This window comes from Brevibacillus brevis NBRC 100599, from assembly GCF_000010165.1.
GTDB classification, from domain to species: Bacteria; Bacillota; Bacilli; order Brevibacillales; family Brevibacillaceae; genus Brevibacillus; species Brevibacillus brevis_D.
Map to the genome: position 1 here is coordinate 3,099,793 of NC_012491.1, position 57,671 is coordinate 3,157,463.

Annotated in this window: 42 protein-coding genes and 1 pseudogene (2 of these 43 only partly in view); 35 read left to right on the forward strand and 8 right to left on the reverse strand. The window is 45.3% G+C overall.

Annotation, left to right across the window (positions count from 1 at the left end; translation table 11 throughout):
- From BBR47_RS14880 to BBR47_RS14920, 13 genes are all read left to right on the forward strand, one after another.
- Window positions 1-1,399, forward strand: partial view of a hypothetical protein gene (locus BBR47_RS14880; protein WP_015891231.1) — the 3' portion only. The gene continues 275 nt to the left of window position 1, outside the view; 1,399 of the gene's 1,674 nt are visible here — the last part of the coding sequence; its start codon lies beyond the left edge, outside the window; it ends in the stop codon at window positions 1,397-1,399.
- Complete coding sequence (locus BBR47_RS30885; RefSeq protein ID WP_015891232.1) at window positions 1,396-1,572, forward strand: hypothetical protein; 177 nt, start codon at window positions 1,396-1,398, stop codon at window positions 1,570-1,572. Before BBR47_RS14880 ends, BBR47_RS30885 begins: the two co-directional genes overlap by 4 nt.
- The gene (locus BBR47_RS14885) at window positions 1,559-2,734 is read left to right on the forward strand and encodes a polysaccharide deacetylase family protein (protein WP_015891233.1); all 1,176 of its coding nucleotides are present in this window, start codon (window positions 1,559-1,561) and stop codon (window positions 2,732-2,734) included. Before BBR47_RS30885 ends, BBR47_RS14885 begins: the two co-directional genes overlap by 14 nt.
- A gap of 77 nt (window positions 2,735-2,811) precedes the next feature.
- Window positions 2,812-3,069 carry a hemolysin XhlA family protein gene (locus BBR47_RS14890; protein ID WP_015891234.1) on the forward strand — a complete coding sequence of 86 codons (258 nt, stop codon included), beginning with the start codon at window positions 2,812-2,814 and terminating at the stop codon, window positions 3,067-3,069.
- Complete coding sequence (locus BBR47_RS14895) at window positions 3,070-3,357, forward strand: phage holin family protein (protein ID WP_015891235.1); 288 nt, start codon at window positions 3,070-3,072, stop codon at window positions 3,355-3,357.
- Window positions 3,357-4,040: a glycoside hydrolase family 73 protein gene (locus tag BBR47_RS14900; protein ID WP_015891236.1), complete on the forward strand. Its 684-nt coding sequence runs from the start codon at window positions 3,357-3,359 to the stop codon at window positions 4,038-4,040. Before BBR47_RS14895 ends, BBR47_RS14900 begins: the two co-directional genes overlap by 1 nt.
- A gap of 201 nt (window positions 4,041-4,241) precedes the next feature.
- Window positions 4,242-5,237: a hypothetical protein gene (locus BBR47_RS14905; RefSeq protein WP_015891237.1), complete on the forward strand. Its 996-nt coding sequence runs from the start codon at window positions 4,242-4,244 to the stop codon at window positions 5,235-5,237.
- A 20-nt stretch (window positions 5,238-5,257) separates the two neighbouring features.
- On the forward strand, window positions 5,258-5,665 hold the full coding sequence (locus BBR47_RS30365) for a hypothetical protein (RefSeq protein WP_081437243.1): 408 nt from the start codon (window positions 5,258-5,260) through the stop codon (window positions 5,663-5,665).
- On the forward strand, window positions 5,643-6,059 hold the full coding sequence (locus tag BBR47_RS30370; RefSeq protein ID WP_155801091.1) for a hypothetical protein: 417 nt from the start codon (window positions 5,643-5,645) through the stop codon (window positions 6,057-6,059). The genes BBR47_RS30365 and BBR47_RS30370 overlap by 23 nt, the downstream gene beginning before the upstream one ends.
- A gap of 171 nt (window positions 6,060-6,230) precedes the next feature.
- Entirely contained in the window at window positions 6,231-6,377 is a 147-nt protein-coding gene (locus tag BBR47_RS30890) for a hypothetical protein (protein WP_155801092.1), read from the forward strand.
- Window positions 6,374-6,574 (forward strand): hypothetical protein, encoded by a 201-nt coding sequence (locus BBR47_RS30895; RefSeq protein WP_155801093.1) that lies wholly within the window; start codon window positions 6,374-6,376, stop codon window positions 6,572-6,574. Before BBR47_RS30890 ends, BBR47_RS30895 begins: the two co-directional genes overlap by 4 nt.
- Window positions 6,575-6,709: 135 nt before the next feature.
- Entirely contained in the window at window positions 6,710-7,549 is an 840-nt protein-coding gene (locus BBR47_RS14915; protein ID WP_015891239.1) for a hypothetical protein, read from the forward strand.
- A 230-nt stretch (window positions 7,550-7,779) separates the two neighbouring features.
- Window positions 7,780-8,202, forward strand: coding sequence for a hypothetical protein (locus BBR47_RS14920; RefSeq protein ID WP_197535039.1), 423 nt, complete (start codon window positions 7,780-7,782; stop codon window positions 8,200-8,202).
- A 113-nt stretch (window positions 8,203-8,315) separates the two neighbouring features.
- On the opposite strand, the gene BBR47_RS14925 is transcribed toward BBR47_RS14920, so the two are convergent.
- From BBR47_RS14925 to BBR47_RS14940, 5 genes are all read right to left on the reverse strand, one after another.
- Entirely contained in the window at window positions 8,316-8,783 is a 468-nt protein-coding gene (locus BBR47_RS14925; RefSeq protein WP_015891241.1) for a hypothetical protein, read from the reverse strand.
- Between the two features lie 24 nt (window positions 8,784-8,807).
- On the reverse strand, window positions 8,808-9,221 hold the full coding sequence (locus BBR47_RS14930; RefSeq protein WP_015891242.1) for a hypothetical protein: 414 nt from the start codon (window positions 9,219-9,221) through the stop codon (window positions 8,808-8,810).
- Between the two features lie 127 nt (window positions 9,222-9,348).
- Window positions 9,349-9,660 (reverse strand): aspartyl-phosphate phosphatase Spo0E family protein, encoded by a 312-nt coding sequence (locus BBR47_RS14935; RefSeq protein ID WP_015891243.1) that lies wholly within the window; start codon window positions 9,658-9,660, stop codon window positions 9,349-9,351.
- 127 nt (window positions 9,661-9,787) lie between these two features.
- Window positions 9,788-9,916, reverse strand: a complete 129-nt coding sequence (locus tag BBR47_RS31805) for a hypothetical protein (RefSeq protein WP_269446210.1) — start codon at window positions 9,914-9,916, stop codon at window positions 9,788-9,790.
- Window positions 9,916-11,283 (reverse strand): helix-turn-helix domain-containing protein, encoded by a 1,368-nt coding sequence (locus tag BBR47_RS14940; protein WP_015891244.1) that lies wholly within the window; start codon window positions 11,281-11,283, stop codon window positions 9,916-9,918. The genes BBR47_RS31805 and BBR47_RS14940 overlap by 1 nt, the downstream gene beginning before the upstream one ends.
- A gap of 338 nt (window positions 11,284-11,621) precedes the next feature.
- Here BBR47_RS14940 and BBR47_RS14945 point away from each other — a divergent pair.
- From BBR47_RS14945 to BBR47_RS15030, 17 genes and pseudogenes are all read left to right on the forward strand, one after another.
- A pseudogene (locus tag BBR47_RS14945) lies at window positions 11,622-15,650 on the forward strand (amino acid adenylation domain-containing protein); the annotation flags it as partial.
- A gap of 75 nt (window positions 15,651-15,725) precedes the next feature.
- Entirely contained in the window at window positions 15,726-30,983 is a 15,258-nt protein-coding gene (lgrD, locus tag BBR47_RS14950) for a linear gramicidin non-ribosomal peptide synthetase LgrD (RefSeq protein WP_015891246.1), read from the forward strand.
- Window positions 30,984-31,087: 104 nt separating this feature from the next.
- The gene (locus BBR47_RS14955; RefSeq protein WP_007729128.1) at window positions 31,088-31,282 is read left to right on the forward strand and encodes a PLD nuclease N-terminal domain-containing protein; all 195 of its coding nucleotides are present in this window, start codon (window positions 31,088-31,090) and stop codon (window positions 31,280-31,282) included.
- A 32-nt stretch (window positions 31,283-31,314) separates the two neighbouring features.
- Window positions 31,315-32,232 carry an ABC transporter ATP-binding protein gene (locus BBR47_RS14960; protein WP_015891247.1) on the forward strand — a complete coding sequence of 306 codons (918 nt, stop codon included), beginning with the start codon at window positions 31,315-31,317 and terminating at the stop codon, window positions 32,230-32,232.
- A complete protein-coding gene (locus BBR47_RS14965) occupies window positions 32,232-33,017 on the forward strand; it encodes an ABC transporter permease (RefSeq protein ID WP_015891248.1) in 786 nt (261 codons plus the stop codon). The genes BBR47_RS14960 and BBR47_RS14965 overlap by 1 nt, the downstream gene beginning before the upstream one ends.
- Window positions 33,018-33,032: 15 nt before the next feature.
- Entirely contained in the window at window positions 33,033-33,809 is a 777-nt protein-coding gene (locus BBR47_RS14970; RefSeq protein ID WP_015891249.1) for a CPBP family glutamic-type intramembrane protease, read from the forward strand.
- Window positions 33,806-34,123 carry a heavy metal-binding domain-containing protein gene (locus BBR47_RS14975; protein ID WP_015891250.1) on the forward strand — a complete coding sequence of 106 codons (318 nt, stop codon included), beginning with the start codon at window positions 33,806-33,808 and terminating at the stop codon, window positions 34,121-34,123. The genes BBR47_RS14970 and BBR47_RS14975 overlap by 4 nt, the downstream gene beginning before the upstream one ends.
- Before the next feature lie 4 nt (window positions 34,124-34,127).
- The gene (locus BBR47_RS14980) at window positions 34,128-34,352 is read left to right on the forward strand and encodes a hypothetical protein (RefSeq protein ID WP_015891251.1); all 225 of its coding nucleotides are present in this window, start codon (window positions 34,128-34,130) and stop codon (window positions 34,350-34,352) included.
- Between the two features lie 685 nt (window positions 34,353-35,037).
- Window positions 35,038-37,296 carry a nuclease-related domain-containing protein gene (locus BBR47_RS14985; RefSeq protein WP_015891252.1) on the forward strand — a complete coding sequence of 753 codons (2,259 nt, stop codon included), beginning with the start codon at window positions 35,038-35,040 and terminating at the stop codon, window positions 37,294-37,296.
- 497 nt (window positions 37,297-37,793) lie between these two features.
- Window positions 37,794-39,365 (forward strand): LA2681 family HEPN domain-containing protein, encoded by a 1,572-nt coding sequence (locus BBR47_RS14995; RefSeq protein ID WP_015891253.1) that lies wholly within the window; start codon window positions 37,794-37,796, stop codon window positions 39,363-39,365.
- 367 nt (window positions 39,366-39,732) lie between these two features.
- Window positions 39,733-40,653, forward strand: coding sequence for a hypothetical protein (locus BBR47_RS15000; protein ID WP_015891254.1), 921 nt, complete (start codon window positions 39,733-39,735; stop codon window positions 40,651-40,653).
- Between the two features lie 740 nt (window positions 40,654-41,393).
- Window positions 41,394-42,068 (forward strand): response regulator transcription factor, encoded by a 675-nt coding sequence (locus BBR47_RS15005; RefSeq protein WP_015891255.1) that lies wholly within the window; start codon window positions 41,394-41,396, stop codon window positions 42,066-42,068.
- Window positions 42,065-43,885 carry a sensor histidine kinase gene (locus tag BBR47_RS15010; protein WP_015891256.1) on the forward strand — a complete coding sequence of 607 codons (1,821 nt, stop codon included), beginning with the start codon at window positions 42,065-42,067 and terminating at the stop codon, window positions 43,883-43,885. Before BBR47_RS15005 ends, BBR47_RS15010 begins: the two co-directional genes overlap by 4 nt.
- Window positions 43,886-43,998: 113 nt before the next feature.
- Window positions 43,999-44,691 (forward strand): GDSL-type esterase/lipase family protein, encoded by a 693-nt coding sequence (locus BBR47_RS15015; protein ID WP_015891257.1) that lies wholly within the window; start codon window positions 43,999-44,001, stop codon window positions 44,689-44,691.
- A 21-nt stretch (window positions 44,692-44,712) separates the two neighbouring features.
- Entirely contained in the window at window positions 44,713-46,119 is a 1,407-nt protein-coding gene (locus BBR47_RS15020; protein WP_015891258.1) for an MBOAT family O-acyltransferase, read from the forward strand.
- A 15-nt stretch (window positions 46,120-46,134) separates the two neighbouring features.
- Entirely contained in the window at window positions 46,135-47,271 is a 1,137-nt protein-coding gene (locus tag BBR47_RS15025; protein WP_015891259.1) for a DHHW family protein, read from the forward strand.
- A gap of 5 nt (window positions 47,272-47,276) precedes the next feature.
- Window positions 47,277-47,750 carry a DUF4358 domain-containing protein gene (locus tag BBR47_RS15030; protein ID WP_015891260.1) on the forward strand — a complete coding sequence of 158 codons (474 nt, stop codon included), beginning with the start codon at window positions 47,277-47,279 and terminating at the stop codon, window positions 47,748-47,750.
- 104 nt (window positions 47,751-47,854) lie between these two features.
- Here the strand turns inward: BBR47_RS15030 and BBR47_RS15035 are convergent, their stop codons facing one another.
- Window positions 47,855-49,045: a winged helix-turn-helix domain-containing protein gene (locus tag BBR47_RS15035; RefSeq protein WP_015891261.1), complete on the reverse strand. Its 1,191-nt coding sequence runs from the start codon at window positions 49,043-49,045 to the stop codon at window positions 47,855-47,857.
- 400 nt (window positions 49,046-49,445) lie between these two features.
- Here BBR47_RS15035 and BBR47_RS15040 point away from each other — a divergent pair, with 400 nt between their 5' ends.
- Window positions 49,446-50,969, forward strand: coding sequence for a YcdB/YcdC domain-containing protein (locus BBR47_RS15040; protein WP_015891262.1), 1,524 nt, complete (start codon window positions 49,446-49,448; stop codon window positions 50,967-50,969).
- A 459-nt stretch (window positions 50,970-51,428) separates the two neighbouring features.
- Window positions 51,429-53,384, forward strand: a complete 1,956-nt coding sequence (locus tag BBR47_RS15045) for a GTP-binding protein (RefSeq protein WP_015891263.1) — start codon at window positions 51,429-51,431, stop codon at window positions 53,382-53,384.
- 79 nt (window positions 53,385-53,463) lie between these two features.
- On the opposite strand, the gene BBR47_RS15050 is transcribed toward BBR47_RS15045, so the two are convergent.
- Entirely contained in the window at window positions 53,464-54,096 is a 633-nt protein-coding gene (locus BBR47_RS15050; protein WP_015891264.1) for a Crp/Fnr family transcriptional regulator, read from the reverse strand.
- A 32-nt stretch (window positions 54,097-54,128) separates the two neighbouring features.
- Window positions 54,129-54,776, reverse strand: a complete 648-nt coding sequence (locus BBR47_RS15055) for a Crp/Fnr family transcriptional regulator (protein WP_015891265.1) — start codon at window positions 54,774-54,776, stop codon at window positions 54,129-54,131.
- Between the two features lie 330 nt (window positions 54,777-55,106).
- Between BBR47_RS15055 and BBR47_RS15060 the strand changes: the two genes are divergently transcribed.
- The 3 genes in view from BBR47_RS15060 to BBR47_RS15070 are tightly spaced (at most 28 nt apart) and all read left to right on the forward strand, a layout consistent with a single transcriptional unit that may run on beyond the window.
- Window positions 55,107-56,594 (forward strand): 4-hydroxyphenylacetate 3-hydroxylase family protein, encoded by a 1,488-nt coding sequence (locus BBR47_RS15060; RefSeq protein ID WP_015891266.1) that lies wholly within the window; start codon window positions 55,107-55,109, stop codon window positions 56,592-56,594.
- 28 nt (window positions 56,595-56,622) lie between these two features.
- Window positions 56,623-57,159 (forward strand): 3-hydroxyanthranilate 3,4-dioxygenase, encoded by a 537-nt coding sequence (locus BBR47_RS15065; RefSeq protein ID WP_015891267.1) that lies wholly within the window; start codon window positions 56,623-56,625, stop codon window positions 57,157-57,159.
- A protein-coding gene (locus BBR47_RS15070) for an amidohydrolase family protein (RefSeq protein ID WP_015891268.1) crosses the window boundary here: on the forward strand, window positions 57,150-57,671 show its 5' portion. Its footprint extends 483 nt past the window's final position; the window shows 522 of its 1,005 coding nt (coding positions 1-522); the start codon lies at window positions 57,150-57,152; its stop codon lies beyond the right edge, outside the window. Before BBR47_RS15065 ends, BBR47_RS15070 begins: the two co-directional genes overlap by 10 nt.

Genomic DNA, 57,671 nt, shown 5'->3' on the forward strand with positions numbered 1-57,671 from the left:
AACTTATAGCGGCACCTTGTCTAAATCAGGCGGATCAACTCCCTATGTAGTCAGCGGTAGCCCTCCTGGTCAAAAAACAGTATCAGCTTCTCGCGATTCTTGGTACGACTATGGCGGGTCTTGTAGCGGAGCGCAAAGCGGCGCATTGTCGGCGTTACCATCCTCCATACCTTATTCAGACGGGGAAGGATACACTGGCACTTTGCAACGCACCGGGTCATCAGCGGGAAGATGTCAACTTTTAAATGACGAGGGTGGCGGTGAAAAAACATATGGCGCCTCTGCAACAGGCACCTATTCGGGTACGGTATCTAAGCCTGATACGCGAAAATACAACTACTCCCAAAGCTATTCCGGCACAGTGTATGGACCATCTTCGGTATCATATACCTACTACTACGCTTATACCGTAACCGTTACGTATGAGGACAACTTCGGCCAGACGCTCACACTCACTGCTCCAGCAAGCGGGGTCAAGTTGTCTGTGGGTAATACTTATGCGGTCACGGGCACCACATTGGACACTGATCCTGGTGATATCGTATCCGTCTATGTACGTGTCAACAAAGGCACTCCCTATCGTATCCTGCAAGCATCTGCGGACGGCGTAAATCCACTCGCTTTTAGTAAAACGTTCACCTTTGCGGGCGGGGCCATTAAGGATGGTACGACAGCCGTTTCTGGGCTACTGGATGAGGGAACAACTCACCTGTTAGAAGTATGGTCAGAAGACAACAAGGGCGGTACTTCCATCATTGCAGAACGCACCTTTACCGTAGCTTTGAATCGCCCTCCGACACTTACACATTCATTTGTCTCTAACAATGATAATTTGTCGGATGATTCCCCCATTACAATCAAAGGGACGGTTTCCGATCCAGATGGACAAGCAGTAGCAATGAAGTATCGCATGAACGGCGGTGCAGATGTCCCCATATCGATCAGCGGTGGCGCGTGGTCGATCACCATTACACCAAAGCAGATGGTTGCCGGAGCGAACAGTCTCGTCATAACAGCAGCAGACTCGTTAGGAGCAACAACAGTCCTCACGTTTTCCTTGACCCGTTCGGTGACAAAAACACGCCTCAAAACAGCCCATGCACGCTACAAGCTATCTCCTCAATCCACGACAGCCAAAGAAGTCCTAGCTTGGTTCCAACATGAAACGGGAGATTTGAATGTGGACGGAGCTCTTTCTATCGTGGCGGCTGGCGCTGCCGAATCCTATAAGGCCATGACAAAAACGACTGCCCCTGTTATCACGGGGATCGTGGAAACAGAGTTCATCGGAACGTATGCCACTGGTAACGCTCAACTCCATTTGAAATTGACGTTGTCCAGTAATGACGCAAACTCAACAGCGGCAGCATCGAGTTTATCGGGGGCGATCAAAGCATGAGATACCGGAAGCGTAATCCTGATGGATCGCTAGGTGATTGGGTATACACACCAGCAGGGGAAGCAGAGAAAAAGCAGGATGAGGCTCTACAGAAAGAAATTGAAGCTTTGCGAAAAGAGAATGCAAAATTGAAAAAAGCACAAAAGGGTGGCGGTGAAAATGGCATGGTCTAGTCCTGCAACAGACAAGAAAAACAAAGACTTGATATTAGCTCAAGTCCGGGACTTCAAGAAAGGCAGACTTGTGGAGCCATTTAGTGATACAAATTCCTGGCTAAAAGCATACGGCGGCGGATCAGTGTCATTTAACAATGGCAAGCTGCAAATCACTTCGACAGGCACATCGATTGCCGCACGCCGAAACGTCCTCTTAAACTTGTCAGGTGCAAAGACCTTGAAGATTAGATTCTATGTAGACAATTTGACTGACATCTACGAGTTCCAGCTCTATTTGGCTCATGATACTGGCTATGCCGAATTTTTGGGCTACACCGTGCGAGGATGGCGGATGGCGCAGGGGTGGAATGAGCATATCATCGACGTCAGCAAGCTGGAGCCCGTTGGAGCCGCAAGCCTTACCCGGGATATCGTCTCTATGCAAATCCGGATTAAGTCCAACGATAACACTACGGCTTCGATCATTTTTGATTCGATCATTCGAGATGAATCGCAGCGCGGTAAGGTAATTTTCATGTTTGACGATGGTTGGTCTTCACAGTACACCGAAGCGTTCAAGTACATGGGAAAATATAATCTACCAGGTGTCATTGCCGTCATTCCGTCGCACGTAGGGTGGTCTGGCTATTGCACGCTACAACAGCTAAAAGAAATGTACGCTTATGGCTGGGACATGGCCAACCATACGATGAACCACACGACGCTCAAAGACCTGAAAGATACTGCGGAAATCGAGAAAGAGGTAACGGACGCTGAAAAATGGCTGAATGCAAACGGATTTCCTCGAGCATCGAATATTTTGGCGTATCCATATGGCGCGTATGACGCAAGGGTGCTGCAAGTGATGCAATCTCGCAGAGCGGGTCGCACTGTCCAAGAGGATACAGCGACCACACCGCCACCGGATAAACGGACGATCAAGATTCGGAATGTTGAGCATACGATTACACCCGCCACACTAAAAGGTCACATTGATGATGCGGCAAAGGTTGGGGGCGTATGTTTGTTCATGTTCCACAAGATCGTTAGTGGTGAAGCCTCGTCCAGTATCGAGTACAACGTAAGCAACTTCCAAGAGGTTGTTGATTACGCATATTCCCGGCGAAATGACATCGATACAGTGACAATGAGCGAATGGCTGGACAGTTGTGGGTTGTAAAACGAATAGAGTTTTTAGGGGAGCTGCTAACGCGGCTCCTTTTACTTTTGCCCCAAGGGGGTGAGGAGGAAAATCTCATGTCAAACAATGAGATGCAGGTACTATCTGATATCAGAGAGCGGATTGTCCGAGTAGAGACAAAACTGGACTCTATGACTGATGTTCGTGTTACAGCGGAAGAGGCGAAAGAGAAAGCGAATGAAGCACTACAATACGGGAAATCAGCACATCATCGATTGAATGAAGTTGCTGATAATCAAAAATGGCTCTGGCGTACGGTAATTGGTGCGCTGATTGCTGGAGCAATAGCGTTGCTGTGGAAGGGGATGAACTAAATGAAAGAAACGGACCTGTTGGCATTGGTCAGCCAATACCTACTGGATGAAATTTTGATTGTTGTAGTCGCACTGTTGTTGATTGGAACGATGCTCAAGAAAACGCCACGGGTAGCTGACTGGTTAATTCCTTGGCTTTTGACTGTAAGCGGTGTTGGACTAGCTTGGGGAGTGATGGGAGCAATAAGTGTGCAAGCGACGATTCAGGGCATTCTCGCTGCTGGGATCGCAACACTGGGGCACCAGTTGTGGAAGCAGACATTTGTAAAAAGGGAAGGTGATCAATAATGACCCAGCAAGAGTTTATCGCAAAAATCGCGCCTGCAGCTGTTGCCGATATGAAAAAGACACGGGTACCAGCCTCGCTGACCATTGCCCAGGCGATCTTGGAAAGCAATTGGGGAAAAAGTGGATTAACCATCAATGCCAACAACCTGTTTGGTATCAAAGGAACCGGCACCGCGGGCAGCGTTAACATGCCGACTACGGAGTATGTAGGATCGACCCCAATTAAAACAAGCGCGGAATTCCGGAAATACAATAACTTGGCCGAATCGATTGCCGATCACTCAGCCCTTATCCTGAACGGTACAAGGGACAAACCTACTCGATACCATGGCGTCCTTGGGGCTGATTACAAGATAGCCTGCCAGAAGATCAAAGAAGGCGGGTATGCGACTGATCCGACCTATCCACAGAAACTGATCAACTTGATCGAAACGTATAACCTTCACCAGTATGATGTCGATAAGTCTGGCAACTCTGTGGATAAGAAACAACCAGAATTAAAGCTGGAGCTGGAGCAATGGGAACGAGAAGCTGGCTTGAAGGCGATTGACAGCCTTGCTGCCAAGGGACTGTTAAATGATCCTGCTGTTTGGAAGCAGCGTTTAGCTGACGATCCAGCAGGTATGTTGACTGAATTGCCCTGGCTTATGTTTACACTTTTAGATCGTATGATGAATAGATAATCAATGGATAATTGATAGTAATAGGGTGGGGAATGAACTTAAGTAGACTAGGTAAAATTGTTTAATGGACAATTTTGGAAGAAAAGGATAGACTGGGACTAGAGACTCATACACAAGTTCCCAGTCTATTATTCCAGATTAAGTAATATAATCTGAATACACTTGGGTCCTTATCAGAAAAATGATGAAGGCGGGTTATTGATGTCATCCTTTGAAAATATACCTGATACTCTCATACGTTCTTATGCCCAATTACATAGTGTTAAGACAAGAGGAAGAGAAATTGAAGACATTTTAAAGGATTGTGTCGAAAAAGGACAAGGTGACCAACTGCTTCATTTAGAAAAGCAGTTTCAATTTGCTGGCTCACCTACTGGTCTTACTCTATGCAAACCTGATTCTAATTTTCCGGATAAATCAAAATCAGCAGAGGATTTTATTAAAGTATTAATTAATGAAAAGCATGTTTCTAAAGAAAATATAGGCCACGAATGGCAACCTGAACTGCGACAAGGAATACAAATATGTAGCGTTGTCCAAGAAGGCTCTGATGTGTTTATTAAGTTTGTCGAGGGTAAAAGAACTACACATAAATATAACTACGGGAAACGCCCAGCACTCTATGCTCACTTTACTTCGATAGTAATCCATTTCGGGGAACAGGTAATTGAAGTAAGGTGTGCACACACCTATAGAAAAACCTACGTTGAAATTGCTATGAAATTATTAGGCTTTGCCGAGCCATACAAGTGGCATTCGTGGACAACTGTAACGAAAGAAGAAGCAAAACTAATTTCTGCAATATTATCTGCTGATCTAGTTTCAACTGAAATAAACCTCCCCAGTACAGTTGGTTCTATCCGATTCACGGCGGATCGTAGCCAAAAAGGGGTTAACCTTAGAAATGATGAAACGTATAGAAAAATAGTAGCGGCAATCAAAGAACTAGATATACCTACTGACGACACAAATGACGAATCTTGCGAATTTGTTTATACTGATCCAACTACCAGCATAAAAATGCCAGTTTCTTTCGAAATAAACATTAGGCAGGGTGGCTTTAAATTTTTAAAGTCAGTAACTGAAGGAATTATTACCACCGTTATAGAAGCATTTATTCATGTTTGTTTCACGATGAAGCAAACCACAATAAACGAAGCTGCAACAGGTGAAGCAACAGTAGTTAATAACGAGTAAATTTAGGAGGTGGATATCATATGGCTGCGATACCATACAGAGAAATTACCGCATTGCTTGAAAGATGGGCCTCCAATGATATTCCGATCGTTAATTTTACAGTTAATAACGTACTTGCTGAACTTGGTCTTAGTGGAGTGCTTCATTACGATGTATTAAAGTATCTTAGCAGAATGAATGGATTTGAGTTAATTTCTAAAAAAATGCTTTTATGCCCCAATGGTCATAAAGGTCGAACGTTTCCTTTAGACACACCGATAGATGAAGAACAACTGTTTGAATGCTGGTGTAGCGAGCAATATTACTTTGATCCCGATTTTGCGATTATTGTTTTCAGTTTCACCGAAGACTTCATATCGCAATCTCGCGAAAAAAAAAAGTCCATGTGTGAATTTGCCTACTGTTGTGAATCATATCATCGAAGATAAAGAACCTTCTCTTAGGATCTTGAAACAATTAGGGTTTATTAATATCGAAAAGGCGGTTGTTTATGTGAACGATAACAGTGTAAAAATTGGCGACCGAAATAGTATTAATCAATCACAAGTAAATACTGGTTCTCAAGCTTCCCTTTCTGGAGTATGGGGCCATGAAGATCAAGATAAAATCCAGCAGTTTATTGAAGCCATTCGAAGTAACTCTTCACTAAAGCCAGAAGACGCTGCTGATGCAATCGATACTATTACTGATTTGAAGGAAAAGAAAGAAGGGGATACCTTGCGTCCTTCTTATTTAAAGAGAATGTGGGATTCTCTTCCGGAAGGCGTTAAACTTTTGAATGGTGCAATGGATATATTCAAGCGCTTTGGTGGAGAAGCTTAGTCCTCCTATATAAGGGGGACTTTTTGTATCGTTGCCCGCTACCCTCACGTCACAGGCTACGACTGACCAACGATCCATCAACAAAAAGAGTCCTCCTTCGGAATTACATCCACGGGAGGGATTTTCTATTTTATGGAACAATTGTATGATTGAGAAAAGCGAGGTGATAGAATGTTCAACCACATTCTAAAGGATATTGGTGAACGCGGCACCGCACTGAGTTTTGATCTTGGAGAAAGACCCCAATTTCTATTTACTGGTCCTGAGTGGAAGATGGAAGACGGAATGAAGCTTGATGCGGTCCAGGTTGGGTTATGAAAACTTCAGGTCCTGATTGGGAAGGTGTAAAATTTGATGGTGGTCCCGGTTGGCAGCTAAAAGTATCCGACCCTGATTGGAACCTGAGCCTGGACGGCGGTGTTGGTTGGCAAATGTACGGACCACCAGAATGGGGATGTAGTTCACTCGTAGTTGGACCACCTGACGGCTGGAGAATAACTGTGCTGCCCCACTAAAAAGTCGGGCTTTATTTGTAATCTCTAACTTTTTCTCTTCTGTAAAAAAAGACTTTTTCATATGAGAATATTCAAAGTTAAAGTATATAACTAAAAAAGTAAATGAAATATCCTTTTGTTAATGGAGTGGTAAGTATGAACGAAATACCTTTCTTATCAATTTTTGCTAGAGATTATCCCTTAATTATGATCATTGTCTTTGGGGTATTCCTGATTTCGACAGTTGTAAAGCTAATCAAAGCATTCATTAGATATGTAAAAAAGTCTGACTTCGATAAAATATTCGATACAAAGGATCAACAAAGTTGGGAAACCGGCTATAAACAGCTAATGTTTACACTGATACTGATTATTTTCTCGCATTTACTAGGTGGAGGAATAGCCATTTCAATAGCAGAAAATGACAACGATTCATATTTTTTAATTTTGCTTGGCGTGCTCATTATTATAACCTTATTAATTAGTTTCAGTATCATCATGGTCCATTTGGCTATAAGAAAGTTCGTGGCATTGTACTCAAAACTAATTCGTAAAGAAGAATATGAACTTGATTACAGCAAAAACAAACGATATTATAAATTTCTGCTTCTGACACACTTCGTTAGTGCTTACTTTTCCATATATTGCAGTTCAGCATTTACAACGTATCGTCTAATGATCAAAGAAACAGATTGGCTGTCTCTACTTGGCTCAATTTTGGCAAGCACACTTTTTGCTTTAGTCTATTTTCATTTTTCAATTCATTTGTATCGTGATGAATTTAAAATAGAGAATCCCGCCGGAAAGAATTCATATAAAATGATTATCCCACATATAGAAACAGTGCAAAATCAGCCACTTTTTGTTTTGTATTCCTTAGATTCAAATCGGATTGTTTTGGGCAATAAGCCAACTGAGATTGAAAGTAATCATCTTTACATTTACGACAGGGATAAACATAGATATCTTCTTTTCATGCGGCAAGAGAGCAAATGAAAAAAGCGCTATTAAGCGCTTTTTTTAAGGTTTTAGGAATCTAATAATCCCAAAAACTAAAGTACCTAAAGCAAGTGCCGTACCTATATACCAGAAGATTAATAGTAATTTTGCTTTTCCCACTGTATTCTCAACAAAATCTTCAGTTGTAACTTTATCTGATTTCACAGTATCACGTATACTCTGTAGTTGTGTCTGTCCGTGGCCGGGCAATAACGGATACCCCAACTATGAGCAAAATCGCGTACATTGACGGACGAGGCGAGGATTTATGGGACGCAATTGTCGCAAGAAACATGGAGGGCATAGTCGCAAAGCGTAAGGATGGGCGATACCATGCGGATAAACGTACAGACGATTTCACCAAGATCATCAACTATACGTATGTAGACGTCCAGATCGCAGGATACAGGAAAGGTGACTTTGGCTGGTTAGCATACTATAACGGTCGACCTGCAGGTGTCATTGAGCACGGCGTGCCACGTACGCATAAGAAGGCGTTTTATGGAGTGGCGAAACAGTTAATAACTGGTGAAGATCGTGAGTATGTTTATCTGCAGCCTCAAATTAAAGCACGCGTCAAAATGAGAAACTGGACAAAAAGCGGGATGCTGCGCTCACCAGTATTCGTCGATTTTATTCTAGCTGGCTAGAAAATAACCCGTCCCTGTTTTGAGGAGACGTTTTTTTTATTAGTACCTATTGTCAATACAGTTCAATAAAATAGGGGATAGCGAGTGCTATCCCCTGTGTAAATTAACGATATTTACTTTTCCTGCTCGTAATCCCATTTTCCTTTGTCGTCATTGTACTTTAGTTTGAAGATCAGCACCTCTCCATCTTCTCTGTTAAACGAGAAGGAGCCTTCTTTTAACTCTTCATCCAGAAGGATAACCGGAATGGAATCCCCCTTCTTCGTGTGCTGTTGCATGATCTCGTCCTGTACTTCAATGAAAGCATCTTTCACTTTTACCGAACGTTCCTCTTCTATTTTATCCATCAAAGGCGCTCTTCTGGTGAATTCGTTATAAATCCACTCTTGTCCCTTTTCGTCAGTCAAAGTTTTCATAGCTACTAAATCGTCGGACTTTGCTTCGATCCCCAATGCGCTAAGTGTTTTCATTTGATTTCCTTGTTCGAACTGCTCCACGTCTTCACTTGCGTATAGGCTGCTACCTGCGAAAATAGCGCCAGCTAAAACAACACCCGAAATTACTAGGTTGCGTTTTTTCATAACCTCAAATACCTCCTAAATGCTTTAGTTTTGGTATACCTTCTCGGACGTTCTCGTAACCTTGTCACCTGCCTTGTTGTAGGCGTAATGGGACGATGTGATTTTGGCATCCATCAAATATTTAGCAGATGCATCGTAATCGATAGATGCGTACCTTGTACCATTTTCGTAGTCCGCTTTCTCCATCTTTCCATTCACGTAGAAATAGGAATAGACGCGTACCTTCGCGAGTTCGCTTCCTTCTCCTTCCGTGTAAGCCCACATATAAGCAGATTTTCCGGTTATATCATGGATATTGGATGCATACATGTCTATTCCGAAGTCGTCACCGCTACCTAATGGAGCGGCATTGCTCTCCGCAGCTATTGCTATTGACGTAGATAGAGCGAGGACACCTAATACAGTTGAAAGAACAGCAGTTCTAAGAATCCGTTTCATACTAACCTCCAGATTATATCGCCAGATTATTGTAATTCTACCAAAATAAGTTAAAATGCAAAATAGGCAAAATATACCTATTTTATATGTTGATCGTATAGAGATTTGTAGTTTCTTCTGTAACACCTTAGTTTCTATTTTTTAGCATCATTTTTGATTGAATTAGCAGAATGTACTGATCTAATTTCTGGCTTAATTCTACGACTTCATCGTCCAACAAATCATTCTTCTCTAAATATAGTTGCTCCAGTTGTTCACGCAATTGTTCCACAATGTTTTTCAAGTGCTCTATATCGTGATAAGTTCCTCCTTCCCGATCTAAGGATTGCGTGATACATTTATTTATAGGAGCTCTAGCTGCTCCTCCTGTGGGCGTTCCGTTTACCTGGCAATGGGATGGAACGCCCTTTTCGTGTGCAATAGCTCCTATGGTATTCACCTCCTGTTTTTACATTTTTGTACATTAATTTATGTACATTTATTACTATAAACTAACATTCAGCAAAACGACCTTTGAAAAATTTTGAATGATAAAAAAAACACCCGAAAGGGTGTTTTACTACTACTTAACCTCCTGCACCGTGGGTATACGTAGTTACAATGTGATGACTACTAAGCACCTCCTGATGTTCTGGTACAACGATTCCGTGAGAAAGTCCGAACAAAACAGTAAGTAGAAGTATCATACTCCGCATTATTTATTTCTCCCTTCCAAAATGTTTTGGAATTCATCTATCTGCTGGTCAGAAGCACTATGTCTATATTTCCAGAACATAGCGACACAGCTTTGGAACTTTTCCTGCTCCATCATCTTACTCGCTAACGCAAGGCAGCGTAGTGTTTCTGTAATACCTTCTGCAACTCGCCCCTTATCGAGCTGATATATCGCCAAATGATACCGAAAATGAAGATGGCGGGTAAGACTAAAAGGGTCTTTATAATCTTGAAAGCAAGCAATTTCCTTAGAAAAACGCTCCACAATGTCATCTACAGATAGTCCGAATCGATTGGCTGTCTCCATAATGGTAAACATACCCGCTAAAATTTCAGGTGGGTTATTAGCAAGATGATTAACATACTCAGAAAGTAACTCTGTACGCCCCATTAATAAATTCAGAGTGTAATTATTCGCTTTCGCCCATCCACGAAACTTTTCAATTTCCATTTCAGCTAGATCATCACGGAATTCAAACCAGCCCAGCTCAGCATACGCTTGTACATAAGAAATGGCTTCTTCATACCGCTCTTGTAATTGTAAAGCGAGTCCCTTTAGTAAGAAGCCCTGTCCATAATACACGACAAGATGGCACTCTGTTTCAAGTATTCCCCTCACTCCATCAATTTCCCATCTTTGTATTTCTTCATTATAGATCACGGTTGCTAACTCTTTTAGTTCATCTGCATATCGCTCTACCTCCTTCCAGTTATGGAGCGTAAAGCACACATTTGCTAATTGTAGTAACGCATCTAATTGATAATTTTCAGGCAACCTGTTTCGATAAGGGTGAAAACAGATGACAGCCTTCCACTTTTTCTCTGAATCAGCTCCCCCTTGCACTGCACGGAAAAGCCTATACTGAGACATTACAAAACGATCACAATGGCTGTCTTTTTCCGATTCAATAACAAGTTGATAAAACGGGATTGACTCCTGTCGCTTCCCATTTGTAAAAAGCTTCTCAGCCACGGAAAACAGGATGGACAGGTTTTTCTGATTATCCAAAAGTATAGGGACAATTAACTCGATACAATCCTGCCTGCCTATTTCTGCACATCGAACCAGATAGGGAACAACTCGTGAACGAGACACTTTTCCCTCGACGATACATTCCGTTACATACAGATCATAAAGCCATCCAGGGGCTTGATTAAAAGCTACAGCAAGTGCATCCAGATGACCAATCGTCATAGCCCGAGAAGGAGTTCGATTAAAAATATCGCTCAGTACTCCCTGATTAATACCTGTTATCTCGCCAAGTTTAGTCAGTGTGTAACCACGCTCTTTTAGGTGATGCTCAACTTCTGAACGTAACGATCGTTGAACTGTCTTGCCTTGCCCCATATTAAACCTACTCCTCCTTAGCAAAAAAAAAAAGAAACATCAAACTCCCTATATTTTACAAAAAGAGTTACCGAATGTAAATATTTGGTAACTAGGACTATCGTCCTGCATGATTTGTTCATTTCGAGTACACCCTGTATCAACAATGGTTGGAAGTCCAAAAAACGATGTACCAGATTTTCACCAAGGAAGAACGGCAAAATAGCAAAATACATTGAAAAATTTGTGAAGGCGGAGTAAGGATTACAGAAAGGCAATGAGTTCCTTCATTAAATATGCAATAAATGCCTCGATTGATATGACCGAGGCATATTTATGATAATTTTAGTATTCATGATTGGTTGTTTGAATGGCTACAAGGTGAGGCGTTAGAGCAACAGCTCGCATACTGGAAAGCAAAACTGAGTGGTAGTGAGCCGCTATTGGCCCTACCGACAGATCGTCCGCGTCCACCGGTTCAGACCTATAATGGAGCCTTATACACAACGAACTTCCCAACGGAGCTTGTGGAAAAATTACACGCGCTCAGCAAACAAGAAGGCGCCACGCTCTTTATGACCTTGCTCGCTGCCTTCCAAATCCTGCTTCATCGTTACAGCGGTCAAGACGACATTATCGTCGGAAGTCCGGTTGCTGGACGCAATAGACAAGAAACGGAGTCATTAATTGGCTTCTTCATCAACACGCTGGCGATGAGAACCGATATGTCTGGCGCTCCAACCTTCCGTGAATTACTTGCAAGAGTGCGCGAGTCTGCACTGGAAGCGTATACCCATCAAGACCTGCCCTTTGAAAAGTTAATAGATGAGCTGGAGTTGGAACGTAGCCTAAGCTATTCGCCACTCTACCAAGTCATGTTCGCTCTGCAAAACTTCGAAATGCAGACGCATGAACTGGAGGGCATTCAGATTGCACCGTTTGAAAGCCAAAACCAAGAAGTGATGTCCAAATACGACATCAGCTTGACTATGGCAGAAACGCCAAACGGCATGATCGCTACGTTTGATTACAATACAGATTTGTTCGACCAAACAACAATGGAGCGAATGGTGAATCATTTCCATCATGTACTAGAGGGAATCGTCGCCCAACCTGATCGATCGATCATGGCGCTACCATTGCTGCGTCCGGATGAACGTGAACAGCTGATACTTGGGTGGAACAACACAGCTGCAACTTACACGTATGAAAAGACAGTACATGAGCTAGTCGCCGAAATGACAAGGAAAATGCCGAATCAGCTGGCAGTCGTTTCCAAGGAAGGCTCGCTCACCTATGCAGAGCTGAATTCGAAAGCGAATCAACTGGCGAACTACTTACAACAACAGGGGATTACGTCAGAGACTCTCGTTGGTATTTGTGTCGAACGTTCCGTCGAGATGCTGATCGGTCAATTAGGGATTCTCAAAGCAGGCGGTGCGTTTGTTCCGATGGATCCATCTTATCCAAAGGAACGCCTTGCCTTCATGATGGATGACACGAACATGCCGATCGTCTTGACCCAAGAACGCTTGCTGGAAGCATTGCCAACAGGTGATGCAACGTTTATTTGTCTCGATATCGATTGGGATTTGATTGCCAGTGAGAGCATGGAATCACCCGAAATCACGACGACAACGAACAATCTCGCTTATGTCATTTACACCTCTGGTTCTACCGGAACACCAAAAGGAGTGGAAATCGAGCAACGCGCTCTATTAAATCTCATCTATTGGCACCAGAACGCTTACAACGTCACGCCAGAAGATAGAGCATCACAAATCGCTGGAACAGCCTTCGATGCCGCTGTCTGGGAAATCTGGCCTTATCTGACGGCTGGAGCCACACTGTATTTGCCACAAGAAGAGATTCGTCTGGTACCGGAAAAACTGCGCGATTGGCTCGTCGACTCAAGAATCACAATCAGCTTCCTGCCAACGCCATTAGCAGAGAGCTTGCTATCTATTGAATGGCCGTCCGATGCAGATTTGCGCTACATGCTAACAGGCGGTGACAAACTGCATCACTATCCATCGGCACAACTGCCATTTACATTGGTAAATCAGTATGGGCCAACGGAAAATGCCGTCGTAGCTACAGCAGGCATCGTTCCTGTACAAGCTGGTCAGATCGCAGCCCCAACAATCGGACGTCCAATCGACAATGTGCAAGTATACGTTCTTGATGCAAATCTGCAACCTGTACCGATCGGTGTTGCAGGCGAACTGTACATTGCTGGGAACAGCTTGGCTCGCGGGTATCTAAAACGTCCTGATCTGACCCAAGAACGCTTTGTCGAAAATCCGTTCGCGCACATTCGAGGGGCAAAAATGTACCGCACAGGAGATCTTGTCCGGTACCTGCCGGACGGCAACATCGAGTTTATCGGTCGTGCCGACGATCAGGTGAGTATCCGTGGTTTCCGTGTCGAGTTGGGCGAGATTGAAACCGCCCTGTACACGCACCCTTCTGTCAAAGAAACGATCGTCCTTGCCCGTGAAGACATGCCAGGTGTGAAACGACTGGCCGCGTATGTCGTGCTAGAAGAAGGGGTAGAGGACCAAGCGGGCAACTACGACAGCTACCTGAAAGAAATATTGCCGGAGTACATGGTGCCGTCCGCATTCGTAATCATGGATGCTCTGCCACTCACTCCAAATGGCAAAGTAGACCGTCGTGCATTACCTATACCGGAGTACAGAGTGAGTAATGGAGAATTCGTTGCTCCGGAGACGTTTGTTGAGCGAGTATTGGCTGAAATATGGAAAAAGGTTCTGGGAGTAGAGCAAGTCGGAATTCACGATAACTTCTTCGAACTCGGTGGTGATTCGATTCTGAGCATTCAGATCGTAGCCCGCGCAGCCCAATCTGGAATTCGCTTGTCACCGAAGCTTTTGTTCGAAAATCAGTCGATTGCCGAGTTGACACAAGCGCTCGGGGAGTCGGTTAACATTTTCGCCGAACAAGGCATTGTCACTGGGGAAGTGCCACTCCTGCCGATTCAACGCTGGTTCTTCGAGCAAAAATTGGCAAATCGCAACCACTGGAACCAATCTGTACTTCTAACTGTCAAACCGATCGATCCAGAAATTTTGAGACAAGCTTTCTATCACTTGCTCGGACATCATGATGCCCTCCGCCTCCGTTTCTACCATCAGGATGGAAAATGGAAGCAAATCAACGAGGAATGGACAGATATCATTCCATTTACCGTAGAGGAATTGGGCCATTTGCCGCAGGAAGAGCAAGTCAAGCGAATCGGGGAAATCTCTGAGGAAGCTCAGGCAAGCCTGCATCTCTCGGAAGGGCCGTTGCTACGTGCCGTCTACTTCGATTTGGGCAGTGAACAGGAAGGCCGCTTGCTTATCGTCATTCACCACTTGGCAGTCGATGGTGTGTCTTGGCGCATCATCACGGAAGACTTGAATAAGGCCAGCACCCAACTGCTACAAGGCAAACAGGTGCAACTACCGCCAAAAACCAGCTCCTACAAGTACTGGGCTGAAAAATTGACGGAGTACGCACAATCAGACAGTCTGCGAGAGGAAGCCGATTATTGGTTAAGTAGCCTCGATACAGAAGTAAACGCTCTGCCAAAAGATTATGAGAACGGAAAGAACCGAGAGCTTACTGCCAAGATGGTTTCTGTTGCCCTTACGCAGGAAGAAACCAAGGTGCTACTACAGGAATTGCCTTCGATCTACCAAACGCAGATCAATGACGTCTTGCTCACTGCATTGGCAGAAGCGATCTTCGTTTGGACCGGAAATCAAACCTCCCTCGTCCATTTGGAAGGGCACGGACGTGAAGAGCTCTTCGATGATGTCGATCTTTCCCGTACCTTGGGGTGGTTCACGAGCATGTATACCATTCTCTTGGATACAAGGGAAACTACCTCGCTCAAAGAAGCGCTACAAACGACCAAAGAACAGCTGCGTAGCATTCCGAACAAGGGGATCGGCTATGGCGTTCTCCGTTACCTGAACGAGGAAATGACGGAAACATTCAAGTCTTTGCCAAAAGCGGAGATTAGCTTCAACTATCTCGGTCAGCTTGATCAGTCAGTTGATGATACAGAATCCCTGTTTGGCTTTGCAAACGAAGCGAGAGGCGACAACTTCAACCGCAACTCAGAACGTCAGCACCTACTGGATTTCGGTAGCTCTGTCGTCGGGGGACAATTGATTGTAACGATCGCCTTCAGTGAAGAGATTTATCGCAAAGAAACTGTCAAAGATTTAGCGGAATACTATGTAAATGCGCTACGACAATTGATCGAACTAGGTCAGACGGAAACGACCGCAACATCAACAACAAGTGATCTGTCCGAATTCGGTTGGGATGATGAAGAGATTGCCGACCTACTTGATCTCATCCAAGACAAGTAATGAATCAAAAACTGCATAGAGGCGTCAACCACGGCGCCTCTATGGCAAATTTTTTATGGGAGTGGGCAGGAGAAGATGAATAACATTGAAACGTATTATCCCGTTACTCCTTTGCAGCAAGGTCTCATTTTCCACAGCTTGTTGGAACCAGAGTCCGGAGCCTATATCGTACAGATGGGGTTGAAGCTGCAAGGTCCCTTGAACATTCCGTTATTCGAACAGGCATGGCAATGCCTCGTGGACAGACACGCTATTTTTCGCACCAGATTTATTGGCGGTAAAGTAAAAGAATACGTCCAGGTTGTCTTAAAAGAGCTGAAGGTTTCCCTGGTGGAACATGACATTATTCATCTTTCCTCCTCCGAACAAGAATCGTTTCTTCATACCTTTACCAAAGATGATCGCAAACGTGGTTTTAATATCGAAGAAGCGCCGTTGATGAGATTAAATCTATTCCATTTAAGTAGTAATACCTTTCATTTTTCGTGGACATTGCACCACGTGCTGATAGACGGATGGAGTATGCCGCTAGTCTTCGGGGAAGTGTTTGCGGCGTACAACCTGCTATGCAAAGGGCAGCCTGTACAACTTCCTCCGGTTAAATCTTACCGTGACTACATCGTCTGGCTGAAAAAGCAGGACTTGAAGCAAGCGGAGGCGTTTTGGCGCACGTATCTACAAGGCTTTACGGAAACTACGCCACTTTCATTCGGTCGAGCGTATAAAAATCCGTACCTTGATCAGAAAAATTATCGGGAGCTAGATCTGACTGTTTCCGAGGAAATTTCCAAATCATTACAGACATTGGCTCGTCAACATCGCCTGACGGTCAACACGATTGTGCAAGGCGCATGGGCACTCCTGTTGAATCGCTACAGTGGGCAGGACGACATTATTTTCGGTGCCACTGTATCCGGACGTCCTGCTGATTTGCCCGGGGTCGAGACGATGATTGGTCTGTTTATTAATACACTCCCTGTCCGCGTACAGGTAAAAGCGGAGGAGAGCGTAATCAATTGGCTCAAATCGCTGCAACAACAGCAAGCCGACTTCCGCCAGTACGAATATACCCCACTCGTGGAAATCCAAGGCTGGAGCGACTTGCCGCGTGGACAATCTCTGTTTGAGAGCATTCTCGTCTTTGAAAACACTCCTGTCGGTAATGCTAGCGGCGGCGGTGGAGAGAGTGAGCTTGCGATCGTGGATGTACATTCCGAGGAGCAAACCAATTATCCATTTACCTTGGTTGCGGCGTCAGGCAAAACAATCGACATCAAAGTCAAATTTGATGAAAGTCAGTTTGAGCAATCGTCAATTGAGCGAGTTCTGGATCAGCTTCATTCACTTCTGATCTCTATCGCCAAAAACGCCAAGCAACGAATTGCTGACCTTTCGATGATCAGCGAAAACGAACGTGAACAGGTTCTCGTTCAGTGGAACCAGACGGCGGAGGAATATCCGAGCGGACTGTGCGTCCATCAGGCGTTTGAACAACAAGTGGAGAACTCACCAGATGCGATTGCCGTTACCTATAAAAATGTAGACCTCACCTACAAGGAACTAAATGAGCGAGCAAACCAACTGGCCCATCAGCTCGTGAGTAAAGGGGTAAAACCGGATACACTCGTCGGCATATGCGTGCATCGTTCCCCTGAGATGATCATCGGTATACTCGGCGTCTTAAAAGCGGGAGCTGCCTACGTACCGATTGACCCGGCTTATCCGCAAGAACGCATCGCCTATATGATCGAGGATTCGCAAACAAATGTGCTGCTGACCCAGCAGTCGCTCATGGACATCTTGCCAGCGACACAGGCGACTGTCATTTGTATAGACAGCAATCCTTTAACAAAAGAACCTATCGCCAACGTTGCTTGCAAGGTCACAGAACATAATCTTGCTTACGTTATCTATACGTCTGGTTCAACAGGACAGCCAAAAGGGGTAATGGTAGAGCACCATAGTGTGATAAACATGGCTCACTCCTTGATCCATTCGTTTGATATTCAGCCAACGAGTCGTGTGCTGCAATTTACCTCGTTTAGCTTCGACGTATCGGTGTCCGAGATTGTAATGGCCTTACTTGCTGGTGCGACGCTAGTTATCGAGGATCGAGAGTCCCTTTTGCCAGGCCCTGAACTGATCCAAGTATTGCAAGAACAACGCATTACCACCGTATCCATGGTTTCTTCGGTACTGGCAGCACTGCCTGAAGCTGACCTGCCTGATCTACGAACCTTGATTGTAGGCGGAGAAGCTCCGAGCCGGGAACTCGTGGCACGCTATGCAGTGAATCGCCAATTCTTCAACTGCTACGGTCCAACGGAAGCAACCGTCTGCTCCACAATGATGCGTTGCCATGCTGGCATGAGCAATCCGCCTATCGGACGGCCCATTGCCAACGCGACGATGTACGTTTTGGATGCAAATAGGCAGCCCGTACCTATCGGCGTACCAGGTGAACTGTATATCGGAGGAAAAGGCTTGGCTCGCGGCTACTGGAATCGTCCAGAACAAACAGAGGAGCGTTTTATCACTCATCCGTTCGGAAAAGAAGGGGAGCTACTCTATCGGACGGGCGACCTGGTTCGCTATCTGGAAGACGGCAACCTCGAATTCCTTGGACGTATGGATGATCAAGTCAAAATTCGCGGTTTCCGCATTGAATTGGGTGAAATCGAAAATTCGCTCAGACAGCATCCTGCCGTCCATGAAGCTGTGGTCATCGTCCGTGAAGAAAAAGCGGGAGGCAAACGCTTGGCCGCTTATCTGGTAGCAACGGGCGACATGCCAACTGCGGAGGAACTCGTTCTTTTCCTGAAAGAATCCTTGCCTGAATACATGATACCAGCAGGCTTTGTATGGCTAGAGACGATTCCGCTCACGGTTAATGGAAAAGTAGACCGACGAGCACTACCAGCACCAGATTGGGGACAACTTTCCACGCAGCGTAATTACGTTGCCCCCCGTACTCCTACAGAAGAGTTGGTAGCCAACATCTGGTCGCAGGTTCTCTCGGTAGAACGAATCGGCAGCTACGACGATTTCTTTGAGCTTGGAGGCCATTCTCTTTTAGCAACGCAAACCATCTCCCGCTTAAAAGAAGCGTTCAGCGTAGATTTACCGCTCCGTGCTTTATTTGAATATTCGACAGTCAACCGACTCAGCGAATTGATTGTATCCATGAACGAGGACAAATCTGGACTCGCAAGCATTCCGCTCGTACCCGTTTCACGTGATCGACATTTGCCGCTTTCGTTTGCACAGCAGCGCTTATGGTTCTTTGACCGCTTGATGCCAAACAGTTCGCTCTATAACATCCCAACTGCCGTTCGCTTGCAAGGAGAGCTAAACATAGAAGCGCTCGAGCAAAGTTTGCAAATGATTATCTGCCGTCACGAGAGCTTGCGTACAACGTTCTCCGACATCAACGGGGAAGCCGTTGCGGTCATTCATCCAGAGATGGATTGGAAACTGAGTAGAATGGATATACGAGAGCTGCCAGATGATAGACGAGACGAAGAAGGACAACGCTTGACCAAAGAAGACGCGAACAAGCCGTTTGACCTCGTCACAGGCCCGCTCATGCGTGCGACGATTATTCAAACAGGAGAGCAGGATTTCATCTTCCTTCTAAACGTGCACCATATCATCGCCGATGGTTGGTCAGCGGGTGTTTTACTGAGCGAATTATTTACCTTCTATCAGGCATTTAGCAAATCAGAAGTTCCGCAACTTACCGACCTGCCTATACAATACGCAGATTATGCGGCATGGCAGCGTGAATGGCTTACAGGAGATGTATTGGAAAAGCAACTGTCCTACTGGCGTGCAAAGCTGGGTGGAGCAGAACCGCTTCTCGCCTTGCCGACAGATCGTCCCCGTCCTGCTGTTCAGTCCTATGAAGGAAGCAGTATCACACTGATGTATGACAAAGAATTGATGACGAATCTGCTTTCTTTGAGCAAACGCGAAGGTACGACGTTGTTTATGACGTTGCTCGCCGCTTTCCAAGTATTTTTGTATCGATATACAGGACAGGACGATATCCTCGTCGGTACTCCTGTAGCAGGACGCAGTCACCAGGAGACAGAAGGGTTAATTGGATTTTTCATCAACACATTGGCGATGCGTACCGATTTGTCAGGAGATCCTAGCTTCAGAGAGATACTTAGCCGTGTGCGGGAAACAGCCCTGGGAGCCTATTCCCATCAAGATCTACCCTTTGAAAAGCTCGTAGACGAGCTGCAATTAGATCGCAGTCTCAGTTACTCGCCATTGTTCCAAGTGATGTTTGTTCTGCAAAATATTCCGGTTCAGGTAGAAGCACTTGACGGAATACGCATTTTGCCACCAAAAGGGGAGCAACAGGTAGAGACTACCAAGTTTGATCTCACCTTGACGATGGCAGAGACGACAGAGGGTTTGTCCGCAACATTCGAGTACAACACCTCTCTCTTTAATCAGCACACAGTAGAACGAATGATCGAACATTTTACCCAGCTGCTCAAAGCCGTTGCTGCCAACGCGAATCAAGCGATCACCACTCTACAGTTGATGGGAGAAACGGAGCAGCAGCAGGTCGTAACGGAATGGAACAACACTGTAATTGCCTACTCCAAGGATCATTGCGTACATGAACTGGTGGAACAGATCGCTCATGAAATGCCCAACCAACCGGCTGTTCTCACACACGACCAATCCATTACCTATGCGGAATTGAATGCCAAAGCGAATCAACTGGCGCATTTTCTGCAAAAACAGGGAATCGGTCAGGAAAATTTGGTTGGAATCTGCGTGGAGCGCTCCATCGAGATGCTGATTGGTCAACTGGCTATCATGAAAGCTGGTGGTGCTTACGTACCAATGGACCCAGCGTATCCTAAGGACCGTCTCGCCTTCATGATGCAGGATGCAGGTATGTCGATTGTACTAACACAAGCCAGACTCGCAGAAAAGCTCCCGGCGGGTACGAGTCAATTGATTTGCCTGGACGCAGACTGGGAGTCGATCGCCGAAGAAAGTACGACGACTCCAATGAGCTTGACTACGACGAACCAGCTTGCTTACGTCATCTACACATCTGGTTCGACGGGTACGCCAAAAGGGGTTGAGATTGAGCACGCCGCGCTTCTCAATTTAATTTCTTGGCATCAACGTGTATATCATGTCACGTCCGCAGATCGAGCCTCGCAGATCTCTGGTACGGCATTTGATGCATCTGTATGGGAAATTTGGCCTTATTTAACAAAAGGATCCACACTTTATTTACCAGACGAGGATATCCGCCTCATACCAGAAAAACTACGTGATTGGCTCATCCATTCTGAGATCACGATCAGCTTTTTGCCGACGCCTTTAACAGAGAGCTTGCTGGCTCTGAATTGGCCAAGCCATACCAAGCTTCGTTACATGCTGACTGGAGGAGACAAGCTCCATCACTATCCAAGTGCGAATCTGCCGTTTACCCTGGTGAACCAATACGGTCCAACCGAAAACGCAGTCGTTGCAACAGCAGGTATCGTTCCGGTAGGGGCAGGACAAAGCTTTGCACCATCCATCGGTCGTCCGATTGACAACGTGCAGGTCTATATTCTCGATGCGCGTATGCAGCCTGTACCTGTAGGAGTCACTGGTGAGCTATACATTGGTGGAAGTTCCTTAGCGCGCGGCTACCTGAACCGTCCCGAACTGACACAAGAGCGCTTTGTCGCTCATCCTTTTAGTGAGATAGAAGGGGCACGTCTCTACCGTACAGGGGATTTGGTGCGCTACCTTGAGGACAGCAACATTGAGTTCCTTGGTCGTGCAGATGATCAGACAAGCATTCGGGGATTCCGCGTCGAGCTAGGCGAAGTAGAAACAGCCATTCTCGCTCACCCTGCGGTAAAAGAAGCAGTGGTTACTGTCTGCACGGATCATCAAGGAACGAAGCGCCTTGCCTCTTACCTGGTTTTGGAAGAGGGCACGGAGATTGCCACAAGCGACATCCGCAAAGCGCTAAAGGAAGTACTGCCTGATTACATGGTTCCTGCGTTTTTCATCCCGTTAGCATATCTGCCGCTCACACCAAACGGAAAGGTAGATCGTAAAAATTTACCTGCACCTGATTTCAATCGTCCTGAGTTGGAAGGGAAATTCGTCTCACCAACAACGGAAAAGGAGCAACACCTTGCCGCGATATGGAAAGAAGTTCTCGGTATTGACCAAATTGGCATACACGATAATTTCTTTGAGCTTGGCGGTGATTCGATTCTCAGTATCCAGATTGTGTCACGTGCCAATCAATCAGGTCTAAGGCTCACTCCGAAGCAATTATTCGAGTACCAAACCATCGCCGAATTAGCAGAAGTCGTAGAGGAAAAAGAAGCGATCCTTGCTGAACAAGGTCCGATTATCGGCGAATTGCCGCTCTTGCCGATTCAGAAGTGGTTCTTCCAGCTTCCGTTGAAGAACAGACATCACTGGAATCAATCCGTGCTGCTCTCCATTCAGGCAGGCATTGATCAGGGGGCACTGAAACAGGCGGTAGGACACTTACTCGATCAACACGATGCTTTACGCATGCGCTATACACAGACAGAGCTCGGCTGGAAGCAAGAGATGGATGCGCCAAGAAACACGATTCCATTCCGGATCGAAAATCTGTCCCACCTTACACCAGATGAGCAATTCAAGGCCATCGAAAAGATTGCAGATGAGACGCAGGCAAGTCTGAATTTGTTTGAAGGGCATGTGGTTCAGTCCGTTTATTTCGATTTGGGTCAAAACAAACCCAATCGTCTTTTGATCGTCGCCCATCACTTAATCATCGACGGAGTATCGTGGCGCATCATACTCGAGGACTTGCAAAGCGCCTATCAACAAATTGCCGCAGGGCAAGAGGTGAAACTACCAGCGAAAACGACATCCTACAAAGAATGGGCGGAAGAACTGGAGCGTTACGCGAATTCAGATGCTTTGGAAAACGAAAAAAGATACTGGATGACCAAATCCTCTGTCCATTCAGCACAACTACCTGTGGACGTGACAGAGGCTGGTGAAAATACAGAAGCAACGACAAAGTCCGTCAGCGCTACATTGACCAACGAAGAAACCAAAGCATTACTGCAAAACGTCCCGCAGGCATACCGCACCCAGATCAATGACGTCCTGCTAACCGCTTTGGCGAAGTCACTTACTCGATGGACGGGGAATCGATCTGTCTTCGTCAACGTAGAAGGGCATGGTCGTGAAGAATTGTCAGAGAGAATCGATCTGTCCCGTACCATCGGCTGGTTCACCAGCATGTATCCGGTGCATCTTCAATGGGACGAAACGTTCTCTGTCGGAAAAGCACTTTTGACGACCAAAGAAGAACTGCGTGCGATTCCAAACAAAGGGCTTGGTTATGGCGTTCTTCGTTACCTTCATGCGGATCAGAATACTGTCGATGAATTATCCCGCATCCAATCACAAGTGCTGTTCAACTACATGGGCAAAATCGATCAGATTGTCGATGGCGAATCCTTATTTGGCGGGGCACCTGAGTCCAGCGGTTCCAACCTGAGCCAAGACGCTGAGCGACACCACCTGATCGACGTAAATGCTGTCGTTGCAGGGGAACAACTACATGTGACTTGGCGATACAGTGAGAACATTCATCTAGAGAGCACGATTACAGCAGTCGCGAAGGACTTCATGGATGCACTTCGTGAGATTATTACCCATTGTGCGACAGAGGAAGCTGGCGGTTACTCCCCATCCGATTTTCCTCTGGCTGAATTGGATCAGAAGAGCATCGACAAACATATCGGTTCTGACCGATATATCGAGGATATCTATACACTTTCTCCGCTCCAACAGGGGATGCTGTTCCACTCCCTGTATGCAAGCGACAGCGGGGATTACGTCGTCCAATTTGCGATTGATTTCAAAAACCTGAATGTGCCGGTGTTCGAGCAAGCATGGCAAAAAGTGACGGACCGCCATTCCATTCTAAGAACTCACTTCATCTGGGAAGGTTTGAATCAAGCACACCAAATTGTCCGCAAAGAGGTTAAGGTATCTCTTCGTCAGGAAGATTGGCGCCATCTGCACTCGGATGTACACGATGAGATGTTTACCGCTTTTCTGGAGGAAGACCGTAGACGAAGCTTCGATATTACACATGTACCTTTGTCACGATGGGTTGTCTTCCGAACAGGAGAAGAAAGGTATCGTTTCGTTTGGAGCTTCCATCACGTTCTCCTTGATGGCTGGAGTGTTCCTTTGGTACTGAATGAACTGTTTGCCTATTATGCCGCGATCAGCGAAGGCCAAGAAGTTAAGCTTGGGCATCCTCAGCCGTTTTCCCAGTACATTGCTTGGTTGAAACGTCAGGATATGCAGGAAGCCAAGCGCTTCTGGGTAGACCAACTAAAAGGCTTCCACGAGCCAACCAGCTTGGGAATGAGCAAAGCAGTTGTCACCGCGGGGCCGAAGCAATACGAAGAGAAGAGCGTCCTCCTGTCAGAAGAGACAAGCGAGCACTTGCAAAAATTCGTACGCGAGCACCAGTTAACACTCAATACCGTGGTACAAGCGGCGTGGGGCTGGATTTTGGGAAGCTACAGCGGGGAAGAGGAAGTCATTTTTGGTGCGACAGGTTCAGGTCGTCCGGCAGACCTCTCCCATGTTGAGACAATCGTAGGCTCCTTCATTAATACCTTACCTGTCCGGATATCCTTGCAGCCGAACGCGACGGTGCTAGAGTGGCTGAGAGACTTGCAGCATAGACAGTTAGAGATACGCCAATATGAATACACTCCGCTGTTCGACATCCAAGGATGGAGCGAACTGCCGCGTGGATCTGCGCTGTTTGAATCGATACTCGTATTCGAGAACTATCCGGCTGTACAAGCAACAGGGCAAGAAACAGAAGAGTCCAGTTCAGCTTCGTCCAGTGTTTCTTTGGAAATACACGACGTAGCAGCTGTCGAACAAACGAATTATCCACTTACCTTGGTCGCAGCACCAGGCAAGCAAGTGGCCATCAAGCTCAAGTATGAACAAAACCGTTTTGATGACACGATGATCGACCGGGTCTTGAACCAAATCACCCAGCTCATGGTCACGATGAGCCAGTCTCCAGAGATGCATCTGGGTGACGTGACATTGATAGACGATGTCGAGCGCGAGCAGGTACTCATCGATTGGAATCGCACGGAGAAGGAGTATCCACGCGAACTTTGCATCCATCAGGCATTTGAGCAACAAGTCGCGAAAACTCCTGAAAATGTGGCCCTTGAGTATAAACAACAAGCCATGACTTATGCGGAGCTAAACCAAAGAGCCAACCAGTTGGCGCACCTGCTTCTCGCTCAAGGCGTGCAGCCTGATACGACGGTTGCGATCTGCATGGAGCGCTCCATGGAAATGATCATTGGCATTCTTGGTGTATTAAAAGCGGGAGCGGCCTATGTCCCGGTCGACCCAGCTCATCCCGAAGAAAGAATGGCCTTCATGCTGGAAGATTCACAAGCGGCTGTTGTGCTGACACAAGCTAGACTTGCCGAGCCATTCACAAAAGCGAACGCGAAAGTCATCTGCTTGGATGAAGAAGAACTGTTCTACGAGCAGATGTCCGTAGAAAACGCACAAAGCGATGTCGTAGCAACCAATCTCGCCTATGTTATCTACACATCCGGAACCACAGGGTTGCCGAAAGGGGTAGCTGTTGAGCATCGCAGTGTGATGAATATGGTGCAGGCTTACATGAACTACTTCGAAATAAACGAATCCAGCCGTGTCCTGCAATTTACGTCATTTGGTTTCGACGTTTCCATTTCCGAGATTTTACAGGCCCTGCTCTCTGGGGGAACGTTAGTCATCGAAGATCGTGAGTCGCTAGTACCAGGCCCAGACCTCGTTCGCACCCTTCGTGAACGTCGCATCACCAAGGTATCAATGGCATCTTCGGTACTCGCGTCACTACCTGTTGAAGAGTACCCGGATCTGGTCTGCCTTGAGGTCGGAGGAGACGCATGCAGCCGCGAACTGGTTGCCCACTATGCAAAAGGACGAAAATTTTATAACTGCTACGGACCGACAGAAGCAACAGTTGGTACGGTCATTGCTCGATTAACGCATGCTGACCATGCCCCAACGATTGGTCGTCCATTCCCGAACACCAAGCTGTACGTGTTAGATCGAAATCTACAGCCAGTCCCTATCGGTGTTCCGGGAGAGCTGTACATTGGTGGCGAGAGTCTTTCGCGTGGATATTGGAATCGCCCAGAGCTTACAGCAGAGCGTTTTATTCCGAATCCATTCGGTCAACCGGGAGAACGCCTCTATCGAACAGGCGACCTTGTTCGTTACCTGCCAGATGGCAACGTGGACTACATCGGTCGTGTCGATGATCAGGTGAAAATCCGTGGGTTCCGTATCGAGTTAGGCGAAATTGCAGAGGCACTAAGACAACATGCAGGAATCAAAGAAGCAGTCGTTATCGCCCGAGAAGCTCGACCTGGTGACAAACGATTGGTAGCCTATCTGACCCATGCTTTCGAGCAAGAGACGTCCATAGACGATATCAAGCTCTGGCTCAAAGAGAAGCTTCCTGAGTACATGATCCCGTCGCATTTCATGTGGCTTCCGGAAATTCGCCTTACGGTCAACGGAAAAATTGACCGCAAAGCATTACCTATGCCAGATTGGGGCCAGCTAACAGCCGTATATGTCGCGCCACGTACCCCAGTAGAAGAAATGGTCGCTAACGTCTTTGCTGAAATCCTTTCTATAGAGAAAGTGGGCGTACACGACAACTTTTTCGAGTTAGGCGGACACTCCCTGCTCGCAACGCAGACCGTTTCTCGCCTGCGGGAAATCTTTGGGGTAGAGTTGCAAATCCGTACGTTGTTTGAATACCCAACCGTCGAAGGGCTTAGTGAACAGCTAGTTATGCTCACCAAGCAAACATCCATCAAGATGGCTCCACCGATTGTGAAAGTATCTCGCAAAGAACCGCTCCCATTGTCATTTACCCAGCAGCGTTTGTGGTTCCTGGAGCAGTTCACCCAAGGAAGCTCAGTCAACAATATTCCATCCTTCCTACGGATTCAGGGAGACCTCAGCATAATCGCTTGGGAAGAAAGCTTGAAAGCTATCATACAGCGTCACGAGAGCTTGCGTACTCGCTTTGAGGTTCGTGACGGACGTCCTGTTCAAGTGATTCACCCTGAGGACGATTGGGTCATGAACCAAACCGATCTGCGCGCTTTGAATCCGGCGAAACGAGAAGCAGAAGTCAAACGCCTTGCTGAAGAGGTCACACTCGAGCCATTTGACCTGACGAAAGGTCCGTTGCTCCGTGCCAATCTGGTTCAGCTCGACGAAAAAGACTTTGTGTTCCTGTTCGTGATGCACCACATTGCAGCAGACGGTTGGTCGATGGGAATCTTGCTGAGCGAATTAATGACCAATTACAAAGCATTTAGTCAAGGAGAGGCATCGCCATTTACGGAATTGCCGATCCAATATGCAGATTTTTCCGTCTGGCAGCGTGAATGGTTAAGTGGAGAGGTGCTTGATGGACAGCTCGAGTATTGGAGAGAAAAACTCAAGGGCAGCGAGCCATTACTGCAACTGCCAACAGATCGACCGCGCCCACCTGTACAGACATACGAAGGAGAAAAGCTCTCCGTTCAGTTTGGAGCAGACCTCTTGGAAGAATTGCGTAATCTGAGTGGAAAAGAAACGACGACACTCTTCATGACATTGGTTGCAGCCTTCCAAACGCTGTTGTACCGCTATACGAATCAAGAAGATATTCTCGTCGGAACACCGATTGCGGGACGTAACAAACAGGAAACGGAGCAATTGATCGGTTATTTCATCAATACACTTGTTTTACGCACGGATATGTCGGGTCAACCAAGCTTCCGCGAATTGCTTGCACGCGTTCGTGAAACAGCTCTGGGGGCATATGCAAACCAAGACGTTCCGTTTGAAAAATTGTTAGATGAGCTGCAGCTGGAGCGTAGCATGAGCTACTCGCCACTCTTCCAGGTGATGTTTATTCTGCAAAACATCCCGATGCAGGTCGATCCTGTTGATGATATTCAGATAAGCAGCTTTGATGTGGGTGCGGAGGCCGTCACCTCGAAGTTCGATTTGACGGTGACCATGGTGGAGACATCAGCCGGTCTCATCGCCACCTTGGAGTACAACAAGGCGCTGTTTGATCACAGTACGATCGTTCGAATGGTTGATCATTTCCACAAGCTTCTGGAAGAAATCATTGCCAACCCGGATCAATCAATCACCTTGCTACCGCTCATGCGTGAGGAAGAGGAACAGCGACTCATTACCGAATGGAATCGTACGGAAGCGCCATACCCGAAAGAAAAATGCGTTTATGAAATGATTGAAGACATGGTGGCGAAAGCCCCGGACAACATCGCGCTCATCGTAGGAGATCAAACGACTACCTACGGGGAATTGAACAGACAAGCGAACAAACTGGCTCATTATTTACGCAAGCAAGGAGTAGGACCCGAAGTACTCGTCGGTGTCTGCGCACAGCGGACAACCGAGATGATGATTGGACTTTTGGCCATTATGAAAGCTGGCGGGGCCTATGTGCCAATCGACCCAAGCTACCCGGCGGATCGCATTGCCTACATCATCGAACACTCACAAGTTCCGGTCTTATTAACACAAGAAAAACTGTTGCCAACTCTGCCTGAGCACAACGCCAAAGTGATCTGCCTGGACAATGATTGGGAAGCAGTTGCCGACGAAAGCGAGGAGAACCCGACCAAGCTTGGAAATTCCGACAATTTGATCTATGTCATCTACACGTCCGGTTCTACAGGCAATCCAAAAGGAGTAGCGCTCGAGCATCGCAGTGTCAGCTACTTCCTATCGTGGGCACACGACACATTCACACCAGAGGAGATGAGTGGCGTATTGTTCTCCACGTCAATCTGCTTTGACTTGTCTGTCTACGAAATGTTCGCAACACTGACCATGGGTGGCAAAGTTATCATGGCGGAAAATGCATTACAATTGCCATCCTTGCCAGCAGCCAATCAGGTGACACTGATCAATACCGTACCATCGGCAGCGACGGAGCTGGTGCGTATGAATGGGATTCCAGCGTCGGTGCGTGTCATGAACCTATGCGGTGAGCCACTTTCTAACAAGCTGGCACAGGAATTGTATGCCTTTGAAAACGTAGAAAAAGTCTTTAACCTCTACGGACCGACAGAGGACACCGTTTACTCTACACACTCCATCGTGAAAAAAGGAGCCGTCAGCGAACCACTGATCGGACGACCGCAGTTCAATACGCAAGTTTTTGTATTAGATAGTCATCGCAAACCAGTTCCGGTAGGAGTGCCGGGAGAATTGTACCTCGGTGGTTCAGGCTTAGCACGAGGCTATCTCCACCGCCCCGATCTGACCATGGAGCGCTTTGTGCAGAATCCGTTCCGTGGGCCAGGGGAGAGAATGTACCGGACGGGTGATCTCGTACGCTATTTGCCAGATGGGAATCTTCAGTTTATGGGACGTGTTGATTACCAGGTCAAAATCCGCGGCTATCGTATCGAGTTGGGCGAAATCGAATCTGTTCTGAGACACCACCCTGAAGTCAAGGAAGTCGTGCTAGTCGCTCGTGAAGACAGAGAAGGGGACAAACGTCTAGTGGCGTACATCGTGTTCGAAGAGAATCACACAAGTACGTCTCATGACCTGAACCACTTCCTGACTGACAAGCTTCCAGCCTATATGATCCCGCAACACTTTATGATCATGGAGAGCCTACCGAAGACGCCAAACGGTAAACTGGATCGCAAAGCGCTGCCGAAGCCGGAATACGACCGCTCGGAATCAGGCGTTGAATACCAAGCGCCGCAAACGCCAGTCGAGATTATGTTGCATACGCACTGGGCTTCCGTACTCGAAATGGACAAAATCGGAGTACACGACAACTTCTTCGAGGTTGGCGGTCACTCATTGCTCGCTACCCAGCTTATCTTCAAGGTTCGCGAAGAGCTACAGCTTGAGGTACCGCTGCGAATCCTGTTTGAGACCCCGACCATTGCGGGTATGGCCAAGACCATCGAGGAAATTCTCAAACACGGTCTTTCTGCTGTTTCCCATGACATCGACGCAAAGGATCTCAAGGATGAAGTCATACTCGATCCTGCGATTCAGGCTGAACATCCGTACGTGGGTGATCCAAGTCAGTTCCAAGCAGCATTATTGACAGGAGCCACTGGTTTCCTTGGTGCTTTCTTGTTGCGTGACCTGCTACAGATGACAGACGCTGACATTTACTGCCTCGTTCGAGCTTCTGATGAAGAGGAAGGAATGGCACGACTACGCCAAACATTAGAGCTATACGAGTTATGGAATGAGGAGCAGGCGCATCGGATCATCCCTGTCATCGGTGATTTGGCAAAGCCACGACTGAATCTGTCCGAAGATCAGTTCTCCGAGCTGGCTGAAAAAGTGGATGTGCTCTATCACAATGGTGCTCTTGTTAACTTTGTGTATCCGTACGCAGCCTTAAAGAAAGCAAACGTACTTGGGACGGAGGAAATCCTTCGCCTCGCTGTAGCCAAAAAGACCAAGCCTGTGCATTTCGTCTCAACAATTTTCACGTTTGCATCCGAAGAAACAGAAGAATCCATGGCCTTCCGCGAAGAGGACATGCCAGAGAACAGTCGCGTCCTCACTTCCGGTTATACACAGAGCAAGTGGGTAGCCGAGCATCTCGTCAATCTCGCTCGCGAACGCGGCATTCCAGCGGCGATATACCGTTGTGGACGGATGACTGGGGACAGCGAAACAGGAGCATGCCAGAAGGACGATCTGATGTGGAGAATTGCAGCCGGGATTATAGATTTGGGCAAAGCTCCTGACATGAGCGGCGATCTGGACATGATGCCAGTTGATTTTGCAAGTAAGGGAATCGTTCATCTCTCCATGACCGAGCAGAGCTTGAGCGAAAACTTCCACTTGCTCAACCCGAACTCAACCGATTACGAAGACCTGATTTCAGCGATTGAAGACAGAGGATTTGTATTGGAACGAGTCACCATGGATGAGTGGATTGAGGCGGTGCAAGAGGATACGAAAGAAAAAGGCAATGAGGCCAACTCAGCCGCTCCGCTCGGCAATCTGTTCACAGACGGCCACACAAGCAGAGGAAGTGTAGTCTATATAGGCAATAAAACGACACGTTTACTGCGTCAAAACGACATTGATTGCCCGGAAATTGACGAGGAAGTTTTCGGTAAAGTCCTTGATTACTTTATCAGAAGCGGCCAACTAAAATTACCGGAGCAAGCCTTGCAATAAAAAAATAATGCTCATCCGTCACCTCATTATCATGGTGGCGGGTGGGAAAATAACCAAAATAGTGATAAACTTTAAAATAACTACAAATATTGGAGGTTTTATCCATGCCATTTGACATTCAGCTACTTGCACCTATCATTGCTATTCAATTGATCCTAGCAGTTATCGCATTAATCGACTTGGCTCGACGTGAAGCATATCGCGTTGCAGGTGGAAAAAAATGGCCATGGGCTCTCGGCATTATCTTTATAAACACCTTGGGTCCGATCGTGTATTTCTTTGTAGGCAGAAAAGACTAGCTCAAGAGAACCGAGGAAAGGGTTGACATTCTTTGCGAGTTATCGAATGTGAAGGCCTCACAAAGGAATATAAAGAGCATAAAGCGTTAAAGAACGTAACCTTTTCCGTCGATGGCATCGGTTGTGTCGGTTTTCTTGGGGGGAATGGTGCCGGGAAAACGACGACCATTCGCATCCTAACCGGATTGGCTGCACCGACCAGAGGAAAAGTGAAAGTGGTAGGCTACGACGTCGTGACTGACCGCAATAAAGTCACAAGTGAAGTAGGGTATTGCCCACAAATCCCAGCCTTTTACAACTACATGACAGCGACAGAGTGGATGCATTGGGTGGGCAAACTTTATGGATTGGACAAGCGCACAATTGCGCAGCGGACGGATGAACTCTTGGAGTTATGCGGAATCAATGAGGCGAGGAACCGCCCAATAAGCGGTTACAGCGGAGGGATGAAGCAGCGTCTGGGTATTGCCCAGGCGCTCATCCACAACCCCAAGCTACTCGTTTTGGACGAGCCCGTTTCCGCGCTGGACCCCATGGGCAGATATGACGTCTTATTGCTAATAGAAAAGTTGAAACAACATATGACTGTCTTTATGTCGACTCACATTTTGGATGACATCGAAAGAATCGCCGACCACATCGTCATCATCAAGGACGGTACGGTGGTGCTGTCGTCCAGTTTGGATCAGCTGCGAGCAAACCATGTGGAGCCACTGATTGAATTCAAGCTTGATCAACAAGACATAGATTTAACCGATGTATTGAATGGGCTAACCTGGATCAGGGAATGGAACCTAGACGGCGGTATTTACAAAGTTCTCATCAATGACATGGAAAAAGCCAAGGCACTCCTGCCGCACATTCTTTTGGAAACTGGCGGGACACTGGCGTATTATCGCTTGTCCGCATCGACCCTCGAAGATATTTTCCTAAAGGTTGTGAATAACTGATGACTTCCCACCCAATGATCAGAAAAGAATTTAATGAATTGGTCAAAACCTACAAGATTCTCATCATTCCGATTGTGTTTATTGCCTTAATGATTACACAACCGATTACGATGAAAATGCTCCCTGATATTTTGGCCAATTCCACTGGACTGCCAGAAGGGGCCGTCATCAAAATTCCAACCCCGTCTGCGCCGGAAGTACTCTCGACGGCGATTAGCAAATTCAGCTCACTCGGCACGTTTGTGTTAATCCTTATCGTCATGGGGTCCATTGCCGGAGAAAAAGCCTCAGGGGTAGCATCTATGGTATTCGTCAAGCCCATCAGTCGAGCTAAATACTATCTCGCCAAAGCCATTACCTACTACACGTTAACAATGGCAAGCATGCTAATCGGGATGGGGATAACTGCCTACTATACAGAGATCCTTTTCGGAAAACTAGATTGGACCCATGTATGGATCGGTACCTTGATGTACATACCGAATCTATTCCTTGTCGTCACAACAACGCTGTGCGCCTCCAGCTTTTTTAGCAATGCTGTTGGTGCCGGTGGAGCCTCGCTGGTATTCAATATCCTGATCTTCACTGTTCCACAATTTCTGGGTAAATTTTTGGATATGGTGTCACCAGGTGGATTGTCAAATGCGGCGATGATGGTGATTCAAGAAAACTCAACGCTGGCCCAAGCTTTCATCACAGGGTTACCGGGACTCGCAGGTGTCTTTACACTCAACATCGTGTTTTTCTTTATGGGCTGGTACTTTTTAGAGCGATCAGAAATCTAAAGAGGAGGCGTAGAAATGGAACATTTTTGGCTGATCTGGTTGGTTAGTGTACTGTGCGCTCTATGCACGATACCTATTCAATCCAACGTGATTCGCCAACAAGTACAGCTACAAGCCGCCATCTATTCTACTAACAAAGTCCCGCCTGTTTCTGTCATGGTTGCGATTATGATCATTCAGAGTTGTGTATTTTTGGCTCTGGCGACTGCGATAGGTCTATGGCTCATGTCTTCCACTGGTCTTCGACTCTGGATTCTCGATCACTGGGTGTCCAGAGCGGAGCTGCCTTTTTCCATCTGGTCGTTTTGGACTGTATCGATTGGTTCAGGTATCGCGGTAGGCCTCTTGGTAAAATGGTTGGACCGTTCTTTCTTTCAACAACACATGACCACAATAATGGGTAAAGAACCGATTTCATCAAGATTCTTCGGCTTTCTCTCGTCTTTTTACGGAGGGATTTGCGAAGAAGTGCTCATGCGTCTAGGGGTTATGACTGTTGTCGTCTTTTTGGCACAGAAGATGGGATGGTTGGGAAGTTCCTATTGGCTAGGCATCTGTGTGGCCGCCATTGTTTTCGCGGTATCCCATCTTCCAACCAATTACATGACGTACGGAAAAGGTAACGTGGTCACTGTATGGACGTTGTTGCTAAACGGTATCTTGGGCATCTTGTTTGGCTTCCTATATTGGCAATACGGTTTAGAAGCTGCGATCATCAGTCATTTTAGCGCTGACATCGTACTACATGTGATCTTGAAAAATAAAACGATAGAAAGTAGGAGAAGCAAATGATCGTTGTAACAACAGAAAACATTCCAGGATATCGTGTCGTTGAAGTGAAAGGAACAACATTCGGCTTAATCGTTCGAGCACGCGGAATTGGAGGAGACATCATGGCTGGTCTTCGTTCAGTCGTTGGTGGAGAAATCAAGGAGTACACGGTGCTCCTGGAGGACGCGCGCAAGCAGGCACTTGACCGCATGATAAAAAACGCAACTGCCATGGGAGCTAACGCTGTGGTCATGTGTCGTTACGACTCTGGAAATATGGGAAATATGGGGGAAGTTGTCGCATACGGTACAGCAGTTGTCATTGAAAAGGTGTAAATGAATGATTTATATCATTTCCTACATCGTTTTTCAGGTCTTGCTTCTCATCATTTTGCTAATCATCTCGAAAATCAAGGACAAGCGGCTGCACCAAGACCACGGCGAAGTCGTCCCGCCTGGATTTGAGCCGACGAATGAAGTGACGATCGATCCGGTAACGCAGGAAAAACGTCGTGTATACTTCAATCCGAAGACCGGGGATCGCTATTACAAAATTGAAAAATAAGCGATGAGAAGAACTGTCAACTCGTTAGGTATGCTGGATCTATCATTTGGTGGAAAGTAAGTAGATAGTAGATTTATAGTAGAAACGAGCCAAATCTTGTTTGATGACAAGATTTGGCTTTTGTTGTGTCCCAGCATGAGAGATAACTCTAGGTCGTAAGTCCCCGAACGGGGTTGGCTGGACAACCTTTCCATTTGATTGCAATGTTTACAAATTATCAGTGTTGCTCGAGTACAAAGGAATTTTTAAATGTCCTTTTCACTCTATAAAAAGCAGAAGAGATCCTAAAAGGAGAGAAAAGATACAGCACCTTTTTTAACAAATTGGCAGATTAGTTGAAGATCTAGCATGGAGCACCTTATAACAAGACAACGGTTTTCTGGAGAGACATGTCATGAAACGCTCTTAGCATATACTGGCTTGAAAAGCTGACTAACATCAATAGTAACTCCCTAGACAAGATCCTTTGTAGTAAACAGAAGCCTGATGATAAACCAATGATTAAGATTTCTGTGGAGAGTATCCAAGAAGGTTGGCTAGTCTAACAACCAACCAGAAAATAAGACAACAGATAGAAGTGGGGCGGTAATCTCTTCTTCACGAAAGAGGCATAACTACAAGATATATTACTGGTATGGTATGCTAGGAAAAATCACCAATACAAAATATTAAAGGTGTTGTGAAAATGATTATAAAAGAAGTACTAAGTTACATTAACGATCTTCCCTTTGAACAATTGTTTAATGACCAAACTATTAAAACAATAAAACAGCAAAAGAAGGATTTATCCCAGAGTGATAAGCGTTTCCTGTTAAAAAAATTAAGTGAGTTTCGCAGTTTTGATGTTCATTTCACATTTTGTGTTATTTTAGCTTACTCGATTTGGTATCCAGATGAAGCCATTGTAGAGGCAAGGAAAAAAGGTGTCTTTAGATACAAAGCATGGGGGTTTAAAACTAACTGCGCTGAATTTCTCTTAAAAAAAATAAAAGAACTATACACGTTAATATCCTATTCCGACGACACCAAACAATTTATAAATAAAAAGCTTATGTTATCTTGGATGTTTGATTTTTACAAAAAAAGCGAAGAGGATTTGATCAAATATATTAAAGAGCACCATCGAAATCGAAGAAGAACTCGTATTGGCACTGCATTCGTTGAAGAATCATTGTTTAAAGAACTTCTTGCCTATGCAGATACAATGTTTTATTTAAATAGTCGCTCATATGAGTATATTAATAAACATAAAATAGAAGGATACAATCATGAAGAAATCTGCGATAGCATTTCATATATAATTTATTTATATGACGCAACTATTGGTATTAAAAGCAATTGCCATTATATTGTTTCGGCGCAATACGTTTTATCTGATGAAATTGAGAAAATAATCTTAATGGCTTGCAAAGTTAATCAACTGCAAGAGTGGGAAATAAGTATTGATTATTTTAACTACAACGTAAAATCAATTGAAAAAAATCTCTTAATTTTCGATGACACACAACTGTTTGAAAAAAGCATTAGATTAGGCTATGTTAGGCGAAACATGCAAGAGCAGCTTTTTTATCATGAAAATATAAAACGTTCAGAAGAGAAATATTTGTCATTATCTGAAGTAGGAGATTATATAAAAGAAAAACTAGGAGAACAATTGGTAAAGGAAGTAGGATCGGGGCCATTATCAAGATATCGTTTTGAATTTCCTGAACCTCTATTTGATCCATTTCAAAATCCGGATATGTTTCAAGGTAAATTTTTCAGAGAAGAAGTGCTATCGATTGCTCATAATGCTAGAGAGATGATCATGAATAATAAAGATGCTTCTGAAAAGAAAATTACTAAAAACTGTACTTTAAATGATGTAGTGCTGTTCCAAAGGTTCTTTTCTCTTATGAACCTTATTGCCAGTCAAATCCTTTTTAATCAAAAGGATAGTAACAAGGTAATTAGGTCGTTGATCCCACATATTCAATATGAAGATTTAATTAATATACTTACAGTTTTCATGGGAGATCGAGTCAGAGCAGAGGAACTTCTTCAACTCTTTACCTATAAAAAAGATTTAAAACTAGATTTACAGTATACTCCTTTCGTACAAGCTTCAGGTGGATTGTTTTTTTCAAATTCAATAGTTTCAAAATCAAATTTATTAAGAAATTGTATAGCATATTCTTACTTAGCAAAAAATCAACTTGTTAACCAAGATGATCGTGAGACATTAGTTCAGGAGTGTATCCGGATCTTTTCAGAAAGACATCAAGAATATCGTGTGTTCTCTAACAAAAAGTTCTCTTACTGTGGGCAGAACGGAGAAGTCGATATTTTAGTAATTTCTGACCAAGATGTTATTATTATTGAATGTAAATCTCCTTTAAGTCCAACAAGTAATTTTGAAATGCGAGCAAGTGTTGAACATATCAATAAGGCTGCAAAACAACTTGATCATTGCAACGCTGCATTTATGGATAAGGCATTCAGAAAGAAATATCTGAAAAGCTTAAACATATCGGATCTTCCACGTAGTATACATACTTGTATAGTTTTTGGAAATAGACTCTTTAATGGATATTCAGTTAACGGTCATCCAATACGATATGTGAGAGAACTTGATATGATATTAAATAACGGACATATATATTCTGGTGCAGGGACGTGGCGTGTGTGGCAAAGTGAAGAGTTTAAACATGAAGAGCTTATTTCCTTCTTATCTCCTGACCATCCCCTAATGATTTCTAATTTTAATTCGATGGAGAAGGTTGAGCAGTATATGTTTATTAAAGGGAGAAAAGTATGCTTTGAAACTTATGTATTTAACTTTGTAAAAGCCATGGAACAATATGATATGCATTTTTCCACTAAGAATAAAAATGACACTGTTCGAGAAAAAATTCATTCTAATTATGAAAAATACAAAAAATTTAATAATAGTAGAAAGAGGTAGCCTTAAGACAATTGAGAACAGCGATCCAACTTTAGACATGTAAAGCTGTAAATTATTGCGTTTTATGGTTCAGACTTGGATAGGAGTGTGCTGGTATGTCGTGGTATAAAAAACCTTATTCAATGGCTCTTAAAAAACGAACCTTAAAAGTAAAAAAACATGCCACCGAAAGGATAGGCATGCTTGAGAAAAGAGCATTTCGACAATTAAAGTATCTAGTTGTTTGCCATCCAATTTATACTTTTAGTGGATTAGAACTAAATGTGTTGTCAAGCGTTTCGATTTTTTTACAGATGATTTTATTCGGTTACGAGTATTTTAGTCTGTTATGGTGCTTTCAACTGGTTTAGATAGAGGAATCAAGCCAACGATTTTATTTTTCATGAGCACAAATACTTTTTTCCGTCGAGAAGACGGCAGCGCAATTACTAATTATGGACAATGAATTCCGTTATTACTAGATAGTTTGGAATAGTAGACCTGCGAGGAGGAAGATCATGATTAATGAAGATATACATACTGTTGGATTATTTGCAGATAAGGCTTTTGATAAAAGAGATTTGGACACGCTACACAAAATAGCTGAAGATTGTCTAAATTGGGTCGAGTCTGGAGAGTACAACCTTCTTGAAAAAGGAATTCTTGCTTATCATGGGGCTACTTCCTATAGCAATTATATTTATCTAAAATACAAAGGAACTTTGAGTTATTCTGAGAACATAAATAACGAACAAGATTTTGAGATGTGTTTATTGTTGTTTCGGTTGTCAATTGAAAACTTAACTTATTATCAAGCAAATGAGGATATAAAGGAAGAGTCAGAAGAATTTCGTTATGTTACTAACTATTTATTAATGGCGTATACCAACTATGCAAACTTGCTGAATACATGTGGCAGGATGATTAAGGCACTTTCATATTCGAAAATTGGTGTTGAACGAAATTTTTCAATGGCAATAGGAAACTATGCAGGATTCTTAATGGATTATGCTATACATGATTATGATAATGGTCATCAAGCAGTTTTTGCGAATAAATCTTACCATCTTCTAAAAGAAGTGCTGGAATTAGAAGAATTAGATGAGAATGCTACTGAGCACTATACGTACTTAAAAAATAAATTAGAGCAATGGTATCCAACTGAATTTCTAGAGAAACGTAATGAACTTAAAGAGTATTCATTTGGGGATTCTGAGGACGAAATCAATTATCGAAAATGGTGTGTTGAAAATTTTTTGTTCCTAAATACGTTAAATGATGCTTTTCCTCATTCCATTTCAGCAAATGATATCTTACATTTACCAGACATCATTAGTAAAATTGATGAAGGGTCTAATTATCATGGATTGTTCAACCAGATAAAGCAAGAATATGTATCGGCTAGATTCATGGTATATGATGCTTTATCCTTTGAAGGAGCACATTTCTCAGATAAAGATGTTCATCTTGTCAATACATTGGATTATCCTACCTACGGTATTTCAATAGAGAAAATGAAATATTCGTATAGAAGTTTATATTCTCTATTTGATCGCATTGCATTTTTCATAAATGAATATTTTGAAATAGGGATTAAAGAAAGAGATGTATCTTACCGTTCTATATGGCAAGGGTCAGTTAATAAAGGGAAAAACTCTTACGACTTAAAAGTGAACTTAAAATCCAAAATGACAGGTGAGGAGACATTTAATCTTCCATTAGTAGGTCTTTATTGGTTATGCAAAGATATTGGGAAAGAAAAGGTAAAACACCACTACATAGAACCAGCAATTGAACATATTTCCAAAATTCGGCATCATTTGGAGCATCGATACTTAAAGGTCCATGATAGCCTTTTGTATCCAATAATCAAAGACTCATTTCCCAAAAGAGAGGATCCGTTAGCCTTTTCCATAACAGTTGATGAGTTTAAAGATGCAGCTATGAAACTCATTACTTATGTGAGAGAAGGGATTATCTTATTAACTATGGCTGTGCATTTGGAAGAACAGAATAAGAGAAAAAAAGAAGACTCTTACGTGTCAATGCATATGGATCGATACGACGATAATTGGAAGCAACTTTTTTGAAAAAGTTTTTCAGCAAGAGGTAAATAGTGGGTAGATCAACGACGGTAACAACTTTTAAGGACGGGAATCGTTATAAAATTAGAGAATTCGTTGCAGAAGTATCCCCAGTGGTGCGGTACAATAAGTGATGCTAAATATTGTGTGTCGGGTATGACGGGGAAATGTTAGTGAGCCGTCTATAAAGGAATTTCAGAGCCTCTGAGACATTGAGTTTCAGGGGTTTTTAGTGCTCCTGACCATTCGCCATCTCCCAAAATGTGGTATGATAATGAAGAGACAATCCCATTGGATACAGAATTAAAACGGATGCATTTGTGATTGGTTTATTATACAAAATACTACACATGTTGTTAAAGTAGGAGATTTTATGAAAGTAAAAGCTTATACCAAAAGAGAGAATAGAAATCGTACAGACTTAGTATCGGCATGGGAGATATACCGCTTGAAGAAAAAGAACCCAGAGGAATATAAGGGTAGAACATATTACAGTACTCACTATGACCAAGAAGACATTAGAGAAATGATACATGTTAATGGTCGAGGCAAAAAACCAAATCCGTTTTTTCAATATAAGAATGCAACAGAAGATCATGATGGGGGTGAGGGAATTACACACCAGTACGTAAAAGAAATAATTGGAGAGTTAAAAGTTTTGAATTTCGTGATAAATAATAAACCAATAGTAATTCATGCGAGAGAGTCAAAATTAGAATATAGATTCAATACTAATAATGGAGCATTTCAAGTAGACATTTTTGTTGAAATTGAAAAATCTATTCCAATTGATTACTTAGACAAGTGGCTGGGTGTACTTGCGATCGAAATTTATGATACCCACAAGACAGGTGAAGAGAAAAGCTTCGCACTTGAGAAACATGGAATTCCAGTTATTGAAGTTAAGATCCCCCACTCTCTTGATTTATCGGGGATCTATGAAAACGAGAAACTTCTAGATATAAAGTTAGGTGGTATTAGAAGGATGTATGAAAGCAAAATATATGGGAAGTTGTTATCAGATCCTGAATCTGAATATTATAGGCTTAAAAAACAAAATCAAATGCTTTTTAATGAGATTTCAAATATTAAACAAAAAATGTCGATGTACAATGAAGAGAACAGTTTACTTCAAAGTAAATGCAGTAAACTAAGTGAAAGAATTATTAGAATTGAAGAAGACAAAAACAACTTACTTACCCAACTAAAATGTGCGCAACGAATTATAAAAGAGCTTGAACAAAAAAATCAAGAAAGTTGGTGGAAAAGACTTTTTGGCCCTGTCAAGAAATAGAATTAATGATAAAGCTATCGAGGAAACCTCATGCTCCCAATCTTAAAACTTATTATGAGAGATTATGTAGGCCGTATCGCAATGGTACGGCTTTTTTTGTTGATGTATCCTTCGCCACGGTGAACCGTATCACTCAATAGTGGTTAAGCAGAAAATTGAATTGAAGGTTGTGTTTTTGAATCATTTAGGAGAGTAAGGAGCAGTAATTTAGTTATCCAAGTCAATATTCAAACTTGTAAAAAAGAAGGACAATCAAGGAGGCGATTAACCTATGAAAGATGCGTTAATGTTGACATTAAAGAGTTTCCTTCAAAGAGCCGATTCTAAAGCGCACAGCAGCGACTGAATGTAAGCTTTAATGAGGACTACGTGCTTTTTATCCGGACGTTTTAGGGAGCGTAAGCAGGTCTTGTGGTACATGCATTTCTCTAATGGCTCTTGTGTAGGAAATGATACGTTTGTTAATTTGACCTCTGGGGTTTCGGCAGCAATTCTAGCAACTTCCCTTTGCAGAGGTTTTACAAACCGGTAACACGATACCAGGGAGATCAAGTTATTGGCAGATTCATTCAAGATGCTGATCGAGGAAAATTTTTATGAATGCTGAGTCCAATTCGGTAGACCATCTCCAATTCTGGTAATTGGCGTCCTCTACGACCGCCATATTGTGACGACCGCAAAGTCATGATACCATTCTAAAAAATATCTTTTGGAGAGATAGAGGGCGAGAGGTCATTAGCATGGCGAAAACGATACTGATTGTGGAAGACCAGCAGGTTTTGCGAGAGATTATGAAGGAATACTTGATGGACGAGGGATACGAAGTGCTGGAAGCGGGGGACGGGAGTCAGGCTCTGACGTTATTTCAAGAGCATGAAGTGCATTTGATCATTCTGGACGTTATGCTGCCAGAATTGGACGGGTGGTCAGTATGCAGACGCATTCGCAAAGTTTCCAACGTCCCCATTCTGATGTTAACAGCTCGTTCAGATGAGGATGACACGTTGCTTGGGTTCGAGCTCGGGGCGGACGATTATGTGGTGAAACCGTGCAGTCCTCCCATCCTGCTGGCACGCTCCAAACGGTTGCTGGAAAACCGACAAATGCACGAACCGGGGGATATGTTGTCCGGTGGGGGGATTACGATTCACTTGCCGTCCCGAACCGTTTCGATTGAGGGTAAGAATTATAGCCTGACGCACACGGAATATGAAATTTTGGCCTACTTGATGAAAAACAAAGGCATTATCCTCTCTAGAGAACAGCTCATTATAAAAATCTGGGGTTACGACTTTATCGGCGAGGATCGTACGCTCAGCAGCCATGTTCGGAATTTGCGTTCCAAGCTGGGAGATCATGCGAAGCATATCGTCACGGTTGTTCGTTCCGGTTATAAATTCGAGGAGCGACCATGAGAACAAGCATTGTACGCAAGCTATTTCTGCTCACGACGGGATTATGCCTGTCTGTGATCGCGAGCATTTTTATCGGACAAACCGTATTTTTCGAGCAGTATTATGTGCACCAAAAGGTAGAGAAGGTGAAGGAAGCTCTTCAATCCTATCGGCAAAACGAGTTGACTCATGACGGGGCTTCCCAGGATGAAGTCAGGAAGGAACAGGAGTTTTATCAAAAGACGAATGCCTGGTTCGTTCGACTGGATGATAGAGGCCAGTTGAAATATACGGACGATTTCCAGATGGAGGTCCGTCTGGAGGACTCAGACATCATCCCTGCTCTTTCTGGCAAGTCGCTTGTCGTTCCGTTGTACACGGTCATGGATGTGGAGGATATAAGCACCGATACCCCCTTCCTCGATCCTTATGTGAAAGTGGGACAACAGATTGCCATGGAAGGGATCATGTTCAATAATCATTGGTTTGCGCAACGGATCGGGAGGAGTGTCTCCAATCTCAGAGAGGAAGATCAACTGGAGAATCAGCAACTCGTCAAAAAAGAGTATGAGGTCGTCCCGAGATTCAAGAGTGGCACCGAATACCATGAGCGGTATCCCAGCGTTTTGTTTCGTGGAACCATCACACAGGTCCGAAAACCGCAAGGCGCGGATGTATCTCGCTATATGAACCGCTTATTTCTTGAACGGGTGAAAGCTTTTCAAGCGGATCTTCTCTACGGAGATGTTGTGGAGCAAACAAGCACCATAATGGACTACCAAGAGAACAATATCGATTACAAAATATTCGTTGAGCGCGTGACCGATCAAACAGGGAAACCCGCCTATCTGTTTGCCATGACATCGTTGCAGCCCGTAAACGAAGCAGCGGAGATCATGCGAAGTTATTACGGCTACATTATTGCGGGTACCTTGCTGCTCGTTCTGCTCGCCTCCTTCTATTACTCCCGCAGAATAGCAGGTCCTTTGCTCCGCATGGATGACATGACGCAAAAAATGGCCAAGCTAGACTTCTCTGAAAAAATTCCGATCAAGACAGAGGATGAGATCGGTAGCCTGTCACGGAATATTAATCGGCTTTCGGATATGCTGCATGCTCATATTGTCCGGCTGGAGCAGGATATTGAGAAAGAAAAGCGGCTGGAGCAAACGCGTAAAGAATTTATAGCGGGCGTGTCGCATGAGCTGAAAACTCCACTCAGCATCATGGAAAGCTGCCTGTACATTTTGAAGGATAAGGCGGACAGCCCGAAGCGTGACTACTATTTTGCTGCGATGGAAGATGAAGTGCAGAAGATGAACCTGCTGGTTACCGATATGCTGGAATTGGCAAAATATGAATCCGGTACGTATAGAATGCAGATGGATTCGTTCCGGATTGATGTGCTACTGGAGAAAATCTGCGTAAAGTTGGCACCGGAACTCGCCGGCAAGCAGTTACAATTGCATCACCGTTTATTCCCAGTTGAAGTCATCGCCAATCAGCATCGAATCGAGCAGGTGATCGTGAATTTCTTGACAAACGCTATACGCTACACGCCGGAACAAGAGGATATTGTCATCTCGACGGTTGAAGGGGAGGTTACCGTCAAGATTTGCATCGAAAACAAAGGCGTCCAGATTCCTGCCGAGCAGCTGGAGAAGATATGGGATCGCTTCTACCGAGTTGAGCATTCCCGCAACCGTACGACCGGGGGAACCGGTTTGGGCCTGGCGATCTCCAAGCAGATACTAGAACTACACGGGGCGGACTATGGGGCAATGAATACGGACGAAGGCGTCTTGTTCTATTTTGAATTGAAGAAAACGAAAGTGTAGAACTTCGGTTCTGCACTTTTTTTATTGCATTTCTACCCAATCTGCAACTGATCTGCATCTGATCTTGATATCCGACGATTACTCTTTACCTTGTTCAAGAAGAAAGGGGAAAGATGAAAGTGCAAAAGAAAATGATGGGTATTACACTGTTCGCCATGGTCGCCTTAACGGTTGCTGCATGTGGCACCAATGGACAACCACAACCACCCGCTTCCGAGATTACCAGACAAGCTGGTGACATCTCCACTCCGGAGCAAACCTCATATGCATCACTGTATCAAACAAGCGTTTTTCTCGGAGATTCGATTACGGAGGGATTGTCTTACCATGATGTGTTGAAAGAGGAGAACGTGCTGGCAGGTGCAGGGAAAACGGCTGAATTCGCGCTGGAAGATTTGGACGAATTAGTCAAGCGAAAGCCTGAGCATATTTTTATCCAACTGGGTTCGGACGACATTTTATGGCCGACCGACCACCCCAAGGAATATTCGTTATCGTACTACGCTCAATTGATCGAGCGCATCAAGGAAAGGCTCCCTGAGGCGTCCATCACGATATTATCCGTTACACCGGTTACGGCCAAGGCAGAAAAAGCGGAGCCCCGCTATCAAAATATCGGTGACTACAATAAGGGATTGAAAGAGCTGGCAAGCAAGGTAAAAGTCGGATACATCGATGTATCGTCAATTGTTGCCGATCATCCTGACATGTACGATGAGGACGGCATTCATTTCCAGGCCAAGTTTTATCCGATCCTGCTCGATTACGTAAAAGATGAGCTGGCGCGTATGGAGAGCGCAAAATAACGGCGCGGGAGGAAACGAACGTTGGTATTCAGCAGTCTGATTTTTCTGTTTCAATTTTTGCCCGCCGTGCTGCTCGTTTATTATTTGTCGCCCAATAAGCTGAGAAATGCTGTTCTGTTCGCAGCGAGCCTCATCTTTTATGCATGGGGCGAACCGGTATATATCATCCTCATGATTTTTACAACGGTATTTGATTATATCAACGGGCTTGTGATCGGCAAGTACAGACACCGTAAGCCGATCGCCAAAGTAGTGTTGTTCATTTCCATCTGCGGTAGTTTGGCGATTCTCGGTTTCTTCAAATACTCCGGGTTTGTCGTTTCGAATGTAAATGATCTATTCGGTCTGCATATTCAGGTGGCTGATCTGCCACTACCCGTCGGTATTTCCTTTTATACATTCCAAACGATGTCCTATGTAGTGGATGTATATCTTGGTAAAGTGCCGGCACAACGAAATTTCGTCGCTTTCGGCACTTACGTCACGATGTTTCCTCAACTGGTCGCAGGTCCCATCGTCAAATACGGAGATATTGCGGAGCAGCTGGTCTTTCGTAAAGTGACGCTGGAGAGGTTCGGCGAAGGAGCGGAATGGTTCATCCGGGGATTGGCCAAAAAAGTACTGCTCGCCAACAATATCGGACTCTTATGGACCAATGTGAAGTCGACGCCGATGGAGGAATTGACGGTCCTTTCCGCGTGGCTCGGCATTTTGGCGTTTACGTTTCAAATTTATTTTGATTTCAGCGGGTATTCGGATATGGCGCGCGGGCTCGGCAAAATGTTCGGTTTTGAATTCCCGGAAAACTTCAACCATCCGTATATTTCACGAAGCGTCACAGAATTTTGGCGCAGATGGCATATTTCCCTCGGTTCCTGGTTCCGGGAGTATGTCTATATTCCGCTCGGCGGCAACCGGTTTGGCTTGGGCAAGCAGTTCCGAAACCTCTTGATCGTATGGTTCTTAACGGGACTGTGGCATGGGGCGAGCTGGAACTTTATCGTATGGGGCTTGTATTTCGGCTGTTTCGTTGTGTTTGAGAAGCTGTTTTTACTGAAATGGCTGAAGCATTGGCCCAACTGGGCAGGACATCTCTACACGCTGCTGATTGTCGTCGTCGGGTGGGTCTTTTTTGAATTCGAACATTTGCCTTCCGCGTGGATTTTCATCAGTACGATGTTTGGTTTCGGAGTGCAAGAATGGGTGGATCGCCAGGCGCTCTACGAACTGACGACGTATGGGGGATTGCTCGTTCTGTTGGCCTTATGCACGACACCGCTACCTGGGAAAGTATGGGAGCAAATGAAAACACGATGGAATTCGGTAGGCATGATCGCTGCTCTAGCATTTTCTATCATTAGCTTGGTTTTGTCGTCCGCTTATTTGGTCTTTGAGGATTACAATCCATTCTTATATTTTCGGTTTTGAGAGGAGGGAGAGGCCTTGACCAGCTATGACAAATGGACACGAGCCGTGACGGGCTTGTTGTTCTTGCTGTTTATCCTCGTGGTGGCTGTTTTGAACATACTGACTCCTGATCAGGCGTTCTCGGAGTCGGAAAACAGGGTGCTAGAAAAGAAGCCGCCATTTTCACTACGATCACTGCTGGCGGGGAAGTTCACTTCTGATTACGAAGCTTATATCACCGATCAATTTGCTTTCCGGGACGTTTGGATCGGGCTAAAAACGGATGCGGATCGTGTTATGGGCAAAAAGGACAGCAACGGTGTTTATCTGGGCAAGGACGGGTACCTGATTCAACATTTCTCATCGCCGCTGGATGCCGAGGTGAAAGACAGAGTTCAGGCCATTCGGTCGATTCACCAGACAGCGCCAGACCTTCGTAAGTACATCATGCTGGTACCAACCGCCGCGTTGCTTCAGGATAAACTCCCTGCCTACGCGCCAATGGGCGACGAGCATGCTGCGCTCAATCGAGTTCGGCAATCGCTTCCATCTGATATTCGCTTCGTTGATGTCTATCCCGCGCTGTCTGCCGGGCGAGAAGATGCCATTTTTTATAAAACAGATCATCATTGGACAAGCAAGGGCGCTTATTATGCCTATCGGGTGTTGTGCAAGCAGATGGGGATTGTTCCAAAAGACGAAGCTGCGTTCAACATTCGGGAGGTGACAGATGCATTCTACGGATCACTCTATTCGAAAAGCGGCTTTCGTCATCTACAGCCCGATCGTATCGATCTCTATCTGCCGAAGGAGGAAAGCAAAAAGAAGGTGGAGTACGTGGACGAAGGACGTACTGCGGATTCTTTGTACCAGATGGATAATCTGTCCAAAAAGGATAAGTATACAGTATTCCTGAACGGCAACCATGCACTGGTACGAATCACAACGGACCATCCGGACGGGAAGAAGCTGCTAGTAGTGAAAGATTCGTACGCCAATAGTCTGATTCCCTTTTTGGCTGAACACTTCGCGGAGATTGATGTCGTAGACCTTCGATATTATGAGGAATCCGTAGCAAAGCTCATCCAAGATCGGCAGTTTCACGACATGCTATTCCTTTACAATGTCAAAACGTTTTTTGAAGACACCTCTATTCTGAACATCCTGGAGTGACTGGAATGAAGCGATTTTTGTTTGGACTACTTATGTTTGCAATCGGAATGGGAATGTTGACCGGATGCTCCAGTGACGGCGGGACTTCCGAAGAACTTTCGGCCGCCGAAGTGGGAGAAAGAATTCAACAAACAGTAAGCTTACAGAATATGAAGCAGGGGGATCTAACGAAACTGCAAAAGTTGTATCAGTTCGAGGCAGACAAAGTGGAGGATTTCATTCTGTACACGGCTTCATCCAATGTAAAAGCGGATGAACTGGCTGTTATCAAAGTCAAAGATGCGAGCGATACCGAACATGTAATAGAGAAAATACAACAACGGATCGAGGCCCAAACAATCAAATTGAAAGACTATCGCCCAGAGGAGTATTTTCTCATCGAAAAACATGTTTTGAAGACGAGTGGGCCGTTTATTTTATTCGCGGTGTCGAAAGACGTGGATCAAATAGAATCTGTGTTTGACGAAGTGATGAAGTAAATGTCTGGTGAAATAGTGTTTTAGACTGGAGTTGTTGATCTAACGCGGTAGTTTAAGACCTTGGAAATAAAGTCTTAGACTACCGCTGGTGTTTTGCTTGTTATTCAAATTAACGTTGTCGAAATCGTCTCGCATCCGTTGAATAATGCAAAATTTTGAAAACAATTGTTCAAAGCTGTTCGCAATTGCTTTGTTGGCTTTATGTCGTTCTCGTACCAGATGTTTTTAACAACGAGCGTCCCGGCTTTTCGTTCCACGATTACCTCGGCTCGTCCGATGAAGCTCTCTCCATACAATAGAGGCAGCACATAATAGCCGAATTTCCGTTTGATTGCAGGCGTGTAAATCTCCCAAGTATAATCGAAGCCAAACAATTTGTTGATCAGCTTTCTGTCCCATATCAAATTGTCCAGCGGAGCAATCAGCTCGCAGCGTAATTTCGGCGATGGATTTTGCAGGACGGCTTCAATAAGCGGCAAATCCTCCGTGCGACAGTATAGCGTATCCTTCATTTGTTCTACGGTAACAGCAACAATGCGATCTTCGTGTAACAGTTGGCGGAAAACCTCGTTGCGCTGCTCCGCTTTCAATCCCCATATATTCAGCCAGGCATCGGATGCGCGATTCCATAAAAGGCCAACAGCGCCGATTCGACGCAGTACCCGCCACTTGTGATGCTCAAGCTCGTCCTCCAGTGGCTCCGGTGCATTTAGCAGGTTGGGCGGTATGTACTTCTCGGCAATATCGTAGTATTTACGCGTTCCTTTTTTATGATGGATAATCAACTCGCCTGTCGAGTACATCTGTTCTAGCACCGATCGCGATGTATTGTTTCCGCTGCTCCAGTGGATGGCCGATTGCCAAGTGAAATCTCCATCCAATTTCAGTTCATCCGAACTTAGCGTACCGTGATTTTGAATATGAGTCCGTACTTGCGCTGTCAAGCCCTCCATTTCGGGATAGCGCTTGGCATGTTGTCGGGCGGCTTGCCTGTATCGCTCAAAATACGGCCAGTCCTCGATAGGGATAATGGCCAAATTCTTGTCGGGATAATCGATCAGGAATCTATCTTGATACAGCAATTCGTCAAGCATATTCTTGGTAAATCCTTTAATTCGCGACTGCAGAACCAGTTCGGCGTTTTTTCCGCAAACATCGATGGGATCAAATTGAATACAGCCGACCTGCCGCACAAAATCCAATACGCCCTGCTTTCCGGTAAATTGATATTCGCCCAACAGCCCGTGCTTCATTAACAGAAATTGCCTTGCTTGGCGGTTCGTCAATTGGATCATGTACGCGTCGACTCCTTAACGAAACAGACGGGAGCAGCTTGCACATGCTGATGGATGGCGAAGTTGCTTATCACAATAAAGTTACGATTTGCTTCTTGCCATAATGGAGGTATTTCAACCACGCCTATTCCCCCTATCTGTAGGAATATACACATAATACGAACTAATGTTCCTGTGATATTTTACCATTGTCTGAAGCATAAAAACAAGAGCTATTGAAAAATAACTGCCCGTTAGTTAAATAACTTGCCGCCAGTACCCTTAACTATAAAAGGACTTATCCTGATTTTTACAGGGTGGGTCCTTCTCTGACTTATCATCGTTATATTCGAATCGAACTGTAACCTTTTGGAATTTCAAACGAATAACGTAAATGAAAACATTTCCAGGAGGTACGAAGATGAGAATGATGAATCGAGCTATCCTGTCATTAATCGCTGCTTCTGTAGTAGCGACAACACCAGCGTGGATGGCTGAACCGGGTTTCGCAGAAGGAAAAACAAAAGCTGTTGATCCAACAATATTAGACAATATTAACAAGACAATAGATAAATTATCCAAGGCACTTCCCTATATGAAAGAATTGCCTAATCAAACGATGGCTATCAATGAAAAAAGCGGTGTGGTCGTAGTCACACGAACAAATAAAGCCGACAGATCCGCGCCGCAGTTGACCATCTATTTGGATAGGAGAAGCGGAGAAGTAAACAGCTTCGATTTGGAAGTGGAAGTTCCCAACAAAGAAGACAAGTTTTCTTTGGAGGTCCAAAAGGAAAAAGCGCAGACATTTCTGAAGGAATTATTCGGGCAGCTGGCAACGGAGCTGCAATTCGATGAGAGTGAATCGAAGAGAGTAAATGAAGTGGTATTTAGAAGAGTGATCAATGGCGTCCCTTATCTAAACCAGAATGTATTTGTTGATGTGAATTCACAGGGGCAAATTGTCAGCTTAAACAAAGACGAAAATAGCTCTTCCCTTATCGACGTCTCTAAGTTCCCCGAACCAACGAAGGCTATTTCGTTAGAACAAGCGGAAAAAGCCCTGACAAGCATGATGAAGCTCGTATATCGTCTGGGGCCAGCAGGTAACGATCCTGTTTTAACCTATCAACCCATGTGGTCCGGTTATATGGATGCCCAGACTGGCATGTCGCAAGAAACGAGGAGTGCACAATTTCAACCTTTATCAGGTCAGTTGTCCCCCGCCATCCCACTAACCCCTGGCAATCAAAAATTAATGGCCAAAAACAAAGATGAGGCTGTTGCTCTTTTGAAGAGCATCGTCGGTTTCGATCCTGCCGGAGCAGCTTTTTCTGAACAGAGCTTCTCTGACCGCATGCGTGAAGGCATGAAGGAATTTAGATGGCAAAAAGGTGAACAGAGCGGTTTTGTGATCGTTCAGGAGAAAACAGGGCAAGTAACGTCAGTAGGTGTGGAAGAGAAGACGAAGATTGAACGCAAAGTTACTAAAAAAGTGACGCGTGAAGACGCTCAGAAGACTGCTGTTCAGCTTTTGCAAACTTATTTGAACACGGATACCAAAATGATTGTATCAGAAGTCAATAGCTACTATTGGCAAGGGGATCATTACACTTTTACGTTTTATCCAACCGTTCACGATATCCCGATCATTGATCAAACCTATGCAGTCACGATTAATGGTGAAACAGGCATGCCAGTGCAAATGAGTGGGGAATTTGGACTCAGGAAGCTGAACTTGCCCACCCCCAACAAAGCAGTAAGTGCTGAACAGGCGGCAAAAGAGTACCTCAAGTATCATCCGCTTAAACTGGTATACATGAAGCCTATCATTGGCGGACAAAAAGCTGAACTTCCCGTCCTTGCCTACATAGCAGAGCGAAATGAACAAGCAGGAGACAGCATCGATGCTTTTACAGGTCAAATCATCCAGCATAAAGAATGAGTAATCAAGTGCTTGCTTCTTAAGAAAACGAGAAGCAAGCACTTGTTTTCAAAAGGGGAGGGAGCCGGACGCATCGAAAACGGTAACCCTATTCGCTACCATTTTCATACGGACCCATTTATCTTACACGGATAAACACTAAAACATTATCTCTTGATAACACACGTTGGAACCCGTTATTCAAAAGACAACGTGCAGCTGGACCCACACGTCTACCAATCATTAAAAATCGGTTGCATGGTGCGGCACTTCCAATGATGCTAACGTCGCGAATAATTCGCCTCCGTACGCCATGCACTACGGTACGTCTGAAAAGGATCAGGATTCAAATGGAGGAAGCTTGGCAACTGATACGAGCCTGCAGGAAATGAAAATGTGCGAAACTATTCTTCTGCTCCATTCTTATGTTTTAATGAGAAAAGAAAAATGCAGTCGAGTAGCTATGGAAGAGGGAATAACATGAAGCGTCTAACGATCGGCTTGTTTGCCCATGTGGATGCGGGCAAGACTACTTTCGCCGAACAGTTGCTATACCATACGAACAGCATCCGGTCGCGGGGCCGGGTGGATCATCAAGATGCCTTTTTGGATAGCCACGATATCGAGAGGCAAAGAGGCATTACCGTGTTCGCCGATCAGGCGGTTATGCACCATCAGGGCGACGTTTATTATTTGATCGACACACCCGGACACGTCGATTTTTCTTCTGAGATGGAGCGGGCGATCGGGGTAATGGATTACGCTATCGTGATTGTCAGTGCGGTAGAAGGTGTTCAGGGTCATACCGAGACAGTTTGGCAGTTGTTGCGCAAACATCGGATACCGACATTTTTCTTTATCAATAAAACAGATCGGATCGGCGCGGATGCCAGCAGGACAGAAGAGGAGATACGCAGTCAGTTGACAGCGGATGTCTGTTCCATCAAGGACAGCTTCGCCAACGGTATCGTCGCTGAGGGGCTGCGAGAGATGATGACGGAGCGGAACGACTCATTGCTAGAAGCGTTCATAGAGGAAAGAGAGGATCAAGCTTTTTGGCTGGGGGCCTTGCAGGAGATGATACGGGAAGGACGTCTTTTTCCCTGCGCTTACGGCTCGGCACTACAAGATGATGGCGTTTTAGAATTCCTGAATCAACTGTCCTTGTTGACGACCGCGTCCTACGACGAGACAGCTCCATTCGGGGGGCGCATTTATAAAATTCGACACGCAGCAAACGGATTGAGACTAACACTCGTCAAAGCGCTGAGCGGCAACCTGAAGGTACGGGAGCTGCTCAGCTATGAGAGCGGTGGACTTCGATACGAAGAGAAGATTACACAAATCTTATTGTTTACGGGTAAAAAATCGCACTCGGTTGAACAAGTAACTGCTGGCGATTTGTTCGCGGTCGTCGGCTTGTCCGAGGCCGAAGCTGGTCAAGGGGTGGGGCTCTACTCAGACAATTTTGCTTATGAGACCAAGCCGACGCTACAGTCGAAAGTACAGTTTGACGGTTCGCTTCACGTGCAGCAAGTACTAGGTGCGTTTCGCATTCTGAATGCGGAGGACCCGTCTTTGAATGTGGTTTGGGAAGAGAGTTTGCAAGAGATTCACATTCGCGTCATGGGTCTGATCCAATTAGAAGTACTGGAGCAGGTTGTGAAGGAACGCTTCGGTTTCGATATCTCTTTCGGTCAACCGGAAATCTTGTATAAAGAAACGATACAGTCTGCTGTGACAGGATATGGACACTTCGAGCCGCTCAGGCATTACGCGGAAGTGCACCTCCTGCTTGAACCAGGAGAGCGAGGCAGCGGGATCCACTTCACTAGTGTATGTCATCCTGATGAACTGAGTTTTAACTATCAGAATCTGGTTCAGTCTCATCTCTACGAACGGGAGCATCATGGGCTTTTGACAGGCATGCCGGTCACCGACATGAAAATTACGCTCCTAAGGGGTCGTGCACATAACGAGCATACGCATGGGGGTGACTTTCGTGAGGCCACCTTCCGTGCGCTGCGTCAGGGGCTGGAGAAAGCGGAGAATATGCTGTTAGAACCTTATTATGACTTCAAAATAAAGGTGGGAATGAACGAGATGGGGAGGGTACTGTCGGATGTTCAGCGCGCCTCCGGTTCGTTCGAACCACCGCAGATGTCGGACACGCATGCGATCATTACAGGAAGGGTGCCCGTAGCTACATTCATGAATTACAGCACCGAATTGGCTTCTTTTACGCATGGACGCGGTAGCATCCGCTGTGTATTTGGCGGATACGATCGCTGCCATAACGCGGAGGAAGTAATCGAAAGGAAAAGCTATGAAAAGGAGGCAGATCCTGTTTATACATCCTCTTCGATCTTTTGCGCCAAGGGGGCAGGCTACTCAGTACCGTGGGACGAGGTAGAAGCAAAGATGCATCTGCTCTAAGCAGAACCGAGCAGGGCTGTACCAAGAGTTTCAAAGGTTATATGGAATGCAGAGGGGGCGAGCCTGAGTAGGCTTCGCCCTATTTACATTGGATGCGAGAATAAACCCGACGCAATCCCTCGATATTCACAACTCGGATGACACTACGTCCAGAAAGCTCAATTAAGCCTTGCTGGCGCCATTTCTGCAAAGTCTTGTTCACTGTCATGCGAGACGTATCAATATAGCGTGCAAAAGACATCTGATCAATAGGGATATGATTACTTCCGTGCACACCTACCAGCTTGAGCAGATAATTCGCCATCGCAAGCTCAATTGGACTGTCAGTGAACGCGATGATTTCAGCCAGGAGACGGAGCTTATCGATTTGTGAATGGGTGAAGATCACGGCCGACTGCGGGTGGTCTTGGCATATACGCGATAAGACCTCATCGGAGAAAAAATGAATGACGGAAGGAGAGGTCGTTATGGCTGATGTCAGGTATGAGCCGTTGTAAGCGCCGTGCTCCCCAAACAACCCACCAGTGGGAATGTAATCGATAGACCGCTCATGCCCGTTCTCAGATAAAAGAGTGATCTTTACGCTCCCTTTGTCTAGATAATAAAATCCAGTCCCCACATCGCCTTGATGGTAGATCGTTGTGTGTTTTCCCATTTCGATCTTCTTGCCATACATGAGGTACGGAGTCCACTGATAGCGAAGACAGGCCATTGTGACCACCTTTCACATTGATTTGCTTTTGCTTACACTGTGCGAGCGGTGTGTGTCGTGAATTGTGGAGGCTTTAGCATATCTGGGCGTTTAACGACAAAGGATCGGTTTTTGATTTCAATGATGCCCTGTTCCTTCCATGCCTTCAGGATTTTGTAGACAGTAATACGGGTGAGGCCAGCACATTCAGCCAGCTCTTGTTGAGTGAGGGGAACCTCGTGGTTTTTAAAGTCTTCGCAAATGTTGAGGAGGAGACGAGCGATTTGCTCTTCTGAAGTCAGCGCCTTCATGTTGATGGCGGCTAGGAGAATCCGCATTTTTTGATTGATTGTTTGCGTGAAAAGAGACAAGAGTTCGGGGCGTGCCTTCAGCATTTCGAGGAATTGCAAACAGGAGAAATGGTAGACGACTGCATTCTTGACAGCGATAGCCGTTGTGAAATGAGGTTGTTGATCCAGCGTTTGGAGTCCCATGATTTGACCAGGGACAACGATGTTCACCAGACGATCTTTCCCCTTGAAGGTAGAGGTCACAATCTTCACTAGTCCCTTATGAAGATAATAAAAGCCTTCTCCGATCATCTCTTGCTTATAGATAGCTGTTTTTCCTTTCACAAATTGGCGTGTGCCGTATTCTAAAAGGGTTTCCCATTTTAAATCCGTTTCAAAAGAGGATACCATTATCACCGCTCCTTTCCTCATCAATGATCTGGCCCTTCCCATCACCCAACATTAAGTCTTAATTTTCTGAACTTATCTCTCTTGATTATATGAAAATAAAAAGCTCCTTACCAATCTTTCAACGTGAAAATGACGTGCATTCGAAAGAAAAACATAAATGATGTTAATTCGTTTACACATCCTCAGTTGCCCATGAATCAGGTGATCGGTATTTTACATTTTTCTGCCGTGATGTTAAGTGGGTTACATTTTTCAGAAAAGACAGACATTATAATCCGGTTTAAGAACAAAAACGTCTCAACCAACAAAAATCTACAGGGAGGAATTTGGGTGGGAATCCGTACAGGTGACCAATACATCCGGGGCTTGGGATCACGGCAACCGGAGATTTGGCTGCAAGGCAGAATGGTGACAAACGTATGTGAGGAAGCTGTTTTTCGACAGCCGATTTATGAAATAGCCAAATTGTATGACATGCAGCATGACGAGAAGTACCAGGACAAGATTACGCATATTTGTCAGGAGACTGGTGAGCGAGTGAACAACGCCTTTCTCGTTGCAAAGACCCCTGAGGAATTGCAGGCGAAACGAGTCTTGTACGAAACCTATGCGGAAGCCACTTTTGGCTTGATGGGAAGAACGCCCGATTTTCTCAATGTCGTCTTGACGTCGCTTTACAGCAATGCGTCTTTCTTGGAAAGGTACAATCCGCAGTGGGCGGAAAACGCGAAAAATTATTACAAGTATGTGCGCGACCAAGACCTTTTTTTAACGCATGCCATTATCAATCCGCAAAATGACCGCAGCAAGTCCTCGCACGAGCAAAACGATGCCTACACTCATTTGGGAGCAGTAGAGGAGACGCCGGAAGGGCTGATTGTCAAAGGAGCAAAAATGCTCGCGACACTGGCGCCGATCACGGATGAAGTCATCATTTATTCATTCCCTGGGTTCCAGCCAGGAGATGAGCGTTACGCCTTGGCATTTGCCATTCCGATTGACACCCCGGGCTTGCGCATCATTTGTAGAGAGCCCATGCAGGATGGAATTCGTTCCGTTTATGACCATCCTTTGGCATCACGCTTCGAAGAAATGGATGCTCTTCTTGTCTTTCATGACGTACTCGTACCTTGGGATCGCTTATTCCTTTACAACAATGTAGAAGCGGCCAACCTGCTTTATCCAAAGACAGGCATTGGACAGCAGCCAGCGCACCAGACAGGGGTGCGAGGACTGTTGAAGCTCCAATTTGCCACAGAAGTTGCCATGCGGCTGGCAGACTCCATCGGGGTAGACGTCTATCCGAATGTCCAAAACCATCTCGGGGAGCTAGCGCAATCGCTGGAATCGGTTAGAGCGCTCCTAAGGACTGCTGAGCTGGACTACGAGACCTTGCCGTCTGGTGAGCTCATGCCGGGTTACGTACAGCTCGAAACCATTCGCGGACTGCTTCCGAAGCTGTACCCGCGAGCGATCGAAGTCATCCAGATTATTGGAGCAGGCGGATTTCTCATGTCCCCGACTGACTCTGATATGGAGCATCCCGATTTAACGGAGGATATGGAAAAGTTTTATGCGGGAAGAAAGGGTATCTCTGGTACAGATCGGGTTCGCCTGTTTAAGCTCGCTTGGGACCTGTGCGGGGAAGCCTTCGGACAGCGTTTGTTGCAATATGAACGGTACTATACGGGTGATCCGGTGCGGAAACTGGCGATTTTTTACAACAACTATAAGAAGTCTCATGCATGCACGATGGTGGATGATGCACTCAGCGTTTTTGCTACCAAAACGGCATCGCAGACGAAGCAGGTTCTTTAAACAAATAAAAACAGGGAGGGTATAGAGCATGCGTACATTGGCACCGATCCATTTGTGGAAGTTTATCGAGGATCACATCGATCAGCTCAAGCCACCAGTGAATAACAAAGTGATTTGGAAAGATGCAGAACTAATGGTCATGGTAGTGGGAGGACCGAATAAGCGGCGGGATTTTCACATTGATCCATCGGAAGAAGTCTTTTACCAGCTCAAGGGCGATTGCTTCGTCGAGATCATCAATCAGGATGGAAAGCGTGAGATCATCACAGTAAAAGAAGGTGAAATGTTCCTTCTTCCTGCGAATGTCCCGCATTCCCCACACCGAATAGCGGATACGATCGGCCTCGTGATAGAACGCAACAGAAACGAGGGAGAACTGGAGGATTTTGCTTGGTTCTGCGAAAACTGCGACCACGAAATGCATCGCGTACGGATTCAACTGACCAACATAGAGGTGCAGGTAAAAGAGGCGATCGAAGGCTTCAACAGCAATCTGGAGCTGCGGACATGCCAAAACTGCGGGCACATCACGTCTCCGGAAGCGAGTGAGTGGAAATGCGAGTAGACTTCCATACCCACATTATTCCAGAGTATCTTCCCAACCTGGCTGAGCGCTTTCATGGAGAGCGCTGGCCAGTTCTGCACCGGACTTGCACATGCGGGGCAACTATCATGGTCGGAGGAAAAGTCTTTCGCGAAGTGACGGATCAAGTGTGGGATCCCCAAAAACGGATTCATGACATGCAGCAGGAAGGCGTGGATAGGCAGGTGCTGTCACCCATTCCCGTCACGTTTTCCTATTGGGCCAAGGCAGCCGAAGCCGAAGTGATGGCGCGGATTCAAAACGATTTTATCGCAGAGACGGTCAACCAGCATCCGAAGCATTTCATCGGATTGGGTACTGTTCCCTTGCAAGATACCGAGGCAGCCATTCGGGAAATGGATCGCTGCATGCACGAGCTCGGCCTGAGAGGGATTGAAATCGGTACCAACGTAAATGGCAACAATCTGGACGACCCGGGACTGATTCCTTTTTTTGAAAGGTGTCAGACATGGGATGTGCCGCTCTTCGTACAT

Bases quoted from the DNA above. Each gene is read 5' to 3' on its own strand.
- BBR47_RS14900 (WP_015891236.1), top strand. From the start codon at position 3,357: ATGACCCAGCAAGAGTTTATCGCAAAAATCGCGCCTGCAGCTGTTGCC.
- BBR47_RS14985 (WP_015891252.1), top strand. From the start codon at position 35,038: ATGATTATAAAAGAAGTACTAAGTTACATTAACGATCTTCCCTTTGAA.
- BBR47_RS15005 (WP_015891255.1), top strand. From the start codon at position 41,394: ATGGCGAAAACGATACTGATTGTGGAAGACCAGCAGGTTTTGCGAGAG.
- BBR47_RS14975 (WP_015891250.1), top strand. From the start codon at position 33,806: ATGATCGTTGTAACAACAGAAAACATTCCAGGATATCGTGTCGTTGAA.
- lgrD (WP_015891246.1), top strand. From the start codon at position 15,726: ATGAATAACATTGAAACGTATTATCCCGTTACTCCTTTGCAGCAAGGT.
- BBR47_RS15035 (WP_015891261.1), bottom strand. From the start codon at position 49,045: ATGATCCAATTGACGAACCGCCAAGCAAGGCAATTTCTGTTAATGAAG.
- BBR47_RS30890 (WP_155801092.1), top strand. From the start codon at position 6,231: ATGTTCAACCACATTCTAAAGGATATTGGTGAACGCGGCACCGCACTG.
- BBR47_RS14920 (WP_197535039.1), top strand. From the start codon at position 7,780: ATGAGCAAAATCGCGTACATTGACGGACGAGGCGAGGATTTATGGGAC.
- BBR47_RS15065 (WP_015891267.1), top strand. From the start codon at position 56,623: ATGCGTACATTGGCACCGATCCATTTGTGGAAGTTTATCGAGGATCAC.
- BBR47_RS15015 (WP_015891257.1), top strand. From the start codon at position 43,999: ATGAAAGTGCAAAAGAAAATGATGGGTATTACACTGTTCGCCATGGTC.
- BBR47_RS14895 (WP_015891235.1), top strand. From the start codon at position 3,070: ATGAAAGAAACGGACCTGTTGGCATTGGTCAGCCAATACCTACTGGAT.
- BBR47_RS14995 (WP_015891253.1), top strand. From the start codon at position 37,794: ATGATTAATGAAGATATACATACTGTTGGATTATTTGCAGATAAGGCT.
- BBR47_RS30895 (WP_155801093.1), top strand. From the start codon at position 6,374: ATGAAAACTTCAGGTCCTGATTGGGAAGGTGTAAAATTTGATGGTGGT.
- BBR47_RS14915 (WP_015891239.1), top strand. From the start codon at position 6,710: ATGAACGAAATACCTTTCTTATCAATTTTTGCTAGAGATTATCCCTTA.
- BBR47_RS14980 (WP_015891251.1), top strand. From the start codon at position 34,128: ATGATTTATATCATTTCCTACATCGTTTTTCAGGTCTTGCTTCTCATC.
- BBR47_RS14905 (WP_015891237.1), top strand. From the start codon at position 4,242: ATGTCATCCTTTGAAAATATACCTGATACTCTCATACGTTCTTATGCC.
- BBR47_RS14965 (WP_015891248.1), top strand. From the start codon at position 32,232: ATGACTTCCCACCCAATGATCAGAAAAGAATTTAATGAATTGGTCAAA.
- BBR47_RS14930 (WP_015891242.1), bottom strand. From the start codon at position 9,221: ATGAAACGGATTCTTAGAACTGCTGTTCTTTCAACTGTATTAGGTGTC.
- BBR47_RS14925 (WP_015891241.1), bottom strand. From the start codon at position 8,783: ATGAAAAAACGCAACCTAGTAATTTCGGGTGTTGTTTTAGCTGGCGCT.
- BBR47_RS15055 (WP_015891265.1), bottom strand. From the start codon at position 54,776: ATGGTATCCTCTTTTGAAACGGATTTAAAATGGGAAACCCTTTTAGAA.
- BBR47_RS15045 (WP_015891263.1), top strand. From the start codon at position 51,429: ATGAAGCGTCTAACGATCGGCTTGTTTGCCCATGTGGATGCGGGCAAG.
- BBR47_RS31805 (WP_269446210.1), bottom strand. From the start codon at position 9,916: ATGCGGAGTATGATACTTCTACTTACTGTTTTGTTCGGACTTTCTCAC.
- BBR47_RS15030 (WP_015891260.1), top strand. From the start codon at position 47,277: ATGAAGCGATTTTTGTTTGGACTACTTATGTTTGCAATCGGAATGGGA.
- BBR47_RS15040 (WP_015891262.1), top strand. From the start codon at position 49,446: ATGAGAATGATGAATCGAGCTATCCTGTCATTAATCGCTGCTTCTGTA.
- BBR47_RS14970 (WP_015891249.1), top strand. From the start codon at position 33,033: ATGGAACATTTTTGGCTGATCTGGTTGGTTAGTGTACTGTGCGCTCTA.
- BBR47_RS15000 (WP_015891254.1), top strand. From the start codon at position 39,733: ATGAAAGTAAAAGCTTATACCAAAAGAGAGAATAGAAATCGTACAGAC.
- BBR47_RS30365 (WP_081437243.1), top strand. From the start codon at position 5,258: ATGGCTGCGATACCATACAGAGAAATTACCGCATTGCTTGAAAGATGG.
- BBR47_RS14890 (WP_015891234.1), top strand. From the start codon at position 2,812: ATGTCAAACAATGAGATGCAGGTACTATCTGATATCAGAGAGCGGATT.
- BBR47_RS14940 (WP_015891244.1), bottom strand. From the start codon at position 11,283: ATGGGGCAAGGCAAGACAGTTCAACGATCGTTACGTTCAGAAGTTGAG.
- BBR47_RS15010 (WP_015891256.1), top strand. From the start codon at position 42,065: ATGAGAACAAGCATTGTACGCAAGCTATTTCTGCTCACGACGGGATTA.
- BBR47_RS30885 (WP_015891232.1), top strand. From the start codon at position 1,396: ATGAGATACCGGAAGCGTAATCCTGATGGATCGCTAGGTGATTGGGTA.
- BBR47_RS15050 (WP_015891264.1), bottom strand. From the start codon at position 54,096: ATGGCCTGTCTTCGCTATCAGTGGACTCCGTACCTCATGTATGGCAAG.
- BBR47_RS14955 (WP_007729128.1), top strand. From the start codon at position 31,088: ATGCCATTTGACATTCAGCTACTTGCACCTATCATTGCTATTCAATTG.
- BBR47_RS14885 (WP_015891233.1), top strand. From the start codon at position 1,559: ATGGCATGGTCTAGTCCTGCAACAGACAAGAAAAACAAAGACTTGATA.